Source organism: Olsenella sp. SW781 (genome assembly GCF_012027725.1).
Classification (GTDB): Bacteria; Actinomycetota; Coriobacteriia; order Coriobacteriales; family Atopobiaceae; genus Thermophilibacter.
On sequence record NZ_SJOU01000016.1, the window covers coordinates 1 to 56,292 of the forward strand.

50 protein-coding genes, 1 tRNA gene and 1 pseudogene are annotated in these 56,292 nt (G+C 67.7%); 35 read left to right on the forward strand and 17 right to left on the reverse strand.

All coding sequences use genetic code 11. The features are described from left to right. The 10 genes and pseudogenes from E0L17_RS09085 to E0L17_RS09130 all read left to right on the forward strand — a co-directional run. Positions 1-315 (forward strand): annotated as a pseudogene (locus E0L17_RS09085) (hypothetical protein); the annotation flags it as partial. Then, positions 315-509, forward strand: coding sequence for a hypothetical protein (locus tag E0L17_RS09090; protein WP_167930924.1), 195 nt, complete (start codon positions 315-317; stop codon positions 507-509). The pseudogene E0L17_RS09085 and the gene E0L17_RS09090, both read left to right, overlap by 1 nt. Before the next feature lies 1 nt (position 510). Further along, the gene (locus tag E0L17_RS09095) at positions 511-984 is read left to right on the forward strand and encodes a TadE/TadG family type IV pilus assembly protein (RefSeq protein WP_167930925.1); all 474 of its coding nucleotides are present in this window, start codon (positions 511-513) and stop codon (positions 982-984) included. A gap of 70 nt (positions 985-1,054) precedes the next feature. Then, on the forward strand, positions 1,055-3,016 hold the full coding sequence (locus tag E0L17_RS09100) for a hypothetical protein (RefSeq protein ID WP_167930926.1): 1,962 nt from the start codon (positions 1,055-1,057) through the stop codon (positions 3,014-3,016). Continuing rightward, positions 3,016-3,492 carry a hypothetical protein gene (locus E0L17_RS09105; protein ID WP_286163404.1) on the forward strand — a complete coding sequence of 159 codons (477 nt, stop codon included), beginning with the start codon at positions 3,016-3,018 and terminating at the stop codon, positions 3,490-3,492. The genes E0L17_RS09100 and E0L17_RS09105 overlap by 1 nt, the downstream gene beginning before the upstream one ends. After that, the gene (locus tag E0L17_RS09110) at positions 3,493-3,849 is read left to right on the forward strand and encodes a DUF192 domain-containing protein (RefSeq protein WP_206109095.1); all 357 of its coding nucleotides are present in this window, start codon (positions 3,493-3,495) and stop codon (positions 3,847-3,849) included. Positions 3,850-3,863: 14 nt separating this feature from the next. Next, entirely contained in the window at positions 3,864-4,400 is a 537-nt protein-coding gene (locus E0L17_RS09115; RefSeq protein WP_167930927.1) for an FHA domain-containing protein, read from the forward strand. Positions 4,401-4,404: 4 nt separating this feature from the next. After that, complete coding sequence (locus E0L17_RS09120; RefSeq protein WP_167930928.1) at positions 4,405-4,980, forward strand: MPN domain-containing protein; 576 nt, start codon at positions 4,405-4,407, stop codon at positions 4,978-4,980. Further along, on the forward strand, positions 4,964-5,215 hold the full coding sequence (locus tag E0L17_RS09125) for a hypothetical protein (protein ID WP_167930929.1): 252 nt from the start codon (positions 4,964-4,966) through the stop codon (positions 5,213-5,215). Before E0L17_RS09120 ends, E0L17_RS09125 begins: the two co-directional genes overlap by 17 nt. Before the next feature lie 97 nt (positions 5,216-5,312). Continuing rightward, positions 5,313-5,388 (forward strand) — tRNA-Phe (locus E0L17_RS09130). A gap of 79 nt (positions 5,389-5,467) precedes the next feature. Here E0L17_RS09130 and E0L17_RS09135 read toward each other — a convergent pair. Beyond that, positions 5,468-5,812, reverse strand: coding sequence for an acylphosphatase (locus E0L17_RS09135; protein ID WP_167930930.1), 345 nt, complete (start codon positions 5,810-5,812; stop codon positions 5,468-5,470). Between the two features lie 120 nt (positions 5,813-5,932). Here E0L17_RS09135 and E0L17_RS09140 point away from each other — a divergent pair, with 120 nt between their 5' ends. The 6 genes from E0L17_RS09140 to E0L17_RS09165 all read left to right on the forward strand — a co-directional run bounded on the left by E0L17_RS09140 (position 5,933) and on the right by E0L17_RS09165 (position 12,774). After that, on the forward strand, positions 5,933-7,960 hold the full coding sequence (locus E0L17_RS09140) for a subtype A tannase (protein ID WP_167930931.1): 2,028 nt from the start codon (positions 5,933-5,935) through the stop codon (positions 7,958-7,960). Further along, positions 7,960-9,345, forward strand: a complete 1,386-nt coding sequence (brnQ, locus tag E0L17_RS09145) for a branched-chain amino acid transport system II carrier protein (protein WP_167930932.1) — start codon at positions 7,960-7,962, stop codon at positions 9,343-9,345. The genes E0L17_RS09140 and brnQ overlap by 1 nt, the downstream gene beginning before the upstream one ends. Positions 9,346-9,370: 25 nt before the next feature. Continuing rightward, positions 9,371-10,072, forward strand: coding sequence for a peptidylprolyl isomerase (locus E0L17_RS09150; protein ID WP_167930933.1), 702 nt, complete (start codon positions 9,371-9,373; stop codon positions 10,070-10,072). A gap of 243 nt (positions 10,073-10,315) precedes the next feature. Beyond that, positions 10,316-10,816: a CarD family transcriptional regulator gene (locus E0L17_RS09155; RefSeq protein ID WP_167930934.1), complete on the forward strand. Its 501-nt coding sequence runs from the start codon at positions 10,316-10,318 to the stop codon at positions 10,814-10,816. Between the two features lie 140 nt (positions 10,817-10,956). Further along, entirely contained in the window at positions 10,957-11,259 is a 303-nt protein-coding gene (locus E0L17_RS09160; RefSeq protein ID WP_167930935.1) for an ACT domain-containing protein, read from the forward strand. 60 nt (positions 11,260-11,319) lie between these two features. Further along, positions 11,320-12,774, forward strand: a complete 1,455-nt coding sequence (locus tag E0L17_RS09165; protein ID WP_206109096.1) for a citrate synthase — start codon at positions 11,320-11,322, stop codon at positions 12,772-12,774. Between the two features lie 301 nt (positions 12,775-13,075). Here E0L17_RS09165 and E0L17_RS09170 read toward each other — a convergent pair whose 3' ends face one another. Further along, the gene (locus E0L17_RS09170) at positions 13,076-15,328 is read right to left on the reverse strand and encodes a KUP/HAK/KT family potassium transporter (RefSeq protein WP_167930936.1); all 2,253 of its coding nucleotides are present in this window, start codon (positions 15,326-15,328) and stop codon (positions 13,076-13,078) included. Between the two features lie 114 nt (positions 15,329-15,442). Here E0L17_RS09170 and E0L17_RS09175 point away from each other — a divergent pair, with 114 nt between their 5' ends. Further along, positions 15,443-16,972 (forward strand): S10 family peptidase, encoded by a 1,530-nt coding sequence (locus E0L17_RS09175; RefSeq protein ID WP_167930937.1) that lies wholly within the window; start codon positions 15,443-15,445, stop codon positions 16,970-16,972. A 221-nt stretch (positions 16,973-17,193) separates the two neighbouring features. Here the strand turns inward: E0L17_RS09175 and E0L17_RS09180 are convergent, their stop codons facing one another. After that, on the reverse strand, positions 17,194-18,225 hold the full coding sequence (locus tag E0L17_RS09180) for a hypothetical protein (RefSeq protein ID WP_167930938.1): 1,032 nt from the start codon (positions 18,223-18,225) through the stop codon (positions 17,194-17,196). 142 nt (positions 18,226-18,367) lie between these two features. After that, positions 18,368-19,738 (reverse strand): IS3 family transposase, encoded by a 1,371-nt coding sequence (locus E0L17_RS09185; protein ID WP_167930939.1) that lies wholly within the window; start codon positions 19,736-19,738, stop codon positions 18,368-18,370. A gap of 164 nt (positions 19,739-19,902) precedes the next feature. On the opposite strand from E0L17_RS09185, the gene E0L17_RS09190 reads away from it, so the two are divergent. Both E0L17_RS09190 and E0L17_RS09195 read left to right on the forward strand, forming a co-directional pair. After that, complete coding sequence (locus tag E0L17_RS09190; protein ID WP_167930940.1) at positions 19,903-22,131, forward strand: THUMP domain-containing protein; 2,229 nt, start codon at positions 19,903-19,905, stop codon at positions 22,129-22,131. A 336-nt stretch (positions 22,132-22,467) separates the two neighbouring features. After that, positions 22,468-24,189 (forward strand): phospho-sugar mutase, encoded by a 1,722-nt coding sequence (locus tag E0L17_RS09195; protein ID WP_167930941.1) that lies wholly within the window; start codon positions 22,468-22,470, stop codon positions 24,187-24,189. A 197-nt stretch (positions 24,190-24,386) separates the two neighbouring features. Here E0L17_RS09195 and E0L17_RS09200 read toward each other — a convergent pair whose 3' ends face one another. Together E0L17_RS09200 and E0L17_RS09205 are read right to left on the reverse strand one after the other, a co-directional pair. Further along, positions 24,387-25,547, reverse strand: coding sequence for a cysteine peptidase family C39 domain-containing protein (locus tag E0L17_RS09200; protein WP_286163407.1), 1,161 nt, complete (start codon positions 25,545-25,547; stop codon positions 24,387-24,389). Between the two features lie 197 nt (positions 25,548-25,744). Beyond that, a complete protein-coding gene (locus E0L17_RS09205; RefSeq protein WP_167930942.1) occupies positions 25,745-28,015 on the reverse strand; it encodes a transglycosylase domain-containing protein in 2,271 nt (756 codons plus the stop codon). Positions 28,016-28,275: 260 nt separating this feature from the next. On the opposite strand from E0L17_RS09205, the gene tyrS reads away from it, so the two are divergent. The 11 genes from tyrS to E0L17_RS09265 all read left to right on the forward strand — a co-directional run bounded on the left by tyrS (position 28,276) and on the right by E0L17_RS09265 (position 39,877). Then, complete coding sequence (gene tyrS, locus E0L17_RS09210) at positions 28,276-29,493, forward strand: tyrosine--tRNA ligase (protein ID WP_167930943.1); 1,218 nt, start codon at positions 28,276-28,278, stop codon at positions 29,491-29,493. Between the two features lie 185 nt (positions 29,494-29,678). After that, a complete protein-coding gene (locus E0L17_RS09215; protein WP_286163408.1) occupies positions 29,679-32,246 on the forward strand; it encodes a peptidase U32 family protein in 2,568 nt (855 codons plus the stop codon). A gap of 75 nt (positions 32,247-32,321) precedes the next feature. Beyond that, positions 32,322-32,558: a NifU family protein gene (locus tag E0L17_RS09220; RefSeq protein WP_075279653.1), complete on the forward strand. Its 237-nt coding sequence runs from the start codon at positions 32,322-32,324 to the stop codon at positions 32,556-32,558. A 41-nt stretch (positions 32,559-32,599) separates the two neighbouring features. Further along, on the forward strand, positions 32,600-33,391 hold the full coding sequence (gene lgt / locus E0L17_RS09225) for a prolipoprotein diacylglyceryl transferase (protein ID WP_206109097.1): 792 nt from the start codon (positions 32,600-32,602) through the stop codon (positions 33,389-33,391). Positions 33,392-33,761: 370 nt separating this feature from the next. Then, entirely contained in the window at positions 33,762-34,199 is a 438-nt protein-coding gene (locus E0L17_RS09230) for a PTS sugar transporter subunit IIA (protein WP_286163409.1), read from the forward strand. Positions 34,200-34,213: 14 nt separating this feature from the next. Then, the gene (locus E0L17_RS09235) at positions 34,214-34,705 is read left to right on the forward strand and encodes a PTS sugar transporter subunit IIB (RefSeq protein WP_167930945.1); all 492 of its coding nucleotides are present in this window, start codon (positions 34,214-34,216) and stop codon (positions 34,703-34,705) included. Positions 34,706-34,782: 77 nt separating this feature from the next. Beyond that, positions 34,783-36,384 carry a PTS system mannose/fructose/sorbose family transporter subunit IID gene (locus E0L17_RS11120; protein WP_286163410.1) on the forward strand — a complete coding sequence of 534 codons (1,602 nt, stop codon included), beginning with the start codon at positions 34,783-34,785 and terminating at the stop codon, positions 36,382-36,384. A 74-nt stretch (positions 36,385-36,458) separates the two neighbouring features. Next, on the forward strand, positions 36,459-37,568 hold the full coding sequence (locus tag E0L17_RS09250) for a DgaE family pyridoxal phosphate-dependent ammonia lyase (RefSeq protein WP_167930946.1): 1,110 nt from the start codon (positions 36,459-36,461) through the stop codon (positions 37,566-37,568). 9 nt (positions 37,569-37,577) lie between these two features. Next, positions 37,578-38,306, forward strand: a complete 729-nt coding sequence (gene dagF / locus E0L17_RS09255) for a 2-dehydro-3-deoxy-phosphogluconate aldolase (RefSeq protein ID WP_286163411.1) — start codon at positions 37,578-37,580, stop codon at positions 38,304-38,306. A 141-nt stretch (positions 38,307-38,447) separates the two neighbouring features. Continuing rightward, positions 38,448-39,170: a GntR family transcriptional regulator gene (locus tag E0L17_RS09260; protein ID WP_167930948.1), complete on the forward strand. Its 723-nt coding sequence runs from the start codon at positions 38,448-38,450 to the stop codon at positions 39,168-39,170. 47 nt (positions 39,171-39,217) lie between these two features. Further along, positions 39,218-39,877: an HAD family hydrolase gene (locus E0L17_RS09265; RefSeq protein ID WP_167930949.1), complete on the forward strand. Its 660-nt coding sequence runs from the start codon at positions 39,218-39,220 to the stop codon at positions 39,875-39,877. 94 nt (positions 39,878-39,971) lie between these two features. Here E0L17_RS09265 and E0L17_RS09270 read toward each other — a convergent pair whose 3' ends face one another. The 6 genes from E0L17_RS09270 to E0L17_RS09295 form a co-directional block, all read right to left on the reverse strand. Next, entirely contained in the window at positions 39,972-41,177 is a 1,206-nt protein-coding gene (locus E0L17_RS09270) for a putative ABC transporter permease (protein WP_167930950.1), read from the reverse strand. A 146-nt stretch (positions 41,178-41,323) separates the two neighbouring features. Next, positions 41,324-42,076, reverse strand: a complete 753-nt coding sequence (ppgK, locus tag E0L17_RS09275; RefSeq protein ID WP_167930951.1) for a polyphosphate--glucose phosphotransferase — start codon at positions 42,074-42,076, stop codon at positions 41,324-41,326. A 147-nt stretch (positions 42,077-42,223) separates the two neighbouring features. Then, entirely contained in the window at positions 42,224-42,622 is a 399-nt protein-coding gene (locus E0L17_RS09280) for a pyridoxamine 5'-phosphate oxidase family protein (protein WP_167930952.1), read from the reverse strand. Between the two features lie 41 nt (positions 42,623-42,663). Further along, positions 42,664-43,158 (reverse strand): hypothetical protein, encoded by a 495-nt coding sequence (locus E0L17_RS09285; protein ID WP_167930953.1) that lies wholly within the window; start codon positions 43,156-43,158, stop codon positions 42,664-42,666. Between the two features lie 5 nt (positions 43,159-43,163). Next, on the reverse strand, positions 43,164-43,373 hold the full coding sequence (locus tag E0L17_RS09290) for a helix-turn-helix transcriptional regulator (protein WP_167930954.1): 210 nt from the start codon (positions 43,371-43,373) through the stop codon (positions 43,164-43,166). 302 nt (positions 43,374-43,675) lie between these two features. Next, positions 43,676-43,948 (reverse strand): GNAT family N-acetyltransferase, encoded by a 273-nt coding sequence (locus E0L17_RS09295; RefSeq protein ID WP_167930955.1) that lies wholly within the window; start codon positions 43,946-43,948, stop codon positions 43,676-43,678. 537 nt (positions 43,949-44,485) lie between these two features. Between E0L17_RS09295 and E0L17_RS09300 the strand changes: the two genes are divergently transcribed. Continuing rightward, a complete protein-coding gene (locus E0L17_RS09300; protein WP_167930956.1) occupies positions 44,486-45,178 on the forward strand; it encodes an SdpI family protein in 693 nt (230 codons plus the stop codon). Positions 45,179-45,360: 182 nt separating this feature from the next. Here the strand turns inward: E0L17_RS09300 and E0L17_RS09305 are convergent, their stop codons facing one another. Next, the gene (locus tag E0L17_RS09305) at positions 45,361-46,863 is read right to left on the reverse strand and encodes an ATP-binding cassette domain-containing protein (protein ID WP_353652976.1); all 1,503 of its coding nucleotides are present in this window, start codon (positions 46,861-46,863) and stop codon (positions 45,361-45,363) included. 183 nt (positions 46,864-47,046) lie between these two features. On the opposite strand from E0L17_RS09305, the gene E0L17_RS09310 reads away from it, so the two are divergent. After that, positions 47,047-49,062, forward strand: coding sequence for an elongation factor G (locus E0L17_RS09310; RefSeq protein WP_167930957.1), 2,016 nt, complete (start codon positions 47,047-47,049; stop codon positions 49,060-49,062). A gap of 250 nt (positions 49,063-49,312) precedes the next feature. Here the strand turns inward: E0L17_RS09310 and E0L17_RS09315 are convergent, their stop codons facing one another. Beyond that, positions 49,313-50,308, reverse strand: a complete 996-nt coding sequence (locus E0L17_RS09315) for a VanZ family protein (RefSeq protein ID WP_167930958.1) — start codon at positions 50,306-50,308, stop codon at positions 49,313-49,315. A gap of 250 nt (positions 50,309-50,558) precedes the next feature. Here E0L17_RS09315 and E0L17_RS09320 point away from each other — a divergent pair, with 250 nt between their 5' ends. Both E0L17_RS09320 and E0L17_RS09325 read left to right on the forward strand, forming a co-directional pair. Further along, positions 50,559-51,743 carry an MFS transporter gene (locus E0L17_RS09320; RefSeq protein WP_167930959.1) on the forward strand — a complete coding sequence of 395 codons (1,185 nt, stop codon included), beginning with the start codon at positions 50,559-50,561 and terminating at the stop codon, positions 51,741-51,743. A 50-nt stretch (positions 51,744-51,793) separates the two neighbouring features. Next, positions 51,794-52,279 (forward strand): hypothetical protein, encoded by a 486-nt coding sequence (locus E0L17_RS09325; protein ID WP_167930960.1) that lies wholly within the window; start codon positions 51,794-51,796, stop codon positions 52,277-52,279. A gap of 61 nt (positions 52,280-52,340) precedes the next feature. Here the strand turns inward: E0L17_RS09325 and E0L17_RS09330 are convergent, their stop codons facing one another. Together E0L17_RS09330 and E0L17_RS09335 are read right to left on the reverse strand one after the other, a co-directional pair. Next, positions 52,341-53,201, reverse strand: coding sequence for a class I SAM-dependent methyltransferase (locus E0L17_RS09330; RefSeq protein ID WP_206109098.1), 861 nt, complete (start codon positions 53,199-53,201; stop codon positions 52,341-52,343). A 51-nt stretch (positions 53,202-53,252) separates the two neighbouring features. Beyond that, a complete protein-coding gene (locus tag E0L17_RS09335; protein WP_206109099.1) occupies positions 53,253-53,786 on the reverse strand; it encodes a P-loop NTPase family protein in 534 nt (177 codons plus the stop codon). A 90-nt stretch (positions 53,787-53,876) separates the two neighbouring features. Here E0L17_RS09335 and E0L17_RS09340 point away from each other — a divergent pair, with 90 nt between their 5' ends. Next, on the forward strand, positions 53,877-54,797 hold the full coding sequence (locus tag E0L17_RS09340; protein WP_167930962.1) for a ketopantoate reductase family protein: 921 nt from the start codon (positions 53,877-53,879) through the stop codon (positions 54,795-54,797). Positions 54,798-55,001: 204 nt separating this feature from the next. Here E0L17_RS09340 and E0L17_RS09345 read toward each other — a convergent pair whose 3' ends face one another. Beyond that, the gene (locus E0L17_RS09345) at positions 55,002-55,973 is read right to left on the reverse strand and encodes a calcium/sodium antiporter (protein ID WP_167930963.1); all 972 of its coding nucleotides are present in this window, start codon (positions 55,971-55,973) and stop codon (positions 55,002-55,004) included. Positions 55,974-56,292 lie beyond the last annotated feature (319 nt).

Sequence of the window (56,292 nt, forward strand, 5' to 3'; positions counted from 1 at the left end):
CGGCGGCAGCGCCAGGTGAGTACAAGGGACAGGCCCCGGAGCGCCGACGTCCCGACGGGGGCGCGGGTGACGAGGCATGAGAGCGGGCGGTCCGTCGTGGACGAGGGGGCGAGCGTGCTGGAGGGCTACCAGTCGCGCGGGGACTGCGTCCTCGCCCACGCGGGATACATCGATCTGGCGGGGAGGGTATGGGCATGCGTCGTGCAGGGAGCGGGATGGGCGGAGGTGTGCGTGGTGCAGGAGGGCGCATCCGGCGGGTGCGAGGTCGTCTCGTGGCGCATGGACGCAGGCGACGTCGATTCCGGGAGTCGCTGATGCGGTCGAGCTCCGGCCAGTCGACCCTCGAGTACATGCTCGTCCTTCTCGCCTTCATGGCCATGGTCTGCGCGCTCGCGCTCGTCTGGCATGCGGCGCGTGACGGGAGGCTGCTCGCGCTCGCCACGGGGGCGGCGTCGCATGGGACGGGCCAGGGGGCGGTCTTGCTCCTCAAAGACGTGGCGGCGTTCTGAGATGGGGCGCGAGCTCTCGAGGAGCGGCCAGTCGACGGTGGAGGCGGCGCTGCTCATTCCCGTGACGCTCACCATCGTTGCGCTTCTCGTGCAGCCGGCCTGCGTCCTGTACACGAGGTCGGTGATGTCGGCGACGGCCCACGAGCTCGCCCGCGTGGTCTCCACGAGCCGGGGGTCCGCCGACGAGGTGCGAGCGTACGCGCTCAGGAGGCTCGCGGCGGTTCCCGAGGCGCCGCTGTTCCACGAGGGCGGACCCGACGCGTGGGAGGTCGTCGCGGAGGGCCCGGACGACGCGGGGCGCGTGAGCGTGTCGGTCGAGGGGCGCGTGAGGCCGCTTCCGCTTCTCGGGGCGATTGTGTCCGCGCTGGGAACGGCGGAGGGCGACGCGGTGGTCGTGCGGGTCGAGGTGAGCTGCGACCTGCGGGCGAGCTGGATTGGGGGGAGCTATGACGAGTGGGTTGGCATGTGGGGCTGAGCCGCGGCCGGGACTCGCGCCCGTCCTCGGTCTCTTCAGGGATGACGAAGGGGGGTTCACGACCGTCGCGGTGGCGGTCTCTCTCATCCTCAGCCTGTCCCTCGTCTTCGCGGCGGCGAGCGCCACATGGGTGGCCGGGCGTTCCTCGGAGGTGCAGCGCGTGGCGGACGCCTGCGCCCTCGCGGGCGAGAACACGGTCGCGGCCTTCTCGACGGTCGTCCAGGTCGTTGACGCATGCGTACTCAGCATGGGGCTCGCGGGCGTCATTGTGCTCGGGGCGGGGCTCGTGGTCTCGTGCGTGCCCGGGCTCTCCGCCGCGGGGGCGGAGGTCACGTCGGCGGGCGGGAGGATACTTGAGGCCCGGAGGTCGTTCGCGGAAAACGCGGGGGAGGGGATCGAGCGCCTCGAGGCGACGCTCCCGCTGCTGATCGTGGCCAACTCGGCGTCATGCGTCGAGGCGAACGAGGCGGGCGGCGTCTCGTACACGGGCTGCGCGATTCCGTTCCCCACCGAGTCGCGCTCGGACTTCTCCGCCCTCGAGGCCGATGTCGACGAGGACGAGCTCGTCGAGCTCTCCGACAAGATGCGGGAGGTCTCCGACGAGGTCGACGAGGCGCAGAGGCGAGCGGAGGAGGCGAAGGAGCGTGCGTGGCGGGCGGACTGCGTCACCGAGCCCTATTGCCTGCGGGAGCGCGCGGCCTCCCTCGCGGGGCTCGGGGTCGGGGAGAACCCCCACTATCCGACGGTGGACGCGTGGACCTTCGGGGTCCCGCTCCTGCGCGCCCGCGCCTACTACGCCGCGCGCCTGGCCTCGGCCCACGTCGGGGGCTCCGGCGCGGAGGAGATCACGGACTCCGCCTGTCGGCGGGCGTTCTACGAGTACGCCCTCGAGGAGGTGCGGTCCGGCTCCTACGAGGAGCACGCTGACGGAACGGTGAGCGTCGACCTCCCGAGCCTCCCGAGAAACGCCGACCAGACGCGCGGGACCAGGCTCTACACCGATGCCATGTGGCCGTGCACCGTCGAGGGTGGCGTGCGCACGCTGCACTCGTCCACGCTCTGCCCGGGCGCCGGGGGAGCTCCATCCGGGAGCGCGTCGCTCGCGGACGCCGAGGCGGGGTCTGTTGCCACGTGCGACCAGTGCCGCATGGACATCGGGGACATGGGGCGCGTCGCCTCGGCGTCGACGTCCATAGCCAACGGGTTCGAGCACCACTGGCGCATCATCGTCGAGGCGTCGAGGGACTACGAGGCGGCGCGGCGGGACGAGGCGGCGGCGGAGGCGCGGCTGCAGGGGCTCGCGGAGCAGGGCGAGGGCGCGTTCGAGCGTGCGCTCGAGGAGCTCTCCGTCGCCCGGCCCACGCTCTGCCCTCCCGGCGCATGGGGGTGCGTCGCCGTGGTCGCGCGCTCGGGCTCGAGCGTCCCCTCAGAGCTGACCGCCTCGTTCCTCTCGTCCGCGGAGCTTCCCGACGGCGTCGCAGTGTCCGCCGCGGCGCTCGCCCCGGATGACGCCACGGCAGAGAACAACGTGCTCTCGAGCTTCTTCGACTCCCTCGGCGCGAGCGACTCGGCCCTCGGCGGCGCGCTCGACGGCGTGATGGGGCTTTGGGGGAGGCTGCTCGTCAGCTACGGCTCGGCGTACGAGAGCGTGGGAAGCGCCGGGTCTGAGTTTCTCGACGGGCTTGATGGGGTGCTCGGCGGAAGCGTGGGCGCGTGGCTGCGCGGGCGGCTCGAGCAGGTGCTGCGGGCCGCGGGCTTCGAGCCCGTTGACATGCGCCTGAGAAAGCCCGTGCTCACCAACACGCAGGACGTGCTCGACCAGGCGGGCCTCGGGCGGGTCTCGACCATTCGATCGCTCGTGAACGCCCTGCCCGACTCAGGATCTGCCCTCGACCTCGCCCATGCGGCGGGCCTCTGGCTCGTGGACGAGGTCGGGACGGACGAGTTCACCCTTGCCGAGATTCCCATCCCGGGGACCGAGCTCTCCATCCCGCTCACCATCGATCTCTCGAGGCTGGGAGGTGGCTCGTGATGTCGGGGCGTGCCGGCCGGGGGCTGGGGAGGCGCGGCCAGATGACCGTTGAGCTTGCGGTCGTCGTGCCCGTGGTCATCGTCGTGGCGCTCATCGTGCTCAACCTCATGTGGTTCGTCGACGCGTGCGCCGCGTTCGACCAGGCCGCGCTCGACGCCGTCGTGGCGCATGGGGTCTCGCCCGCGGGGGAGCAGACGGGCTCTGCCGCCGTCGCGCAGGTCAAGGCGGCGCTCGAGCAGGCGATGGGCAGGGAGGGCACCTGCGAGGTGGAGGTGAGCGCCCAGGCGGTGTCGGGCGGGGGAGAGGCGGCGTCCCTCGTCGTCTCCCCTCTGCTCACGCGCTATACCTGCACGCTCGTCTACCGGCCGTGGCCGCGGCTGCTGAGGATGCCGGGCGTGACGTACGAGGCGCCCCTCGCGCTCCGGCACGAGCGGGAGCTCGTCGTCGACCGCTATCGGCCAGGGGTGGTGGTCTGAGTGGGCGTCGTGAGGGTGCGCTCCGACGAGAGGCCCTGGCTCTGCCACGAGCTCGTGGTGCTCTCGACGTGGGCGGAGAGGCTGCGGGGGCTGCTCGGGACGGACGAGGGGGCGGCGCCCGTGATGCTCCTGCGGTGCGGCTCCGTCCACACGTTTGGCATGAGCTACCCAATCGACGTCGCGTTTGTTGGCGAGCGTGGGGAGGTCCTCGAGGTTCGCAGAGGGGTCGGCCCGGGGGAGCTCCTGTCAAACCCCGGCGCCGAGTGCACGATCGAGCGGCCGGCGAGCGAGGGACGGTGGGTCGATGAGGGCGAGCACCTGTGGGTCGTCTCGCTCTCCGTGCCGCCCGCCACATAGCGAAGGAGGAGACGATGGAACTGACGAGAAGCGCGCGGGGGAGCTACGAGACCAAGCTGTGCCCCCGCTGCGGGGCCGAGCTCTACGCGGACATGAGCGTCTGCTACGGGTGCCTCTATGACTTCACGCGGGACGTGGGGCATGCCCCCGGCGCACTGCCTTCTCCCGCGGGGGTGGCACCCTCGACCGATGCCCTTGGCGGCGACACGGAGGACCTCTCCGCCGCGGCGTCGCTCGCGCGGCGGAGGGGGAGGGAGGTCGGGGTCGTCGTCCGTACGGCGTCGGTCGACCTCTGGGTTCCCGTCCCCGGGGGCGGGACGTCCGTGGGGAGGGACCCGTCGAACGACGTCGTGCTCCACTCGCTCGCCGTCTCTCGACGCCACCTGAGCATGGTCCCGACGCCGGATGGCATGGAGGTCGAGGACCTGGGCTCCAAGAACCCCGCCACGTATCGGGGGAGAGACGTCGCCGGGCGCATCATCGTGCCCTATGGGGACGAGATAGACCTCTGCGGATGCCGCCTCGTCATGACCGGGCCCGAGGCGTCGTAGCGGCATGTCGGAAGAGGCTCCGTGGCGCGACGAGGGGACGCGCAGGGAGGTCGACTTCGGACGAGTCGGCAGCAAGTCGTATCGGGCACTCGTGAGACATGCGGCCGGCGAGCGTGCTGCGGATGCCGTCCTCGAGGGCATCAGGAGGATGCTGCGCCATCGCAGCGGAACGCCATACGAGGACCTCTACGTCCATGACATGCGGGACGGCTCGCTCGTGGGAAGTGTCGTGAACGCCCGGGCGCCAAAGAGGGTCGAGTTCACGGAGGGGCTGGCGAAGGCGACCTCGGAGGCCGTGGACGATGGGGCTGAGATCGCCATCGTCCACAATCATCCTGACGGCTTTCCTCCGTCTGCGGCAGACATACGCAGCCTCATCGCAAACCGCGCGAGGCGCTGCATCATCGCCTGCCACGACGGGAGCCTGTATGTCTTCGAGATAGTCGGCGATCCCGTGCCCGGGTATAGTATTGATGACGCAACAATTCGGATGCTCTCGCAGCTGCGTGGCGGGAGCGAGCCTGACTTGCTGAGGGGTTACGAGGAGAGTCTGGGGGTGCGAGTTGAGCATCTACGCTGAGGTTAACCGCAGGTTCCACGAACTGTATTGCGGCGATGATGACCGCAACGAGTTCGCCGAGATTCTCGAGAAGATGTCGCCAGAAGACCAAGGGCTCTGGCGGATGGAGGCGGAGTTCGAATTCTCCTACCGTGCCGGTCGAGGCAGCAGGTCCGGTTATGCAGAGGATGCCGAGCGCGCCATCATGGAGCGCTTCGCCGACGAGGAGGCGGCGCGCTCGGAAAGGGCGGCGTAGCCCCGTTCTTCTCGCCCGACCCTCTCCCCTGTGGAGGCGCCGGAAAAAAGTCTTTGACATGCCGGGCGAGTTTGGTATAGTAATTCCCGCACCAAATGGCTGGGTAGCTCAGTTGGTAGAGCAGGGGACTGAAAATCCCCGTGTCAGGGGTTCGACTCCCTTCCCCGCCACCAGAACTTTCGCAGGTCGGAGGCCATGTGTCTCCGACCTGCTTTGCTATCGGTGCAAGCCTCGCGCGAGAGGGCCACCCCCCTAGTAGCGCACCTCGAACTCGGTCTCGTCGGGGACGAGGGGGATGTCCTCCCGCTCGTCGACCGTGTAGCTGATGGGGTAGCGCCGATACGCCTCGAGCATGCGCGAGAAGAACGCGCCGACGTGCGCGGCGGCGCCCTGGATCTCCGCCGTGACCGACCCGTCGCTCTCGTTTCTCACCCAGCCCGTGAGGGAGAGCTCGCGGGCGACGCCCATCGAGGTCCAGCGGAAGCCCACGCCCTGGACCTGCCCCACGAAGCGCAGGCGCAGCCTGCGGGCGTCGTCGGGGAGCGGGGCGGCCGGGGCCTTCTCGGTCTGCGCCGACCTGCGTCTGAAGTTGAACATGACGCCTCCTCCCTGCCGTGGCTGTTCTGAATTGGTGTTCGCCCGCGGCGCACGGCCGCGCCGTCGGGCCGTTGCTTACAATAGTAGCCGCGAACGAACGCCCGCGCACAAGGAGGAACGATGGGCTGTACAAGAAGAGAGTTTCTCGCGCTGGCCTCGGCATCTGCCGCCGTTGGCCTTGCCGCCTGCACCCCCGAGGCGCAGCCGTCCGAGCCCGCCACCCCGGAGGAGCCCGGCGAGAAGAACCCCGACGTCGACCTCTCTGAGTTCGAGTCGCTCTCCATCGACGCCTCGAAGTGGCACTACGATGAGGACAACGACGTCTACTACCAGCTCGGGCTCACCTACTGCCTCTCCCCGGCGACCGAGACCTACGAGTCGCTCGCGATCTTCGTTCCCGGCGCCTACTTCACCGCCGAGAAGAAGGGCGACACCTACGCCTGCACCGTGAACGAGAAGGCCGTGGTGGGCAGTTTCACCCCCGCGACCGCGCCCATCCTCATGCCCATCAACACCGGTACGCTCTCGGCCCAGATGAGCCCCACGGTGTATGGCTACGAGGGGCTCGCCCCCTACCTCGAGGCCGGCTGCGTCTATGTCTACGCGGGCTTCCGCGGCCGGTCGGCCGGGTATGACACCGCCTCGGGCTCCGACGAGCTCTTCCCGGGCGGCTCTCCCTGGCCGGTCGTCGACCTCAAGGCGGCCGTCCGCTACCTGCGTTACAACGCCGGCGCCCTGCCGTGCGACGCGAGCCGCGTCTTCGTCTTCGGCTTCTCGGCCGGCGGCGGCGTGAGCGCCGTGCTCGGCTCCTCGGGCGATGCGGCCGAGTTCGCTCCCTACCTCGACTCCATCGGCGCTGTCACGCACGACGCCGAGGGCAACGCGGTCTCCGACGCCATCGCGGGAAGCGCCTCGTGGTGCCCCCTCACCTCCTTCGACGTCGCCGACGCCGCCTACGAGTGGGGGGCCGGCCAGTACGCGAGTGCCGACACCCGCGCGGAGGGCACCTGGACCCGCGCCCTCTCCCAGGACCTCGCCGCCGCCTACGGCGCCTGGGTGAACGAGATGGACCTGCGCTCCGCGGAGGACGAGCAGCTCACGCTCGACGAGACGGAGGCGGGCATCTTCGCGATGGGCTCCTACGCGAGCGCCCTTCTCGGCAACATCGACGACGCCGCGACCTACTTCGTGCAGAACACGGCGTTCCCGTACACCTACACCCCGCAGCGCCTCGAGGAGCCCACGTTCCCCGGCGACCCCAACCTCGTGGCGACCCGCGCCTCCGAGGCGGCCGCCCAGTCCGCCACGTCGACGCCGCAGGCCGAGGCGCAGGCGGACGGCACGGGGGAGGCCCCCGCGGACGGCGGGGCCGGGACGGACTCCGAGGCTGGAACCGAGGCCGGCGCCGACGAGACGGCCGAGGCTACCGAGACGGCCGACGCCGCCCCTGCCGCGTCGCCCACGAGCGCCGCGAGCGCTCTCACGGGCGTGGCTCAGGTCCAGTCGACGATCTACGACTCGGCCCAGAACTACTTCGCCGCCCTCAACAACGAGGGCTGGTGGATCAACTACAACCACCGCTCCCAGAGCGTCTCGGTGGCGAGCCTGCGCGACTTCTCCGTCAACCTGCGCCCGGCGAACTCCCCGGCGTCCCCCTTCGACCTGCCCAACCGCAGCTCGCGCACGAACCAGCTCTTCGGCATCGGCGAGGAGTCGACCCTGCACTTCGACGCCGTGGCGGCGGAGCTCGTCGCGGCGAACGTCGACGCGTACGCCACGTGCGAGGGGTGGAACCCCGAGTACGAGGCGGCATGGGAGGAGGACCTCGAGAAGGTCGACGCGCTCGAGACCGACATGGCCACGCGCGTGTCGATGATGAACCCGCTCTTCTGGCTGAGCGGCCACTACGCGGGCTACGGCCAGGCGTCCGTCGCCCCGCACTGGCGCGTCAACGAGGGCCTCTTCGACACCGACGCCCCGCTCGGGACCGCCGCCAACATCGTCTTCGCGCTGCGCAAGTACGACGGCGTCTCCGACGTCTCCTACACCCCCGTCTGGGGCCAGGGGCACGTCCTCGCCGAGAGGGCCGGCTCCGCGACGTCCAACCTCGTCGAGTGGGTCGTCTCCTGCTGCACGGCGGCGCAGTGATGTCGCAGGACTCGCAGGGGTCCTCCGCGTCCGATGACGCGCGGGGCGAGAAGAACGGCCTGCCCGCCCGCTCGCTCGCCCCGCGCCAGACCCTGTTCGTGGGCATCACGCTCTTCTCGATGTTCTTCGGCGCCGGCAACCTCATCCTGCCGCCGCTCCTCGGCGTCCAGGCGGGCTCGGACGGGCTGCCGGCGATTCTCGGCTTCTTCGTCACGGGGGTGGGCCTCCCGGTGCTCGGCATCGTCGCCGTTGCGCTCTCCGGCACGCTGCGCGACCTCGCGACGCGGGTCCACCCGACCTTCGCCCGGGTCTTCGTCGCCCTCGTCTACCTTGCCATCGGCCCCTGCCTCGCCATCCCGCGCACGGCGTCGACGGCCTTCGAGATGCTTGCCCCGCTGCTTCCCGAGGGGGTGTCGCTCGAGCTTGCCCGCCTGGCGTTCTCCGTGGCGTTCTTCGTGGTCGCCTACGTGCTCGCGCTGCACCCCGGGCGGCTGACGCGCCTGCTCGGGCGCGTCACCGGGCCCGCGCTGATCGCGCTGATCGTCGTGGTGGTGGCCTCGGCGCTCGTCTCCCTGCCCGGGATGACCCCCGCCCCAGCGCCCGTCGCTCCCTACGACGGCGCCCCGGCCGTGGCGGGCTTCCTCACGGGCTACCAGACGATGGACCTTCTCGCCTCGCTCACCTTCGGACTCGTGATAGCGACGAACGTCCGCGCCCTCGGCGTCACCGCGCCCCGTGACGTCACGCGCGCGGTGTGCGGCGCCGGCGTGATCGCGGGCGTCCTCATGATGGCGGTCTACGGCGGCCTCTGCGTGGTGGGATACGAGCTCTCCGCCGAGCTCGCGTCGGTCACGAACGGCGCCGTCGTCATCACCGCCTCGGCCTCGGCCCACTTCGGCCTCGCGGGGACGGCAATCGTGGCCGCCATCTTCCTGCTCGCGTGCCTGAACGTCTGCATCGGCCTCATCAGCTGCTGCGGCTCCTACTTCTCCGAGGAGCTCCCGCGTGTCTCGTACCGGGCGTGCGCGCTCGCCTTCGCTGCCTTCTCGTGCGCGGTCTCGAACCTCGGGCTGGACGCGATCATCTCGTTCTCCGCCACCCTGCTCGGCGCGCTCTACCCGCCCGCCATCGTGCTCGTGGCGATGGGACTGCTCCGTCGCCGCTGCGACGCGGTGCCGGCGGTCTGGCCCTGGACGGTTGGCGTCACGGTGGCGGTGAGCGCGGCCGAGGCCCTGCGCGACGCCCTCGCGCCCGCGCTCGCGCTTCCGCTCGACGTGCTGCCGCTCGCGGGCATGGGCCTGGGGTGGGTCCTTCCCGCCCTGCTCGCGGCCGCGCTCTCGTCCGCACTGTCCGTCCTGCTCCGGCGCCGCCACGCGCGCGACTGACCCGACCCCTCGTGAAAGGCTGACCATGACAAGATCAAGAAGCTGCACGCCCGTCCTTCTCGCCCTCGTGGCCGCCCTTGCGGTCTGCGCGCTCGTGCTGCTGCCCGGCTGCTCGCAGGGGGGTTCCCCGGCGGGGGAGGAGGCCGCCGAGGCCCAGGGCTCGGCCGACCAGGGGACTGAGGGCCAGGACGACGCCTCCTCCGACCTCGACCCCGACGACCCCTATGCGACGGGCGTCCATCACGCCACCATCGAGGTCGAGGGCTACGGCACCATCGAGGTCGCCCTCAACGCCAACGTGGCGCCCATCACGGTCTCCAACTTCTGCCACCTGGCAGAGCAGGGCTTCTATGACGGCCTCACGTTCCACCGCATCATCGAGGGCTTCATGATCCAGGGCGGCGACCCGTCGGGCGACGGCACGGGCGGCTCCGACGAGACCATCAAGGGCGAGTTCTCGGCCAACGGGGTGGAGAACAACATCCCGCACGTCCGCGGCATCATCTCCATGGCGCGCTCGTCCGACTACGACTCGGCGAGCTCCCAGTTCTTCATCGTGCAGGACACCTCCGACTCGCTTGACGGGCAGTATGCCGCCTTCGGCAACGTGACCTCGGGCATGGAGGTGGTCGACGCCATCTGCGAGAACACGCCCGTGGAGGACTCCAACGGGACCGTCGCTCCCGAGAACCAGCCCAAGATAGCCAAGATCTCCATCCTCGACTAGGAACGTCGCTCCTGGGCGGCGGGCCGCGGGCAGATGATGGCCAACAGGGCCGTCTATCTGGCCAAAGCCCGCCGCCCCTTTTCTGTTTTCAGCTTCTTTCTAGATATAGCCCTCCGGTAAGGAGAGTGTAAAAAACTAACTAATCTACTGATATATACGGATTAATGCAATAGTATTTCCGCAAACGGTATAAAAAAGCATCTTTTCGTGCTATACTCCTAGGAACACGAAAGGAGCATGCACATGTATGCCGTTGGAGACTACATCGTTCATCCCGGTCAGGGCGTCTGTCAGGTGAAGGATGTGACGGAGAGTCCCAATGCGCTCTACCAGCTGCTGCCTGTCGGGCAGCGGCATCCCGTCCACATCAGCTTCCCCGTGGCGAGCGAGGGTCGCCTGCGTCCCGTGCTCACGCGCGACGAGGCGGAGAAGATCATCGACGACTACCCCCGCATGCAGCTCGATGATTTTGCCGCGCGCAGCATATCCCTCGAGGAGGAGCACTTCAGAAACGAGATTCGCACCGGCACGTGCCGTGACTCGGTGAGGATCGTGAAGACCTTCCGCGCCCGGATCGAGGATCTCTCGCAGCGCAACAAGAAGCCACCCGTGGCCTATGAGCGCATTCTCAAGCAGGCGGAGGAGCGCTCCCGCCTGGAGATGTCCGTGGCGCTCGGGTGCGCTCCCGAGGACGTCGCCGCGCTCTTCGAGCGGGGCTCGGGAGACGTCGCGGCGCAGAACTAGGCCGCCTCGCCGCGGCACGTTCTTCTCGCCGCGCGCCGCAGCGGAGCGTTTCCGTTTGCGGTCAACCTCATGTGTTCGCTGTGAGGCCTCATGAGTCGCTCCTACAATGAGGGGACGCAACGACGTCTCGAGGAGGACACATGACGACTGACAGCACCGCGGCCGACCAGACCGTCGGCGGGCGCGCCATCATCACCGTTCTTGGCAGCGACCGGCCGGGTATCGTCGCGGCCGTGGCGGGAGCGCTCTCCGAGCGCGAGGCGAACATCTTGGACATCTCCCAGACGATCCTTCAGGGGACCTTCACGATGACGATGCTCGTCGACCTTGCCGGCGCCGAGTTCTCGGAGCTCAAGTCGACCCTCGACGCCCTGGCGGAGCGTCTTGGCGTCCAGATCAACCTCCAGCGCGAGGAGGTCTTCAAGTTCATGTACCGCCTGTAACGGCAGCTGAGCCAGGGGCAGGCCCTCGTGGCCCCGGCTCGCGGATAGAGAGGTCTGCCCATGATTCGCATTCCCAAGGGGGCCGGCTGGCCCATCCTCACCCCGCGCGAGACGTCCGCCTTCGAGCATGTGGCGGACGTCTACCCCATGCCGTCCGTGGGCGTGGAGCTCACGCGTGACTCCGAGCGCCTGTATCACGGCTACGAGTCCGTGGACGTGGTCCCCACCGAGCTCTACGAGAAGTACGACGTCAAGCGGGGCCTGCGTAACGCCGATGGGTCGGGAGTGCTCGTGGGCCTCACGACCATCTCCAACGTGCACGGCTACAACCGGACCGACCATGGCATCGAGCCCGACGACGGCGACCTGATCTATCGCGGCTACAGCGTGGGCGACCTCGTCGAGGCGGCGCAGCGCGAGGATCGCTTCGGCTACGAGGAGGTCGCGTACCTCCTGCTCACGGGCTCGCTGCCCACCCGTGCCGAGCTCGACGACTTCAGGGCGCGCATCGACTCGCGCAAGCAGCTCCCCGAGGGCTACCTGCACATCTTCCCGCGCGCCACGTACAGCCACAACATCATGAACGTCCTGCAGCGCGCAACGCTGCTCCTCTACGCCTTCGACCCCAACCCGGACGACACCTCGCCCGAGCACGAGATCGACGTCGCGCTCTCGCTCCTCGGCCGCTGGCCGCGCACGGCCGCCGTCGCGCACGCCGCCCACGTGGCCGAGCAGAATGACGAGCGTCTCATGGTCCCGCCCATCCGCGAGGGCTACTCGATGGCCGAGACCGTGCTTGACGTCCTGCGCAGCGACGAGGGCTTCTCGCATGAGGAGGCCATGCTGCTCGACGTCATGCTCATCCTGCACGCCGAGCACGGCGGCGGCAACAACTCCACCTTCACCACGCGCGTGCTCTCGTCCTCGGGGACCGACGCCTACTCCGCCTATGCCGCCGCCATCGGCTCGCTCAAGGGCCCCAAGCACGGCGGGGCCAACTTCAAGGCCGGCGACATGATCGAGGACGTCGCCGCCCACGTGCGCGACTGGTCCAACGACGACGAGGTGGCGGACTACCTCGCCAAGATCCTGCGCAAGGAGGCCTTCGACGGCGCCGGCCTGCTCTATGGCCTCGGCCACGCGGTCTACACCAAGACCGACCCGCGCGCCGAGATCATCCGCGGCTACGCGCGCCGGCTCGCGGAGGAGAAGGGCCAGGTCGAGAAGCTCGACCTCATCGCCAGCATCGAGCGCCTGGGCCCCCAGGTCATGCGCGACGTCCGCGGCATCACCAAGCCCATCAGCACCAACATCGACATGTACACGGGCTTCGTCTACTCGATGCTCGGAGTCCCGCAGGACCTCTTTACGCCCATCTTCGCGATGGCGCGCCTTGCCGGCTGGGCCGCGCACCGCATGGAGGAGCTCTACGGGTCCAGCCGCATCATCCGGCCGGCCTACAACTCCGTCATGCCCAACTCGGGCGAGTACGTGCCGCTGAACGAGCGCGGCTGAGCGTCCGGGCTTCAGGGCCCCTCGGTCAACATCAGGCATTCGACCGACATCAAAACTGGCCGCGCGTTTTTGGCACTTTTGCCCCCTTCAGACGGGAGAAAATGGCCAAAAGCGCGCGGCCAGTTTTGATATAGCGAGAAGTGCCGGCGGGCGGGGCATTTGGGCGGCCCCCGGGCGTGGTGCGGAGCGGGGCGCCGCCACGGCTCGCGTCCGGCCACAACATGGAGAAGGACCCCGGCGCCGTGGGGGCCGGGGTCCTTCTTGTCAGCTCTTGGGGGCGGCGCGGCCGCGCCGGGCGCCCTTACTCGGCGCTCTCGGGCTCGTCCTCCCCCTCGTCGAGGCGGAGCGGCTTGAAGGCTGCGGTGTCGCCGCCCACGAGGGCCTTCTCGGCCTCCTCCTGGGCCGCCTCGCGGTCCTCGCGCATCTGAACGGAGAAGATGTCCTCGTCCTCCTCGCTCTCGGCGGCGTCGGGCGCGAGGGCGGGCTGCTGGCCGGTCTGGCCGAGCTCGTCGCGCTCGATGCGGGTGAGCCGGTGCTGGCGCTTGGTCTTGGAGAAGAGCGGCACGTACTCGAAGATGAGGCTCGAGTTCTCGAGGCCGTACCAGCGGGCGGGAGAGCCGCAGAGGCCGCGGATGAAGTACTTGAGCTCGATGCAGCCGCGGTTGATGCCGGAGAGGTCGGTCTCGGGCGAGAGGGTCTTGCGGATGAGGCAGAACTTGAAGTCGCCCACCACGCTCGGCTCGAGGTAGATCGAGTACTTGTGGTTCTGGGGCGCAAGCTGGCCGCGCTCCACGAGGTTGGCGACGATCTGGTAGAGGTAGGTGTTCACGCGCTGGTTGACCTTGAAGCCCAGGCGCAGCTGCACCTTGAAGAGGAAGTCGGTGCCAAAGTCGTCGACGATGTACTCGTGCGTGAAGGGCTCGTCGGTCACCTGGACGTTGAGGAAGTAGTAGGCGCGGGCGCGCTTGGGCTGCTTGTCCAGGATCGAGTAGAGGATGTCGCGGTCGAGCTTGTCGAAGGACGAGTCGTTGGTGAGGAAGACCAGGTTGTCGGCGAGCAGCGGGTACTCGCTGTCGTGGCTGAGGTCGAAGATCTGGTCGAGGTACTTGTTCACGGGCAGGTAGACCGTCTGGGTGCGCTCGATGGCGGTACCGCGGCGCCACACGTACATGACGAGGAAGATCGCGGCGGCGATGATCACGGTCACGTAGCCGCCGTGGAAGAACTTCGTCAGGCTCGAGAAGAAGAACATGAACTCGATGGCGCCGAAGAAGATGGCAAACGGCACGGCGAGCGCCGGCTTGTGGCGGATGCGCGAGAGGTACGTGAAGAGCAGCACCGTGGTCATGAGCATCGTCACGGTGATGGCCAGGCCGTAGGCGGCCTCCATGTGCGCGGAGGTCTGGAAGAGCAGCACGACGCAGATGCAGGCGATCCACATGACGTTGTTGACCATGGGGATGTAGATCTGGCCCTTGGTCTCGGACGGGTAGTTGATGCGCATGTGCGGCATGAGGTCGAGGCGCACCGCCTCGGAGACGATGGAGAAGGACCCCGTGATGAGCGCCTGGGAGGCGATGATCGCCGCGAAGGTGGAGAGCACGATCGCAAAGACGCGGAAGTTCTCGGGGAGCATCTGGAAGAACGGGTTGAGGTCCTCGATGGCCGCGAGCTCGGCCGAGCCGTTGCTCGCGAGGATCCAGGCGCCCTGGCCCAGGTAGTTGAGGATGAGGCAGACCTTCACGAACGGCCAGCTGGCATAGATGTTGGGCTTGCCCACGTGGCCCATGTCGGAGTAGAGGGCCTCGGCGCCGGTGGTGCAGAGGAAGACGTTGCCGAGGACCATGACGCCGGCGGCGTTGAGATTGCCGTCAAAGAGGAACGTGATGCCGCGCACCGGGTTGAGCGCGCGCAGCACGCCGAAGTTCTCGAAGATGTGCGGCAGGCCGGCGAGGGCGAGGAACAGGAACCACAGCGTCATGATCGGTCCGAAGGCCTTGCCGATCTTGGAGGTGCCCGCCTTCTGGAGGAAGAAGAGCACGCACAGGATGCAGATGACCACGGCGACCACGATCTGCTGGTTGTCACCGATGATGTCGTAGAAGAAGTCAACGGTCCTCAGGCCCTCGATGGCGGTGGTGACGGTCACCGCCGGGGTGAGGATGCCGTCTGCCAGAAGCGCCGCGCCGCCTATCATGGCGGGGATGATGAGCCAGCGCCCGCAGCGCTTGACGAGACTGTAGAGCGCGAAGATGCCACCCTCGTTGTGGTTGTCCGCCTTCATGGCCACGAGCACGTACTTGACCGTGGTGATGAGGGTGAGCGTCCAGATGATGAGGGAGAGCGCTCCGAGGACGACGTCCTCGGACATGGTGGCGAGTCCGCCGTTGCCGGAGATGATCGCCTTCAGGGTGTACATCGGGCTCGTGCCGATGTCGCCGTAGACGACGCCAAGGGTGACGAGCAGCATGCCGGCCGACAGGGGAATGCCGGCACCCTTTGTCCTCTGGCGGACCGCGACAGCGGTGTCGGAAGGACTGTGCTTTGCGTTCATGTGACTCCAAACTCGGGGCTAATGATTCGCGGCCTCTCGGCCATCCCCATAGTGTAGCGCTTGCCGGCGGGGCTAGAATGTCCCCGTCGGTCTACGTTGAAGGAGATGAGGTCCATGGCGGAGGAGAAGAGCGGGGCCGTTGCCCCGGAGCAGTCGGCGGGCCAGGGCGCGGGTCCGGTGAGGGGCGTGTACGCGAGCGTCCCGGCGGATCGCGCGGCGGGCGTCCCCGAGCCCGCCTCGGCGCGGCTCACCTGGACGGACGGCGAGCGGAGCATCGACTATGAGGCCCGCGCCGCGCATCTTGACGTTCGAGACGACGCGGGCGTCCTTCTCGGGAGGATGTTCTCGGTCTCGTACGTGGCGGTGGACGGCGAGGGGCGCGCGGACGCCTCGCGCCCGGTGACCTTCGCGTACAACGGCGGGCCGGGCTCGAGCTCGGTGCCCATCAACCTGGGCGGCATCGGCCCGCGTCGCGTGGCAACGGACGGCGTCTCACACCTGCGCGCGGACGCCCCCATCGAGGACAACCCGCACACGCTGCTCGCCGAGTCCGACGTGGTGTTCCTGGACGCCCTCGGCACCGGGTGGTCGGTCCTCGCGGAGGACGCCGACCCCAAGAAGATCTTCTGCACGGACGGCGATGCCGACGCCTTCTCCCGCGCCATCTGCACGTGGCTCACGGAGAACGGCCGCTGGTCGAGCCCGCTCTACCTCTTCGGCGAGTCCTACGGCACCGTGCGCAACTCCGTCCTCATGCGCCTGCTCGGCGAGCGCGGCGTGCAGCTGACGGGCGTGGTCATGCTCTCGGCGGTCTTCAACATCGCCGGGCTCCTCAACCCGGGGGACGACCTCTACTACCTGGGCATGATGCCCACCTTCGCGGCCACCGCGCAGTTCTTCGGCAGGGCCGGCGCGGGCGTGGACGAGGACGAGTGGTTCTCCCGCGCCATGGACTTCGCCGAGAAGGAGCTCGCTCCGGCGCTCCTGCGCGGCGATCGCCTGGGCGAGGCCGAGGAGCGTGCCGTGGCCGAGCGGATGGCGGCGTTCATCGGCCTGAGCGCCGATCACATCCTCGCCCATCACCTGCGCATCGACCTGCTCGACTTCCGCACGCACCTGCTCGCGGACGAGGGTCGCGTCTGCGGCCGCCTCGACACGCGCTTCTCGAGCGACGCTCCCTCGCCGATGCAGTCCTATGACATGTGGCTCGCCGGCGAGGACCCCGCCGACGACGCCGTCGAGGGCGCCTGGGTGCGCGCGTTCCGCCGCCTCTGCGCGGACGACCTGGGCTACGCCGGCCCGGCGCGCTACCTCTCCAACAACTATGACAAGGTGAACGCCGGCTGGGACTGGGGTCACGAGGAGCCCGGTCTGGGCAGGGTCGCCACGCCCAACGTCTCGCTCGACATCGCGGTGGCCATGCGGCGCAACCCCACGCTCAAGCTCGCCATCCTCGGCGGCCGCTACGACGCGGCCACCACGTGGTGGAACGTCGTGCACGACATGAGCTGCCAGTTCCTCTCGCCCGCGCTCAAGAGCCGCGTGAGCTGGCACCTCTACGGGTGCGGCCACATGGCCTACGTCGACGAGCCCACGCTCGAGGCGATGGGCCGCGACCTGCACGAGTTCTACGAGAAGCGCTAGTCGGCGACCCCCGGCGGTCTTTTCGCCCGCCGGGCCGGCGGCGGCTTCTGGCATCGGCCGTCAACGATGCCGCTCGAGGTTCTTCTCGCCTTGCATATCAAATCTGGCCGCGGATTTCTGGCACTTTCACGCCCATTTTCGGACCGAAAAGTGCCAAAATCCCGCGGCCAGATTTGATATGGCGAGAAGGGCGGGGCGAGAAGGGCGGGGCGAGAAGGACGTCACTCCAGCCCATATGCCTCGATCGGCACGAGCTCGCTCGTCGGCCCCGTGGGAATGTCGATGAGCGGCTTGTGGTCGCGGGGCACGCCGAAGGTCTCCAACAGCCGGTTGAAGTAGGCGATGTCGGCCGCCTCCTCGGGCGAGAATCGTACGATGCGCGGGCGGTCGATGGTGATGCGCGACTCCCGACGCCGTTCCCGGCGCATTGCGACAGCGGGGGAGCCGCCGCTCATGAGCGGGTTCGCGTACTTCTCCCCGCCGTCAATCTCGCCGATGATGATTGTTCCGTCCGGGAGTGTCCAGCAGTAGTCGACGTAGTACGTCCTGCCTGGATTCATGGGGTCGTCGAAGGGGACCTGCAGGTCGGGCCTAGCGAACCCAAGCTCGAACATCGTTGCCCGCGCGATGGACTCCATCCCGTTCTCGGGCCGTGGGTCGGAGAACCGTGCCGTTCGGAGCGCCTGCCCGGCGCCATCGTACCCTCCGCGCATGTCCTGCACGTAGGCGCAGAGGGCATCGCCCGTGGTTAGCCCGAGGTGCAGTGCCGAATCGGCGATTGCCAGGCCTTCGCGAAACCCTAGGCGGCGCATGCAGTCGAACACGGTTCTCAGAAGCGGCGTCACCTGCGCCCCGAACGAGGCGACGGGGGTCTCTCCGCGTACGTATCGTCGCACGATGCCGCTCGTCTGCGTCCTTCTCCCTCCCGAGGTGCCCACGACCTCGATCTCTCTCTGAACTCCCCATGAGACCGAGAGGCCGTGCAGGACGGCGGCGGTCGTCCCGCAGAACACCCAGTCAGGGTGCAGCTCCTGGAGACCGTGAGCGATGAAGATCGTTCGCATGGTCGGGCTGAGGCTGGACCACAGGTCGGCGCGGGCGTAGAGGCGAGGGAGGGGAGAGACGAGCTCCCCGTTCTGCACGCGCCGCTCAAGCAGCCGGTGCAGATGCCCGGGATACGACTCGAGGCACGCCCAGCGGCGCTCCGCCTCCCGGAGGAAGACGTCGACCTCTCGGTCTCCCTTTTTGCTCATATTACCTCCCACGTCTAAGGACATTATCTTACACATTACTGAAGATATCCTATATATAAAAACTGGCCGCGGATTTCTGGCACTTTCACGCCCATTTTCGGACCAAAAGGGACCCCGGACGTTTTTCCGGACTCGGCCTCGGCTAGGCCGCGTATCCTAGCTCCTCGCGGCTCTGCCTGATCGTTCTCCATCCTAGCGACTTCTTGAGCTTGCCGCCTCGATACCACTCGATGTACTCGTCGAGCGCCGCGGAGAACTGCTCAAAGGTGACCCCGGACCAGTCGCGGCCGTCGAAGAAGTCGCACTTGAGGGTCCCGAAGAACCCCTCCGCGCGGGCGTTGTCCGGGCTCCGCGCCTTTCGCGACATCGACCGGGTGACGTGGCCCGCCTCGCACGCCCCCGCCCAGTCGTCGGTCATGTAGACCGAGCCCCCGTCGGTGTGGAGCACGAGCGGCCTCCCCGCGGTCGGGCGCACCTCGCCGACCAGGTCGGAGAGCATGCCGAGCATCAGGGCCTTGTCCGGGTGCCGGGAGACGGACCAGCACACCGGCCACCCGTCGTAGCAGTCGATCGCCGGCGAGAGGTACGCCTTGAAGCCGTCGAGGCGGAACTCCGTGACGTCGGTGACGACGAGGAGCCCCGGCTCGGGCGCGTGGAAGTCGTGGGTGCCGTCCCCGGAGAGCGGCAGGTTGGCGGGCCGCGCCGCGAGCTCGCCGGCGTAGCTCGAGTACCGCGCCCTCCGCTCGACCTGGGCCGCCTTGCGCGAGACGAGGCCCTCCTCGGCCATGATCGCGCGCACGACCTTCTCCGAGGCGACGACGGGCGTGGTCGCGTCCCCGGGCGCGAGGTCGCGCCAGGAGACCGGCTCGCCCTCCTCGGAGCGCAGGTCGGCGGTCACGGACTCGGCCCCGTACGCGCCGCCGCTCGCCTCGAAGGACGCGCGCACCCGCTCGCGCAGGGCCGCCTTCGGGTCGGGCCTAGACGCCCTCGCGGCCTGGTCGAGGTAGGTGCTCTTGGGTATCGAGAGCGTCTCGGTCACGTCCCTGAGCCTGACGAGCGGGCTCCTCTCCCGCGCCAGCTCCCCGGCCCGCCACTTCTCCATGCTGGTCAAAGAGGCAGGGCCTGGTGCTTTTAGGACGTCCAACACCGCCAGCGCCTCGGCGAGCTTGACCTCCGCCATCCTCGCGCGCTCGGCCGGGTCCTCCGGCAGGTCGGCGCCCCAGTCGCGCCAGTCCGTCTGCTCAGGATCGGCCGCCACGCCGGCCCCCTCCCGCTCGCGGCGGGGGCGCCGCGCGGCGTACCTCGGGCTGCCCTCGCCGTGCGCGCAGTGCATGCGCGCCGCGCGGGCGGGCATCTCGGTCGCGGCGAGCTCCCCGGCCTCCTCCATCCTGAGCCAACGATACAGGTTGTCGCGGGTCGGGAACAGGGGCAGGCGCCGGCAGGCCTCCGGGACGCTCATGCCGCTGCGGTGGAACTCCCAGAGTATCCCCTCGCGCTCCTCCTTGGTGTACATCGGACTCCTCCCTGGACCAAGATTGGTCCGAGATTTTGTCCGGGGTCCCAAAAGTGCCAAAATCCCGCGGCCAGATTTGATGTGCGTCGGGCGATGACGGCGCAGCGCGCCGCGGGTCGTGTGAAAATGGGCGGACATGATGGCGACGGGCGAGAGGTGACCCGATGGAGTTTGTTGCGACGTGCCCCAAGGGCTTCGAGCGGCTGCTGGCCGACGAGCTGATCGAGCTGGGGACCCCTCAGGTCCGCCCTCTGGCGGGCCAGGTGTCCTTTGGCGGCGAGCTCGTCGACGCGTATCGCGCCTGCCTGTGGTCGCGCCTTGCGTCGCGCGTGCTGCTCGTGCTCGCGCGCGTCGGGGCGCGTGACGCGGACGAGCTCTACGAGGGCGTGTCGTCCGTCGCATGGGAGGGCCATCTCGCGCCCGGGGCCACCTTCGCGGTGGATGCCCACGGGACCAACGCCGAGCTGAGAAACACCCAGTTCGTCGCCCTTCGCGCCAAGGACGCCATCGTCGACCGCGTGTTTGGGGCGACGGGCGCGCGCCCACTGACCGACACGGCCCGCCCGGACCTCACGGTCTCCGTCCGCCTGGGCGGGCAGCGGGCGACCATCTCCCTCGACCTTGCGGGCGAGCCGCTCTTCCGGCGTGGGTATGACTCTCGGACCGACGCGCGCGTGGCGCCCCTCCGCCCGGACTATGCCGCGGCCCTGCTTGCCGCCGGGGGCTGGGGACGTCGTTCCCGCCGCGGGGAGGCGACGCTCGTCGCGCTCTGGCCGGGGCAGGGGAGCGTGCTCGCGGAGGCGGCGCAGGTGGCGCTCGACCGCGCGCCGGGCCTGCTTCGTGCCCGGTGGGGCTTCATGGGGTGGGCGGGGCATGACGCCGCCGCCTGGCAGGGCCTGCTCTCCGAGGCGGACGCCCGCGCGGAGCGGGGCGAGAAGAACGCGTGCTCGCTTCTGGCCTGCGATTCTCGCCCGGGCGCGGCGACGGCGTGCCGCCAGGCCCTCCGCGTCGCTGGTCTTCCCGTCGAGCCCACGTTCTGCTCGCCCTCCGAGGCGGCCTCGGGCGCGGGGGAGGCGCTCGTCGTCTGCGACCTCTCGTGGGTCGCGGACACGGCCCTTGCGACGGAGGCCTCGGCCCTCGCCGACCTCTCCGCGTTCGCGGGGCTTCCCGTCGTCACGCTCTCGCGCGGCGCCTCGGTCGACGCGGCGCTGCGCCGCGAGCCCGCGGCGGTGACGGAGGTGATCGTCGGGCGCGACCCGGCGAGCATCCGCGCCTTCGACGCCGCGGCCGAGGTCTCGGGCCCAGCCGAGGTGGAGCTTCCCGGCGGGGACCGCGTGCCCGTGCTCGTGCCCGCGTCGGAGCAGTTCGCGCGCCGCCTCGCGAAGGTCGCCCGGCTCCGGGCCCGGTGGGCACGGCGCGAGGACGTGACGTGCTACCGCGTCTACGATGCCGACCTGCCCGACTACGCCGTGGCGATCGAGCTCTACGAGGGCTCCGAGACGCCGGGGCGCTGGCTCCAGGTCTCGGAGTACGCGGCGCCGCGCGGCGTGGATCCCGAGCTCGCGCATCGCCGCCTGCTCGACGTCCTCGCGATCGCGCCCCGCGCGCTCGGCGTGGCGCCGGAGGACGTGAGCGTCCGCGTGCGGACCCGCGCCCGCGGGGGGTCGCAGTATGCCGACGAGTCGCGCCCGTCCGGTCGCGGGCCTCGGCGGGACCGTTCTTCTCGTTGGGCGGGGCGCGTGGAGCTGCCGGCGGGCTCGCACCTCGTGGACGAGGGCGGGCTCACCTTCGAGGTCAACTTCGACGCCCGTCACGACTGCGGCATCTTCCTGGACCACCGCGAGACGCGCTCGCGCATCCGCGAGATGATGAAGGAGACCAAGGGCTCCAAGCGCTTCCTCAACCTCTTCGCCTACACGGGCACCGCGACCTGCTACGCGGCTGACGGCGGCGCCAAGCACACCACGACCGTGGACCTCTCGCGCCCCTCCCTTGACTGGGCGCGGCGCAACATGGCCCGCAACGGCTTCGAGGGACGAGAGCACGAGTTCGTGCAGGCGGACGTGCTCGCATGGGTGACGGAGCAGCGCCACACCAAGAACCGCTGGGACCTGATCTTCTGCGACGTGCCCACGTTCTCCAACTCGGCGCGCATGCGGCGCGCGTCCTTCGACGTGCAGCGCGACCACGCGGAGCTCATCATCGGCGTGTCGCGCCTGCTCGTCCGCGGTGGCCGGGCGATCTTCTCGTGCAACCTGCGCAACTTCAGGCCGGACGCGGAGAAGCTCGAGCGCGCCGGCGTGAGGCTCACGGACATCACCGCGCAGACCATCCCCGAGGACTTCTCGCGCAACCGGAAGATCCATCACGCCTATCTCGTGGAGCGTGCGTAGGAGGCGGAGACGCCGGACCCTGGGGCGGGGCCGCCGGGCAGCATCAAATCTGGCCGCGGCATTTTGGCACTTTCGACCCCCTGGAAGGCCCTGAAACAGCCAAAAACGCGCGGAGAGATTTGATATGCCGCCCGCGCGTGAAAGGGAGTCTTTCTGGCGAGAAGAGCCGGCGCCTCGCCGTCCCGTCCATCACCCCGACGGCTCCGTCCGCCGCCCGTCGGCGCCCGCCCGCGTAGAGCCTCCGCATCGCACCCGCGCGCGCGAGTAGAATCTACCTACACGTGTGGGTAAGGCGCGGGTCCTCCCGCGCCCCGATCGAAATTGGGGGAACACGCTATGGACGCTAGCATCGAGGCCACGGTCAAGGCCTGGCAGGACAACGTCACCGATCCCGACCTCGCGGCCGAGCTCGCCGAGCTCGTCAAGGACGGCAACGAGGACAAGCTCTTCGACGCCTTCTATCGCGAGCTCGCCTTCGGCACGGCGGGCCTGCGCGGCACGCTCGGCGTCGGCACCAACCGCATGAACGTCTACGTGGTCGCGCAGGCCACCCAGGGCGTCGCCGACTACCTGAACGCCCACTACGAGAACCCCACGCTCGCCCTCGCGCGTGACTCGCGCAACAAGGGCGAGGACTTCCAGAAGGTCGCCGCCGGCGTCCTTGCCGCCAACGGCATCCACGTCTACGTGTACCCGCGCATCGAGCCCGTCCCCACGCTGTCCTTTGCGGTGCGCCACCTTGGCACCTCTGCGGGCATCGTGCTCACGGCCTCCCACAACCCGGCGCCCTACAACGGCTACAAGGTCTACAACGACAACGGCGGCCAGATCACCGACGAGGCCGCGGCGGAGATCTCGGCCAACATCGCCAAGGCCGACCCGTTCAACGTCAAGATCATGGACTTCGACGAGGGCCTCGAGAAGGGCCTGATCGAGTGGACGCCCGAGGAGGTCCTCGACGCCTTCATCGAGAACATCAAGAAGGTCTCCGTGCCCGGCTTCAAGGCCTCTGATGACTACTCCGTGGTCTACACCCCGCTCAACGGCACCGGCATGGAGCTCGTGACCCGCATCCTCAAGGAGATCGGCGTCGAGAAGGTCTCCGTGGTGCCCGAGCAGTCCCAGCCGGACGGCAACTTCCCCACGTGCACCTACCCCAACCCGGAGTTCCGCGAGGCCCTCGAGCTCGCCCTCAAGCTCGCCGAGGAGGTCAAGCCCAACCTCGTCGTGGCCACCGACCCCGATGCCGACCGCATGGGCACCGCCATCCCGCACGACGGCGACTACGTCCTGCTCTCGGGCAACGAGATGGGCGTCCTGCTCATGGACTGGCTCGCCACGATGGCCGCCGAGCGCGGCGAGGACGTGTCGGCCAAGGTCGCCGTCTCCACGATCGTCTCCTCCTCGATGCCCGACGCCCTCGCGCGCGACTGGGGCTTTGAGATGAGGCGCGTCCTCACCGGCTTCAAGTACATTGGCGACCAGATCGACCAGCTCAAGGACGAGGGCGAGGAGGACCGCTTCCTCATGGGCTTCGAGGAGTCCTACGGCTACCTCGTGGGTACGCACGCCCGCGACAAGGACGCCATCGTCGCCACGATGCTCTGCGTCGAGATGGCCTCCTACTACGCCGAGAAGGGCATGGACCTCTACGAGGCCATGGACGCCCTCTACCAGAAGTACGGCTACTACCTCAACGGCACCGTCAACGCGTCCTTCCCGGGCGCGGCGGGCGCCGACAAGATGGCCGCCATCATGACCGGGCTGCGCGAGAACCCGCCCGCGGAGATCGCCGGCTACAAGGTCACCGGCATGACCGACTACGCCACAGGTCCCGAGATGCCGCGCGTCTCCGGCCTCCAGAAGGAGGCCGCGCAGGTGCTGCCGCCGGCCAACGTCATCGAGTTCCGCCTCGAGGACGACAACAAGGTCATCTTCCGTCCGTCCGGCACCGAGCCCAAGGTCAAGGCGTACCTCTTCTCCAAGGGCGCCACGCGCGAGGAGTCCGAGGCCGTGCGCGCCAAGCTCGAGGCCGCGTCCAAGGAGATCCTGTCGTAGGGTCGTAGGTCACTCTTAGCCGAAGGGGAGGCCCCGCCGACTTCCAAGCAGGACTGCGCTTCGCGGAAGATCCTGCTTGGGAAGTCGGCGGGGCCTCCGGCTGTCGATTGGCTCCTCAACCGCCGGGAAAAAAGAGAAAGAGAAAGGGCGAGAAGAACGGGGTTCTTCTCGCCCTTTGGCGTGATGTGGGGTGAGGGCTACTCGTCCGTGGTCGTGGTGGTGTCCTCGGCGGTGCCGTTCTCGGAGTTCTCTGCGTTGGCGTCCTCATCGGACTTGGGCAGGCTCAGCGCGTGGATGGTGTCAGTGCTGGCGGCGAGGGTCGCCGCGGCCCATGGGTGCGCGCTCACGTCAGGGGAGGTGGGGTCGTAGACGGTGATGGAGCCGTCCTCGTTCTCGGAGACGAGGAGGATCCAGTGGGCGGTGCTGGTGATGGACCCGGCCTTGGTCTCGAGGAGGACGTAGGTCCCGGCGTCGAGCGCCTGAGACAGGTTGTCGGCGTTCGACGTGTAGCTCTTGTAGGAGAGGCCGAGCCCCTCGGCGGAGCTCTCGAGGAAGCTCGCGGCCATCGCGGAGTCGCCCGTCGCGGCCTCGGCCTCACTTGCCTGCTGGGCGAGGTCGGCGGGGGACTTGTCGTTGTTTCCGGTGAGGCCCATGTAGGCCATTGAGAGGGCGGTGGGGCCGGAGCCCGTGATGGCGAGCGCGCGACCGGCGTAGTCGACGTTGCCCCAGCGGGCATCCCAGCACCAGAGCTGTGGCGCCTCGCCCTGGGTCACGGCGTCGCCATAGGGCTGGGCGGTCTTCTCGGCGTCGGGGTAGGCGGCCACGAAGTCGATGGCCTCGGGGACGCTGAGGGCGAGCTCGAGCAGGCCGGCGTCCGCGTAGCGGTCGGCAGAGGCGGCGATGGCGGCGAGCTTCTCGTTGCGGTTGAGCTCCGTCGCAAACTGCTGCGTGAGCTCCTCGGAGACGCCGGCGGCGACGCGCGAGTCAATCTGGTTGCCGCTCTGCGCGGGCTCTGACGAGCAGCCGCGGACGCAGCTGGACACACCCACGATCACCAGGACGAGAAGGACCACGGCAAGCGCGCCCAGGATGAGGAGCTGGCGGTCGATGCCGAAGATGCGGTTCCTTCCGCCCTGGAAGTTGATGCTACGGGACCTGAGCGGGTAGCCACCTCGGCCGCCCCGGCCACGATGCCCCCTCACGCCGCCGCCGCGCGAGCGGGTGCCGGTGGGGCCGTGATAGGTGGTCTGGCTCGGGACGCGTGCCCTGCTGTCCCCGGCCCCCGCATACTGGCGAGAGGAGCCGTTCATAGATGAGCCGCCCGAGCGGGGGCGGCGGTCGCGATCGGTGCGAGTCATTGTCCCTCCAGGGGATGTGCGCATGAGCGAGAGTAACCCTTATCGCATGATAGGCAGGCCCGGGGACCAATCTGTATGCCGGGAGACAACAATTCGGGGAGCGGTATGTGTTACGTGCGGTTTGGTCTGACCTCAAGTTTGAGTTGAGTCGGCGGGGACGAAAAAAAGGGGACCGGATGGCTCCGGTCCCCTCGTGACTACGCTGGCGGCTCGGGCGACACGTTGCCGCTGTCCCCGCCTGTTCCGCTCTCGTCCCCGCCGGTCACGGGAGGCGTGGTCTCGCCGCCGGTGCCGGACTCTCCGCCGGTTCCGGAGTCGCCACCGGTGCCGGTGTTGCCACCGGTACCGGTGTTATCGCCGGTGCCGGGGGTGGGGTCGGGAGTGGGCGTGGTAGAGGGCGTGTCGGGCGTCGTGGGGACGACGGGCGTCGTGGGGCCGGTGGTCTCGCTCGACTCGTCGTAACCGGTCTCCTCCTCGTACTCCTCCTCGTCCCAATCGTCCTCATTGGAGGCCTGGTTGGTGCCGACGAAGGTCCACGAGTCGTTGGCCTTGTACGTGGCGTTGTGGTCGGAGGTGGGGAAGTCCTGGTAGGCCACGCCCTCGAGCGCCGCGTTCATGTACGCGGTCCAGATGGGCAGTGGGAGCGTCGCCGTGGTGCCGTTGGTGCCCTGGTAGCGAATCGTGCTGTTGTTGTCCTGGTGGCCGCACCAGACGACGGTCGTGAGCTGCGGGGTGTAGCCGCAGAACCAGAGGTCGCCGTAGTTCTCGGTCGTGCCGGTCTTGCCCGCCACGGGCTGGTTGGCGGTGAAGTAGTTGCGCACGTAGGTGGCCGAGCCCTTGGTGATGACGCCCTCGAGGACGCCGGTCAGGTCCTCGATGATCGCGGAGTCGACGATCTGCTCGGAGCTGTCCTGGTGCTCGTAAACGACGTTGCCGTTGCGGTCCTCGATGCGCGTGATCGCGATGGCGTCGCGGTGCACGCCGCCGTTGGCGAAGACGGAGTAGACCTCGGCCATCTCGAGCGGCGTGACCTCCTGGGTGCCGAGCGTGAGCGCGGCCACGGGGTTGATCTGGGAGTCGATGCCGAGCAGGTGGGCCGTCTCGATGATCTTCTCGTTCCCGATGGCCTGGGCGACCTGGGCGTAGCCGGTGTTGGACGAGTACGCGGTGGCGTCGGCGAGTGTGATCGTGCCGAGCTGGTCGTTGTTGATGTTGCTCGGGGCCCACAAGGGCGTGATCTGGATGGGGGAGTTGCAGTTGATGCGCACGGTGGGACTCATGCCCTCGAGCATGGCGGCGCACAGCGTGATGGCCTTGAAGCTGGAGCCGGGCTGGCGGGCGTTGGTGGCGAGGTTGACCGAGCTCTGGCCGGCCTCGGTGTCGTTGCCGTAGTTCTGGCCGCCGACCATGGCCACGATGTGCCCGTTGGAGTTGTCCACCGAGACGAGGGCGCCCCTCAGCTGCTCGTCCCCGGACGCGGCGACGCGCTCGTTGACGGCCTGCTCGGCGGCCTGCTGCTTGGCGGGCTCGATCGTGGTGTAGACCTTGAGGCCGCCCTGCATGATGGTCTCGGACGAGAAGTCCTGGAGCAGGAGGTTGCGGACGTAGTCGGTGAAGTACGGGTAGGTGCCGATGGAGTCGGTCAGCTCGCCGGGGTTCAGGACGAGCGGCTCGGCGCAGGCGGCGTCGTACTCCTCCTGGGAGATGTCGCCCGCCTCGAGCATGCGCGAGAGGACGAGGTTGCGGCGGGAGACGCAGCTGTCGGGCTTGGTGAAGGGGTCGTAGAGCGAGGGGGCGTTGGGCAGGCCGACGAGGACCGCCGCCTCGGAGAGGGTGAGCTCGCTCGCATGCTTGTTGAAGTAGGTGATGGACGCAGCCTCGATGCCATATGCCCCGTTGCCATAGTAGATGGTGTTGAGGTACATGTTGATGATCTGCTCTTTGGTGTATTCCTTCTCAAGCTGGATGGCGATGTACGCCTCGCGCACCTTGCGCTTGAGGGACTGCTCGAACTGCTCGTCGGAGAGGACGGTGTTTCGGACGAGCTGCTGGGTGATCGTGGAGCCGCCGCCGGCGTCGCCGGAGCCCGTGATCTGGCCCACGACGGCGCGCAGGACGCCCTGCGGGTCGACGCCGTTGTGCTCGTAGAAGCGCTTGTCCTCGGTGTCGATGAGGCCCTTGATGACGTAGTCGGAGATCTCGTCCAGCGTGACGGAGCGACGGTTCTGGAGGTAGTACGAGGCTATCTCGTTCCCGTCCGCGTCATAGACGCGCGTCGGCTCGGCGAGGAGGTAGGCGTCGGCAGAGGTGTAGTCGGGCAAGTCCTCGAGCCATGCGCTCACCACGCCGCCGAGCGAGAGTGCGAGCGTCACGCAGAGCAGCGCGATGAAGCCGAGAACGCCCGCGATGCCAAACCCCACGAAGTGCGTGCGGGAGTGCGTGCGTGCTCTTCGGGTTCTGATCCCCATCTAGTCCTCCTGTCGGGGAGACCGGTCCATAACTGTCCAACATTATAGGAGGTTGTCGGCCCAGGTCTGTCGAGGGCGTTGCCCCTTCGCGTGCGAGTGAGGGCGCGCGCCGTCCTTCTCGCCGCGCCGCCCGCTGGGCGCGCCGCCAGGAAAATCGGCTCTGTCCTGCCCCTTTTCTGGACCTCTGCGCTATGCTAGTACCTTATGCGGCCGCCTTGACAGCCGCTTGGTAAAACGAAGGACCTATGGAGGACAGAGATTTGCTGCCAGTCGACGAGCAACTCAAGGTGATCACCTCCGGCACGATGCAGATCGTGCCGCTTGACGAGCTCAAGAAGAAGCTCGAGAAGGGCACGCCGCTCAACATCAAGCTGGGCGTCGACCCCACCAGCCCCGACCTTCACCTCGGCCACGCCGTGCCGCTGCGCAAGATGCGCCAGTTCCAGGACCTGGGCCACAACGTGACGCTCATCATCGGCAACGGCACCGCCCTCATCGGCGACCCGTCCGGCCGCGACTCCACCCGCCCGCCCCTCACCGAGGAGCAGGTGGAGGCCAACGCCCAGACCTACGTCGAGCAGGCCATGAAGGTGCTCGACCCTGAGAAGACCACGGTCCTGCACAACGGCGAGTGGCTCAAGGGCCTGAACCTCGCCGAGATGCTCAAGATCATGAGCCAGTTCAACGTGGCCCGCATCCTCGAGCGCGAGGACTTCCACAACCGCTACACCGAGGGCAAGTCCATCGGTCTGCACGAGTTCATCTACCCGGTGCTCCAGGCCTATGACTCCGTGGTCATCAAGGCCGACCTCGAGATGGGCGGCAACGACCAGATCTTCAACCTCCTCGCCGGCCGCGACCTCATGCGCGCCATGGGCATGGAGCCGCAGGTGGCCCTCACGATGCCGCTTCTGGTGGGCACCGACGGCCACAAGAAGATGTCCAAGAGCTACGGCAACTACGTGGGCCTCACCGACGAGCCGGCCGACATGTACGGCAAGGTCATGTCCATCACCGACGAGCTGGTGCCGCTCTACTGGCGCCTGTGCTCCACGGCGGACATGGACAAGCTCGACGCCATCGACGCCGCCTTCGCGGACGGCTCCGCCGACCCGTACGCGCTCAAGCGCGAGCTGGCCGCCAACATCGTGGACCTCTACCACGGCGAGGGCGCCGGCGCCGCGGCGAGCGCCGCCTTCGACGCGCAGTTCAAGCGCGCCGAGGCCCCGGAGGACATGCCGGAGTTCCCCCTCTCCGTGGCCGAGGTCAACGACGAGGGCAAGGTCTACCTGGGCAAGCTCCTCGTGGAGGTGGGCATCGCCAAGTCCGCTGGCGAGGCGCGCCGCCTCGTGGACGGCGGCGGCGTCAAGATCAACGGCGAGGCCGTGGCCCCCAAGTGCTACAACGTCGACCCCGCGCTCTTCTCGGCTGGCACCACGGTTCAGTCCGGCAAGAAGCGCTGGGCGCGCCTGGTGTAGGGCCCAAGACAGGCGACGCGCGGGCGGGGTCGCGGCTGCGGCTCCGCCCGTGTCTGTGAGTTCGGGAAAATTAATCCGCCCTCTGAGCGCTCGGACCGACGTTTTCCCAGTTGGCATTTTGGCGAGAGCTCCACAGGGCGGATTAATTCTGGCGGGTGCGGTCAAGACGGCGCGCGAGGAGGGGCATGATGGCGAGAGGGACCACGTTTCTGGAGGCCCACGGCGTGCCGGAGCTGCTGGCGCCCGCCGGCGGCCCCGAGCCGTTCAACGCCGCGCTCGCCGCGGGGGCGGACGCGATCTACTGCGGGCTGGGCAACGACTTCAACGCCCGTCGCGGCGCCCACAACTTCGATGACGAGTCGTTCGCCGCGGCGTGCCGGCGAGCCCACCTCGCCGGGACGCGCGTCTACGTGACCGTGAACGTCGCCGTCTCCACCGAGGAGATGCCGCGCGTGCTCGATCTCGTGCGCCGTGCGTGGGGGCTCGGTGCGGACGCCTTCATCATCCAGGACTGGGGCCTCATGGCGGAGATTCGCCGCCGGTGGCCGGAGGTGGAGACCCACGTCTCCACGCAGGCCAACGTGCACGACGCGCGCGGCGTGGCGTGGTGCCGCGGCGTCTGGGGCGTCGACCGCGTGACCCTCTCGCGCGAGCTCTCGCTGGCGGAGATCTCCCGCATCGCAGAGGAGGGCGTGGAGCTGGAGTGCTTCGGCCACGGGGCGCTCTGCTTCTGCTACTCGGGCGTGTGCCTCATGAGCTCGCTCAACGGCGGGCGCTCGGCCAACCGGGGCCTCTGCGCCCAGCCCTGCCGCCTGCCGTATGACCTCATCGACGAGGGCGGCAACGTGATGGAGATCCCGGGCGTGGCCACGCAGGGCCTTCCCGAGAAGAGCCGCGGGGTGGGCGGCACGCGCCTGCTCTGCCCCAAGGACTACTGCACCGTGGACCGCCTCGCCGAGATGCGCGACGCCGGCGTGGGGTCGCTCAAGGTGGAGGGGCGCATGAAGGCCCCCGACTACGTGCTCTCCGTCGTGGGAGCCTACCGCGACGCGCTCGACGCCCTGGCGGCTGGGGAGGACTCCGAGGCCGGTGCGGCCGCGCGGCATCGCCGCCTCAAGCGGGCCTTCAATCGCGACTTTACGGACAGCTACCTCTGGGGTCGCTCCGACAACGACATGATGAGCTACGAGCGGTCCAACAACCGGGGCGAGGTCGTGGGCGAGGTTATGGGCTCGCGTCAGCTCGAGGACGCGGTGGTGCGCCGCGGGGGCGGCAACGGCGGCCGCGAGCGGATGCGCCGCCTCACGCGCGCCGACGTTGAGGTGCGTCTCACGGCGCCGGTGGACGAGGGCGACCTCCTGGAGCTTCGCCCGGTGGACGACCCGACGCAGTTCCTCACCGCGCCCGCGCCCGCGGACGCCGCGGCGGGGGAGAGCATCATCTGCCGCGCGGCCCGCCCCATGCCCGCAGGTTCCGTCGTGCGCCTCATCCGCTCGCAGCGCGCGCTCGACGAGGCGGCCCGCGTGGCGGACAAGGACGTAGTGCGTCGTCGCCCGGTGCGCGTCAGCGTGACGGCGCGACTCGGTGAGCCCTTCTCCGTTGAGCTCTCATGCGTGGACGGCGCCGCCTCGGCCCGTGCGGAGGGCTTCGTCGTTGAGGCCGCACGCACGCGCGAGGTCACCGGCGAGGAGCTGGTGGAGCATGTCGGCCGCATGGGCCAGAGCCCGTTTGAGCCCGTGGAGTGGGACGTGACGCTCGATTCCGGCTGTGGCATGTCCTTCTCTGCCGTCCACAAGGTTCGCGCCGAGGCGTGCGCGTACCTGGAGGAGGCCCTTCTCGCTCCGTACGCGTGCAGAGGGGGCAGCCCGTGCAAAGGGGACAGTCACTTTTGCACGCCCGGGCGTGCAAAAGTGACTGTCCCCTTTGCACGGGCTGCCCCCTCTGCACGCCCTCTCGTCCTGCCCACGATCTGCGCCCTCGTGACCGCGCCGGAATGCGCTGAGGCGGCGCTTGCCGCCGGCGCGACGCGCGTCTACGCCCCTGCCGACGACCTCGCCGAGGGCGCGTGGCCCGAGGGCGTCATCCCCTGGCTGGACGAGATCTGCCGCGAGGCCGACCACGCGCGCCTTGACCGCTGGGTTCGTGCCGGCGAGCCCGTGGCGGTGGGCAACGTCTCGGAGCTCGCGCTCGCCGTGGAGCGCGGCGCGCTGCCCGAGGTCCGCTCCTGCGTCCCGGTGCACAACGAGTCCTGTCTCGCGGCCCTGGAGGACGCGGGCGCGGCGGGCGTCTGGCTCTCCCCGGAGCTCACGCTCGACGAGGTCTGCGCGCTCGCCCGCGCGGCGCGCGTCCCCGTGGGCCTCTCTGTCCTGGGCCGTGAGCGCGTGATGACGAGCGAGCACTGCGTGCTGCAGGCGCTCGGCCAGTGCATCCATGACTGCCGCCGCTGTGCGCTGCGTCGCCGCAGGCTCTCACTGCGGGACATCGACGGCCGCGAGCTCCCCGTCCGCACTGACGTCAACGGCCGCTCGCGCATCTGGTTCGGCCAGCCGCTCGACGCCACGCCACAGGTGGACGTCCTTCTCGCCGCCGGCGTGTCGCGCCTGCTGGTGGACGCGCAGCTCATGGACGAGGAGGAGGTCGCGGCTGCCGTAGGACGCGTCGCGCGTGCGGTGGAGGCGGCTCGCGCCGGACGCAAGCCCGCCCGTCGCCTCCCCGGCGCCACTTCCGGGCATCTTTTTGCCGGCATTGGGTAACATGGTCTTCGAACGCAAGCACAAGCTGCCTCCCGGGTCCCATGCGCCGGGCGAGGCATGAGGAAAGGACATCCCATGGCCGTTGATCGAGCCCTTCTCGACGCAACCCTCGACGTCATCCGCCAGAGCCTCCAGGCCGACGGCGGAGACGTCGCCCTCATCGACTGCACCGACGACGGCGTGGTCACCCTGGAGATGCAGGGCGCCTGCGCCGGCTGCCCGCTCTCCTCGCTCGACATGTCCGAGGGCATCGAGCGCATCCTGCGCGAGCACGTCCCCGGCGTGACGCGCGTCCAGCCCGCCGCGTTCTAGCACGGGGCGAGAAGAACGTGTTCCTGAACGATCTCTATCACATGCTGGACCCCATCGCGTTCTCGGTGGGGCCCTTCTCGGTGCATTGGTATGGCCTCGCGTACCTTGCGGGCTTCATCTGCGCCGGCGTCGTGCTGTGGCGCACGCAGCGCCGCTGGGGGCTCGGCCTTTCCGGCGACGACGTCTACCTGATCATGATCGCCATCGTCTTCGGCATCATCATCGGCGCTCGGCTCTTCTATGTCGTCTTCTATGGCGCGGGCTACTATCTGGAGCATCCGCTGGAGATCTTCGCCACCTGGAACGGCGGGATGAGCTTCCACGGGGGACTGGCCGGCGCCGTCGTGGGAGGTGCGCTCGCATGTCGCAGGTGCGGCATCTCCATTGCGTCCGTCTGCGACATGGGCGTCATCGGCGCCCCGATCGGCCTCTTCTTCGGCCGCTGCGCCAACTTCGTGAACGGCGAGCTCTGGGGCAAGGAGACGGACCTCCCCTGGGGCGTCATGTTCGAGACGGGCGGCAACGTGTACCGCCACCCCTCCCAGCTCTACGAGGCCATCCTCGAGGGCCTGGTGATCTTCGCGGTGCTCTACCTGCTGTCCCGTCGCGTGCCGCCGCGCCCGCAGGGGACCTTCATGGGGACGTTCCTCGTTCTCTATGGCGTGTTCCGCTTCCTCGTGGAGTTCGTCCGCGTGCCTGACGCGCAGCTCGGCTACCTCTTCGGCCCCATCACGATGGGCCAGCTTCTGAGTCTGCCGCTCGTCCTTCTCGGCATTGTGGTCCTGGTGGCGGCCCATCGCCTCAACCGACCGCAGGTGGGCTATCTGGCCTAGGGGCGCAGCCCGACAAACGCGACGGGGCCGTCTGTCATGAAATCACTCATGGCAGACGGCCCCGTCGCTTTGTCGGGAACGGTGTCTTCTCGTTCGTTGGGCAGTGCATCAACCGGAAGGCGTGCCCTACCGTTCGCGGAGAATAACTGCCCGCTCACGGTAATCACCTTTGTCCATATCAGGGTGGATTGTCTCAATGCCGAATCATCGCACCTCTGTCTACCAGCGGTTTCTTATTCGTTTTGTACTGAAATTAAATCGTTCCGGTACGATTTGACAACAGTTACATCATCACATACATTTCATCCCGAAACGCGCATATAACACCTGCTACTGATACTCGCCAGCATGCCCGTGGGAAGCGCGGGCAATGATATCGGAGGAGGTTTTTTACGCCATGGAAGAGAAGCCGACCAAGATTTTGCTGCTCACTCACGGGGGTTGGGGAGAGTCTCTTACGGAGAGTCTCAGGATGATCCTCGGCGCCATCGACTGCGTTCACGAGATTGCCCTCAGGCCGTCGTACACGCTTCCGGAGTACATGGGCATGGTCCGAGAGTACGTGGACACCATCTCGCCTGACTCCCTCATCATCACCGACCTCTTTGGGGGCACGCCTTCCAACGTTGCGGCTGCCATCGGAAACCAGACGGGCATCAAGGTCTTCTGCGGACTCAACGCTCCGATGCTGCTGGAGGCATGTGTCGAGCTTCAGGGTGACGGCACGCTCGACTTTGACACGATCCTCGCTGCGGGTGCCAGTGCCTGCAAGGATGTTGTTGCTGAAGTCAAATCGAACATGAAGTAGAGAGAGGAGGAAAGATGGGAAACATTGTTCTGACGCGCGTTGACTCTCGTCTCATTCACGGACAGGTCATGACCAAGTGGGTCAATCAGGTCCGGGCAAACAAGATCGTGGTCGTGAGTGACGAGCTTGCCGCCGATGAGTTCATGAGGAGCATCTATCTCATGTCAGCGCCGACGGGCGTTGAGGTCGTGTGCCTCTCCGAGGCTCAGGCTGCCGAGAGCTACGCTGCCGACGTCTTTGGCTCAGGTAACGTGCTCCTGCTGCTTCCGAGCCTCAAGGCCTTGAAGAACATCTATGACCAGGGTGTCAAGGTTGATTCGGTTCAGGTCGGCGGCCTTGGCGGCGGTCCTGAGCGCAAGGTCGTCTTCCAGAACATCACGCTGGACGACGCCGATGCCGTCATTCTCGACGGGCTCGCTGCCTCAGGCGTCAAGATCGTCTTCCAGACGATTCCCGAGGACGCCCCGCAAGACGTCGACTCTATTCTCAAGAAGTACCGCGGCTAGAGCGGTCGGACTCCGCGCGCCCCTGAGGTGCGCAGACAACCCGAACTGAACGTCTATATCCCTTAGGAGGTACCTAGATGGGTACTATGGGCATCGCAATCGCGATGGGCATCTACTACTGGTTTGCCCGTCTGCGCTTTGGCTACACCCTCTCGAGCGCCCTTCTCCAGCCGGCGACGATCGGCGTGTTCGTCGGTCTTCTCACTGGCGAGATGATGCTCTCGATGCAGATCGGTGCCGCACTTCAGCTCGTCTACCTCGGCGTCACGTCGACGCCCGGCGGTAACGTCCCCAATGACCCGTGCCTGGCCGGAGTCATCGCAATCCCGCTTGGCGTCATGTCCAACATGAGCCCTGAGCTGGCGGTTGCCCTTGCCGTCCCGTTTGGTGTCATCGGCGTGTTCGTTGACCAGCTGCGTCGCACCACCAACGCGATCTGGGTGCACATGGCGGATAAGTACGCGGAGGATGCCAACACTGCCGGCATCATGCGCTGCGCGTTCGTGTACCCCGCTCTCATGGGCTTCCTTATTCGCTTCCCGTTCGTCTTCGTGATTGACCTGTTCGGTGCCGAGTGGGCCAACGCCCTTATCGCCGCGCTTCCCGAGGTCCTCATTCACTCGTTTGAGGTCATGGGAGGCATCCTTCCCGCCCTCGGCTTTGCTCTGACGATCATGGTCATTGGCAAGAAGGAGCTCATCCCGTTCTTCTTCCTTGGCTACTTCGCCGTCGCCTACCTTCAGATCCCCGTCATGGGCATGGCCATCTTCGGCCTCATCATCGCCCTCGTCCTGCGCATGATTCTCTATCCCGATACGGTCAATGCCCAGGTCGTCTCGGGTGGCGATAAGGCCGTGGAGACGGCAAAGACCGGGCTTATCACCAAGAAGGACGTCACCAAGTCGTTCTGGATCTACTACTTTGGCTGCGAGCTCTCCAACTCCTATGAGCGCCTGCAGAGTCTGGTCTTCTGCGCCTCGATGATTCCCACGCTCAAGAAGCTCTATCCAGCGAAGGAGGATCTGGCGGACGCCCTCAAGCGCCACCTTGCCTTCTTCAATACCGAGGGCTCGCTCGGCGGCATCATCCAGGGCATCTCCATCGCCATGGAGGAGGAGAAGGCTACCGAGAAGAACCTGCCCGGATCGGCCATCACCTCCATCAAGACCGGTCTCATGGGGCCGATTGCCGGCATGGGCGATGCCATCGTGTGGGCGGTGGTCATGCCGATCATCTACGGCATGTTCATTCCCTTCGCGGAGCAGGGCAACGCTCTCGGTGGCATCGCGCCGCTGATTCTGTGGCCCGGCGTCTCCATCGCCATTCAGTACTTCATGACGCAGCGTGGCTACAAGCTGGGCCGTGAGTCAATCACCGGCCTCCTGCAGTCCGGCGTGATGCAGTCCATCATCTTTGCCGCCAACATCCTTGGTCTCATCATGATGGGCGCGCTGTCCAGCTCTTACATCGCGATCTCCAGCCCGCTTGAGATTACGATGGGCGCAGGCAACGTCATCGGTATCCAGTCCATCCTGGACTCCATCGCTCCCGGCATCCTGCCGCTGATCGCTGTCTTCGCCATCTACTTCTACATGCAGAAGAAGGGACCGCGCTATAACGTCATCCTGATCGCCATCGTCCTCGTCAGCGTCGTCTGCGCCGTTCTCGGCATCCTCTAGTCAACGACGCTCCATCCAGGCCGGCACCGCGCTCACTGGCCGCGGTGCCGGCATCTGCCTAGGGAGTGACACACATGAGCATTTACCAGGAAATTGGGCTGAAGCGCGTCGTTAACGCCTCTGGTCGGGTGACGGTGCTGGGTGTCTCCACGTTCAGCGATAAGGTCGCCCGCGCGGCGGTTGAGGCCGGTCAGTCGTACGTCGTGATCGAGGATCTCATGACTCGCGCGGGAGAGCTCATCTCAGAGCACACTGGCGCAGAGATGAGCTGCGTTGCCCCGTGTGCGTCCGCGGCGATAGCGCTTACGGTGGCGGGGCTCGTCACCAAGGGTCGCTACACCGACATGATGCGCCTCCCTGACTCGTCTGGCCTCGCAAACGAGGTGCTCCTGCAGAAGGGGCATTCTATCAATTACGGGGCGCCCATCCCCACGATGATTCGTTTGGGCGGAGGCGTCCCCGTCGAGGTCGGTCAGGCGAACGAGGTTCATCCCGAGGACATCGAGGAGGGCATTTCAGACAAGACGGTCGCGCTCCTCTACGTCAAGAGCCATCACTGCGTCCAGAAGGGCATGGTGGACATCGAGACCATGCGCGACATCGCGCATGCTCACGGCCTGCCCTTCATGATGGACTGCGCGGCCGAGGAGGACTTCCGCAAATACGTCGATCTGGGCGCCGACATCGTCTGCTACTCCGGAGCCAAGGCGCTCGAGGCCACCACATCGGGCTTCGTCACTGGCAAGCGCGCCTATGTCCAATACGTGCAGCCGCAGTACCACGGCATCGGCCGCGCCATGAAGGTGGGCAAGGAGCAGATCATGGGGCTTCTTGCCGCGCTCGACCAGTACGAGGAGCGCGACCACGACGCCGAGGTCGCCGCCAATGTTGCGAAGGTTGACTACCTCGTGGAGCAAATCGGTCGCATTCCCGGCCTGGCGGCCGAGAAGATCCAGGACGAAGCCGGCCGCGCCATCTATCGCTGCCGCGTCACCTTTGACGACTCCCAGCACGCCGGGCTCACGATGGAGGACGTCAACGCGCAGCTTCGTTCCGGCGATCCCGTTGTCTGGGCGCGTACGGAGTTTCTCAACCTCGGAAAGATTGACTTCGACCCCCGCCCGCTCGGAGAGGGCGACAAGGAGCTCATCGTCGATCGTCTACGTGAGATTATGGAGGGCTAAGTAATGGGCATGAACTACTATAACGACCGCGTTGTCCTCAACGTTCTGGGAGGCTCCCTCGACAACGCGCGCGAGCTGTACCAGGTTGCCGAGGGGCATGTTGCCGTGGGCGTTCTCACGGCTGATTACCCCACGGTCGAGGCCTACGTCGAGGACGCCAACCGGTACATGGAAGTTCTCGAGGGCAACCTTTCCGTTGGCCTGGGTGGTGGCAACCCCAACCAGTGGCGTGCTGTTGCCGAGGTGGCAAAGCATGTTAAGGCCAATCACTTCAACCAGGCCTTCTGTGCCGTGGGCTGGACTCGTGCCAACCTTGACGGCGCGCCCTGCCACGTCAACGCCATGGTGGCTCCCTCGGGGACCCCGGGTCTCGTCAAGATCTCCACGGGCCCGCTGTCCAAGGACTGTGAGAAGCCCGCACTTGTGGATGCCGACACGGTCGTGGCCATGGCCAAGGAGATGGGGGCGGACTCCCTCAAGTTCTTCCCGATGGGCGGTCTCAAGGTCGCAGACGAGCTCAAGGCGGTGGCCGAGGCCTGTGCCCGCCACGACTTTATCCTCGAGCCCACAGGCGGCATCGACCTGGACAACTTCGAGCAGATCATGAAGATCATTCTCGACGCCGGGGTTCCCAAGGTCATTCCGCACGTCTACAGCTCTATCATCGACAAGGCGACGGGCAACACTCGTCCCGAGGACGTCGCCGCTCTCATGGATAAGGTCAAGAACCTTATCTAAGTATTGCGCACAGTTGGTTCAATGCAGTTCTCGGCTATATACTTGTGTCTTGCCTAAAATGCGGGCTCCGGCCATCGGGGCCCGCATGCGGGCAACCGGGGAGATGATGCCGCGCGCGGCGTCGGGTGCAAGGAAGAACACGTGCCAAAGTACAAGGCTATCGTCAAGGAAATCGAAGAGGCGATCAAGCGCGGAGAGCTCAGGCCTTATGACCAGCTGCCCACCGTGGTGGAGCTCACGAAGAAATATCATGTGAGCCGCACGACCATCGAGCAGGCCATGGACGAGCTTGAGAAGCGCGGCCTCGTCTCGCGCAAGCGTGGGTCGGGCGTCTACGTCAAGAAGGTCGCGACCCCCTCCTTTGCCAAGCCTCTCAATACGGTTTCCCTGACGGATGACATAGACCGGGACCTCGCTGAGAATCCCGAGTGCTCGGTGCATGAGTTCACCGTGCTCAAGCCCGATGAGCATGTCCGGCATGAGCTCGGGCTTCATGAGTTCAGCTTTACGTTCTATATCGAGCGTTCTCATCTTCATCAGGGCTCCCCGCTCGACATGCAGTACCTCTACTATCCGGTGGAGATCTTCCGTGACATCCGCCTCTCTGCCGCAGAGACGAGCGTGCGTCCTTGGATTGCCGAGAACTATGAGGTTACGCCCGACAGCTATCACAAGACGCTTCGTGCCGTGACTGCCACTGAGCGGGAGTGCCAGATTCTGGGCGTTGCCGCGGGAAGCTCCCTGCTTGAGATTGAGCAGGTTGGCTATCTCGACGATGGCCGACCCTTCGAATACCTGGTTTCGCACTTCCCCGGTGACCTAGCGGAGTATCAGACGGTGGATTCTGACTCGCTGCCTGTCTAGGCTCCTCCGGCGGTGCGGCACGGCGTCTCATCCTCAGGGGAGAAGAGATGATTCAAGCCGCGATTTTTGACATGGACGGCCTCATGGTCGATACCGAGCCAATATGGGCGAGTGCATGGCCGCCGGCCTTCGCTCGATATGGCCTCACGGTGGCTCCCGGGCTAGTGGAGGCCTGCGTCGGCAGCTCCTACGAGCGGATTTCCGGTCTCGTTTCTCAGGCATATGATGGCAACCCGGATGCACAGAGGGCCCTGGACGATCATTACGAGATAGGCGCGGAGCGCTTCATTGCCTCCGGCGCGCCCAAGAAGCCCGGCCTCGACGAGCTGCTCGCCTGGCTGGTGGGGCGGGGCATCCCCTGTGCGGTTGCCTCGTCTTCGGAGCGGCGGGTCGTGGAGGCGAATCTGCGGCATGCGGGCGTCGCGAGCCGCTTTGATGCCGTGGTAACCGGGGATGATGGATATCCGTCAAAGCCCGCTCCTGACATCTTTCTCGGTGCAGCCGCGCGCCTGGGCTCCGAGCCTGCGCACACCCTCGTGCTTGAGGACAGTCCCTCGGGCGTTACCGCAGCGAATGCCGGTGGCTTCATCACGGTCATGGTTCCCGATTTGATTGAGCCGAATGACGAACTTCGCGGCCGTTGCGCCCGTGTGTGTCGCGACCTTATCGAGGTGCGTGACCTGCTCGCCTCCGGCTGGGAAGGGTGACGAGAGGCTAAGACCTTACAAACGCGACGGGGCCGTCTGTCATGAAATCACTCATGACAGACGGCCCCGTCGCGTTTGTCGGGCTGTCAGGGGGCTATGCCGCGCGGGCGCTGTTCTCCGGCGTGATTTCCATGCTCTGGAAGCGATGCTGCATGTAGGCGTCGTCGTAGTGCTCGGCGTAGAACTCCTCCACGGGCGAGCTCGGCGCGAGGCCGCTCTCGCGCTGGTACCAGCATTCGAGGGACTGCAGCGTCATGACGCCGTTCACCAGCATGAGAATCGCGCAGAGCGTGGTGAAGGAGTAGCGCGCCTGCCAGGGGATGAGGTTGATGAGCTTCAGGAGCCACGGCAGGCAGAACTTGATCCACACAAAGCCGAGCGCGCCCCACATGCACATGAAGAGGGTGCTCGTGCGGCCGCCAAAGAGGACCGCGATGGGGTCGGGAAAGAGCCCGAAGATCGTGGAGCCCGAGTAGTCCCAGGCCACGGCGCCAAAGCCGACCTGCATGAACCAGGAGACCGCCGCCTCAAAGAGCCCGCCGATCACGGCCGACACGAGGAAGATCACGATGGGATTGGCCTTGTAGAAGCGGTTGAGCGCGATGGTCATGAGCACGGCGCCAAACCCGTAGATGGGGGAGAAGGGCCCGTAGAGCATGCCGGCGCGGTCTTGGTAGACGCCGGGGTCCACCACGACCATGTGATACACGGTCTCGATGATGAGCCCGAGCACGCAGCACACCACGAAGACCCAGAACAGGTTGAAGAAGTCGAGCTCGATGAAGCCGCGATCGCCCTTGGCACGACCGAGCGTGCCGTCCTTGGCGGCCTCCTCGGTCTCCATGTCGCGGAGCTTGCGCTGCAGGCGGCGCTCGGTGATGAGCGTGGGGTCGATGGTGGCGGAGATGACGAGAAGGATCACGAGCCGCACGCCGTCGTAGATGAGGTTGTCGCCAAAGCCGTTGAGCATGATCTCGAGGATGAGGTTGATGATGCCCACGCCGATGAGCGCATAGGCGATCTGCGCCACGTGCCGGCGCCGGTCGCGCAGCACGAGCACGCCAAAGAGGATGTACCCCGCAGCTCCGACGGCGAGCATCACCACCTGCATGATCATGAGCGTCATCGTGAGCGTGACGTCATGGCTCTCGCGGAAGAGGCTGACGCCGTACTGGGCGAGCGGGATGGCGATCAGCGCCACCAGGGCGAGCACCGCCGCCGCCGTGAGGAGGCAGTAGATGCCGTAGATCTTGAGTAGCAGGGGGATCTTTCGCTTTTCCACGGGGGTGGCGTCTGACATGGGGGAGTCCCTTTCTGGGAGCCGGGGCGCTGCCCCGGGGCGTGTGGTGCCCACAGTCTACCCGCAGAGGGCGACAAGAAACAACTGGCGAGAAGAACGTCGGGCAGGACGTTCTTCTCGCCAGCCTGAGGCGTTGTCGGCGATGGCTACCCGCGGTCCGCCGCGAACGATGCGGCGCCGACGATGCCGGCGTCGTTGAGGAGCTTGGCGGGGTAGACGGGCGTCTCGACCTCGATGTACGGGAAGTACTTCTCATGCTTCTTGCTCACGCCGCCGCCGATGACGAAGGCCTCGGGGCTGAGATAGAACTCGAGGAGCCGCAGGTACTTGGTGAGGCGCTTGCCCCACTTCTTCCAGCTGAGGTCCTCGCGCTGGCGGGCGGAGTCGGCCGCCAGCCTCTCGGCGTCCTCGCCGTTCTTGCCCATCGTGATGTGGCCGAGCTCGGAGTTGGGGATGAGCCTGCCGTCCATGACGAGCGCGGTGCCGATGCCGGTGCCCAGCGTGACGGCTATGACGAGGCCCTTGCTGCCGCGTACGGCGCCGTAGCGCGCCTCGGCGAGGCCGGCGGCGTCGGCGTCGTTGACCACGCTGACGGGGCGGTGGCAGGCCTCGGAGAGCTTGGCGGTGATGTCGACGCCGATCCAGGACTTGTCGAGGTTGGCCATGTAGCCGATGGGCCTGCCGGGGTGGATCGGGGCGGGGAAGGCCACGCCCACAGGAACGGACGGGTCCACGTGGAAGTTGTCGAGCAGCTCGCAGCATACGCGCGCGACGGCCTCGGGCGTGGACACCTCGGGCGTGGGGATGCGCAGGCGCTCCGCCGCGAAGCAGCCCCTCTCAAGGTCGACGGGCGCGCCCTTGATGCCCGACCCGCCGATGTCAATGCCAAACGCGTCCATGATGTCCCCCTTTGCTGAGTTGCCAATATGAAAATGTTAGCCGTATGTAAGGGGGAGGGAGGCAAAGCGCCGGCTCTGCGGCCGCATTTACTCGGGGAGTGTGACCGGGGGCGGAGCGATGATGACCCCTCCGCCCCCGATGCGCCGCTACCAGCGGATGGTGTAGGGGTCCTTGGTGAACGAGCAGAACGTGGCGGTGACGTTCTCCAGCGCAAAGACCTCGCAGTTGCCGTCGTCGGCGGCATACATCGGCTGCAGCTCGGGGTACTCGGCAAGGACGGCCTCGCGCGCCTCCAGGCGGTCGTCGAGCACGGCGTCCGCCGTGACGCGCAGCCACGAGCCGTCGGCGCCCATCGCGCAGATCGCCACGCGCGGGTGGGCGAGCATCTGCTCGGAGACGGGCTTGACCTTGCCGGTCTGGATGTAGAGCTTGCCCTCGAACTTGGCGATGGTCCCGAAGGGGCGCACCTGCGGGTTGCCCGCCTCGTCGACGGTTGCCAGGAAGTAGGTGGGGTTGGCCTTGAGATAGGCGAGTACCTCGTCCATGGGCGCTCCTTTCGCGCGCGGAAACGGTCGTTGGCGCTACTTTACTCCGCCTCGGGGACGGCGAGGCGCCACTTGAAGTAGATCTTCACGCCGAGCAGGACGAGCGCGAGAAAAACCAGCGTGGCAGCCACGGTGACCATGGACTCAAAGCTCACGAGCGCGCCGACGAGAATGGCGACCACGGCGAGGGCGGGCATCAGCTGAACGTAGGCGCGCGCTATCTCTCGTTCCATGTGGGCACGCAGCTCATCGTGCTCGCGCGCCTGAAGGCGGCGCAGCTCGGCGTCGTCTGCGAGGGCACGGCGAAGGCTGTGCGCCCGGCGCGCGGTGATGCCGCCGGCAACGACGAAGATGCCCATTATGAACCCCGAGAGAAAGCCTGAGACGCGCAGGTCCGCGTGCAGTGCGGGGAGCGCGTCAGACATGGAAAGCGCGAGCAGGGTGGCCCATGCGGCGAGGATGACGGCGAGCAGGGCCCTCTCGCGACGCAGGCGGCGACGGACGGTGGCGCGCAGCGCCTCGGCGGTGTTCTTCATGGCGATCACAGCTCCTCGTCTATCTCGGAAAAGTCAAAGACGTCCTCGATCGTGAGGCCAAAGTAGCGTGCAATCTTGTGCGCCAGCGGCAGCGAGGCGGTGTACTTGCCCACCTCGATTGACGTGATGGTCTGGCGCGTGGTGCCCACGGCCTCGGCGAGCTCGGCCTGGGAGAGCTTTCGTTTGCGGCGCAGCTCACGGATGTGCGTGCGCATCGCATTACCTCCCTTCGCGTTCGGGCCTAGATGCTAAGCGCGCTTTGCATTTATAGCATAGTATGCTTTGCAATGAGAGACAAGTTTGCTTTGCAAAGATTCGGTAAGCTGATCGGGAATATCGGCCTGGCACGCATCCTGCGCGGCTTCGTTCGCGTTTTCCCAGATGATCGCTGGCTATGCGCGCAGAATGCATGCCAGATGCCAGCTCCGTGCCGAAGGTCCCTTCAAGAAAGGCCCCCGCCGCACACCTTGGGCGAGGCGTGCGGCGGGGGCCGTAATCGGGCGGAACGACGCTGGCGCTAGGCGAGAAGACCGGCGTGCTCCGGGTGCTTCTCGAACCAGCTCACGGCGTAGGAGCACGTGGGGCGCGCGTAGAACCCGCTCGCGGCGATGCTCGCCACGGCGCGGCCCATAAGCTCGCCCGCGATGCCCTGGCCGCGCAGGCTCTCGTCCACGAAGGTGTGGTTGATCTCAACGATACCGGGCTCCACCACGGGGAAGGTCACCTCGGCAAGGACGTTCCACTGCTCGTCGAGCACCTGCACGCGGTCGCGCTCCATGATCCAGTCCATGCTGCCTCCTCTGAAAAGGGGGACGGTCCCGAATTTGAAGGAAAGGGTTGCGTGAGGTCGGGCCTGTCCCCAACTGCGGCGACTACGACACCCATTCTACCGGAGAAGGCCAATCGATGAAGTTCCAGCGCGAGGCCACCGTCCTGGACAAGACTACGCCTCCACCGCCCTGCGGGGCGGCTCGATAAGGCACGGCTGGGTGCGCGACGCCCGCCGGATGATTGGCTGCCGCCAGGATGGCGCGCGCCCCGCAACGGGTAGAACCCATACCAGACCCTACATGTGGAAAAGTGACTGTCCCTTTTCCACCCCGGCGAGCGGAGGCGGGCATGGCGCGGATGTGGCACATCGCAAACGGTCATCTTGCTAATTGGGGACGGGTTATTTCTCTCAGAGGCTTTGGGACAGGTTCACTCTTCGTCGAACCTGTCCCAAAGCCTCTGAGAGAAATAACCCGTCCCCAATTAGCGGCGAGGTTGATAGCCCTTCGAAAAAGGGGTATACCATCGCGCATCAGGTTCGTCTGAGGAGGCAGAAATGGCTGGCCTTGACTACACGAAGCGCGACAGGGCCCTGTGGATTGCGCTGCTCGCCCTCTGCGCGACAAGCGCGGCGGCCTACGTCCTCTGGGCGCTGCCTGCGATGCCCGAGACGGTGCCCACCCACTGGGGCGCCGACGGCGCGGCCGACGGGTGGGACAGCAAGGGCTCCACGATCTTCATGGGCGTGGTCATGCCGTTCCTGATACTGGCGCTGCTCTTCGCGGTGCCGTTCCTCGACCCGCGTGGCGAGTCCTTCAATCGCTTCAAGGGCGTCTATCAGGGATTCTCTGCGGCGTTCACGGTGTTCATGGTCGCGATGGCCTGGCTCACGCCGGCCACGGCGCTCGGCGTCGTCCCGGAGAGCGGGTCGTTCGTCAACCTGCTCGTCTATGGATCGATGGGCCTGCTCTTCGTGGGCCTCGGCGTGGCGATGCCGCGCATCGAGCCCAACTACACCTTTGGCGTGCGCCTGCCCTGGACGCTCGCGGACCCGGACAACTGGCGTCGCACGCACCGCTTCGCCGGCCCGGTCTTCGTGGTCATGGGCGTGGCCACGCTCGCCCTCTCGTTCTTCTCGACCGCGCTGCCCGAGGCGGCTATGGTAGCCGTGCTGCTCGTGGTCCTGCTCGGCGGCGTGGTGTTGGTCGCGCTCTACAGCTTTCTCCTCTGGAAGGACGTCATCCGGTAGCGTCGCTCGTGCCCGCAAAACCTGACGTATGCACGAGCGCACCGCCCCTCTCGGTTGGCGAGAAAAACGGTGTGACTCGTCTACCTGTTCATATGCGCTATCGAATCAACGAGACTGGCTGTTTGCTCGTGCAAAAGTCGGGGCTTGCGCCGTGACTCAAAAGGGGACAGTCCCCTTTTGAATCATTTCTCCCGAACGCGGCCGTCGCGGACCTCCCAGGTGCGCGTGGTGCAGGCGTCGAGGAACCTCCGGTCGTGGCTCACCAGCACGAGCGCGCCGGGGTAGGCGGCGAGCGCGCGCTCGAGCGCCTCGGTCGAGTGCAGGTCCAGGTGGTTGGTGGGCTCGTCCATGACGATGAGCGCGGGGTGGCGCAGGATGCCCTCCGCCAGCATGAGCTTGCGCAGCTCGCCGGGGCTCGTGCGGCCGCCCTCGAGGATGCGGTCCGGGTCCGAGTTGAGCTGCGCCACCGTTGAGAGCACACGCCCGCGATCGGCCGAGGTCAGCGCGGTCACGCGCCTCACCATGGCTTTGCGAGCCTCCGCCGGAAGCTCCTGCGGAATGTCCAGCACCTCCACGCCCTGTCCCGCGTCTGCCGCCTTGGCGAGAAGGACGCGCAGGTGCGAAAGGAGCGTGGACTTGCCGGCACCGTTGGGCCCGACGACGCCCACGTGGTCGCGGCTGCCCACCCAGAGCTCGGGAATCTGGAGCGTGCCCTCCGGGCCGCAGGGGACGGTCGCAGGCGGCACGTGCAGCACGGTGCGTCGGCGCGAGGGCTCGGCGTCCACCCAGAGGTCTCCGTCGTAGCGCTTGGTCACGCGCGCGGCGGCGAGGCGCTCCTGCGCGGCGGCCACCCGTGCGTCCATCTGTGAGGAGAGCCGTCCGGCCTGCCCGTCCTTGCCGGTGTAGACCGCAAGGTCGATCTTGCCGCGCGCGTCGCGGTCGCGCGGGTCCAGGCCGCGCTTGCTGCGCCGCGCGTCGGCCCGCGCCGCCTCGTGGGCGCGCGCGTCCTTCTCGGCAGAGAGGCGTGCCAGCTCGCGCTTGGCGCTCGCACGCTCCGCCACCGCTGTCGCGCGCTCGAGCTCCGCCTGGCCGTGCGCCGCGCTGTAGCCGCCCGGTCGCACGACGATGCCCCCGGGCTCGAAGGACGCGCAGCGCGTGGCGAGAAGGTCCACGAGGTCGCGGTCGTGGCTCACGAGGATCCCGATGCCGCGGAAGCGCGCGAGCGCCGCGCCCAGCTCCTCGCGGGCGTCCGAGTCCAAGTGGTTGGTGGGCTCGTCCGCCACGAGCACGTCCGGGCGGCCCCAGAGAGCGACCGCCACCTGCAGCTTCTTGCGCTCGCCGAAGGAGAGCTCGTCAAAGCGCCAGGGCATGTCGTCCTCTATGCGGAAGGCCTCGCGGAGTTCCCGGGCCTCTCGACCGTAGTCCAGCGCGAAGTCCGCGAGCCCCTCGGGCGGCTCGTCGGCGTCCTGCGCCACGTACGCGCAGACCAGATCGCGCGTGACGGAGCCCGCGTCCGGCGTGATGAGCCCGCACGCGATCTTGGCCAGCGTGGTCTTGCCGCAGCCGTTGTCGCCCAGAAGGGCGGTCCAGCCGGCAGGGAAGGTGATGGTGACGTTGTCGAGTACGGCCTCGCGGGCCGCGGGGTAGGCGTAGCGCACGCCGGAGAGCACAAGCTGCATAGACATCTCTTCTCCGTGCAAAAGGGACAGGCACTTTTGCACATCGGGGTTTCTTGGCCGGGGATGTCTAGCGAATGCGCACGGCTCCGGGTCCTTTCGACGGGGCTACGACGCCGCCAGTATCCCGCTCCCGCGCCCGAGCGTCAAGTGATACAAAGGGACTGTCCCTTCGTATCATCGGGAGGTAGCATGAGGCAGGCGGTCGTGGGACTCCTGGCGCACGTTGACGCGGGCAAGACCACGCTCGCGGAGGCCATGCTCGCGGCCGCGGGGGCCATCCGCAACCCCGGCCGCGTGGACAGCGGCAACACCCACCTGGACACCGACGCCATGGAGCGCGACCGCGGGATCACGATCTTCTCGTCCAGCGCGTCGCTCGACTGGGCGGATACCCACCTCATGCTCGTGGACGCGCCCGGTCACGTGGACTTTTCCGCGGAGGCCGAGCGGACGCTCGCCGCGCTCGACTACGCCATCCTGGTGGTGGGCGCAAACGACGGCGTGCAGGGCCATACCGAGACGCTCTGGGACCTGCTTGCGCGCTACGAGGTCCCCACCTTCGTCTTTGTGAACAAGTGCGACCTCGAGAACCCGGGGCGAGGAGAACTTCTCGCCGAGCTGGCCTCGCGGCTCTCGCCGGGCTGCGTGGACGCGTCCGCGCTGCTCGCAGGTGACGCGGGCGCGTTGGAGGACGCGGCCTCGACGGATGAGGCGGCGCTCGAGGAGTATCTGGAGTCGGGCGTGCTCTCGGCGGACACGCTGCGGCGTCTGGTGGCGGCGCGGGCGCTCTTCCCAGTCTTCTTCGGCGCGGCGCTGCGCGACGACGGCGTGCGCGAGCTGCTCGACGGCATGTGCGCCCTTCTTGCCGAGCGCTCATGGCCGGACGAGCTTGCGGCGCGCGTGTACCGCGTGAGCCGCGGCGCACGTGGCGAGCGACTTGCCTGGGTCAAGGTCACGGGTGGCACGCTGCGTGCGAAGGCGCAGCTCGCGGGCATGGACCGTCGCGGCGAGCCATGGGCCGAGAAGATCAACGAGGTGCGCCTCTACCAGGGCGAGAGCTTCGAGACCGTGACGGAGGTCCCGGCCGGCCGCATCTGCGCCGTCACCGGACTCAGCCACGTGGTGCCCGGAAGTGCCCTGGGCGCGGAGCCGGAGGGCGCGCGCCCGCTGCTCGCGCCCGTCCTGTCCTACCAGGTGATTCCCGAGTCGGGCGCGGACGTCTCCGCGCTGGTGCGGGCGCTTCGCGAGCTTGCCGACGAGGACCCGATGCTCGGCGTCACGTGGCAGGAGCAGCTGCAGGAGGCGCACGTCCAGCTCATGGGCGAGGTGCAGCAGGACGTGATCGCCGAGCTCCTGCGCGAGCGCTACGGCTTTGACGTGACGTTCGGCCCGGGCGGCATCCTCTACAAGGAGACCGTGACCGCGCCCGCCGAGGGCGTGGGCCACTTCGAGCCGCTGCGCCACTACGCCGAGGCGCGCCTTCTCGTGGAGCCGCTACCGCGCGGAACTGGCGTTGAGTTTGGCACGCGCTGCTCCACGGACGACCTCGACCTCAACTGGCAGCGCCTCATCCTCACCAACGCGATGGAGCGCGACCATCTGGGCGTGCTCACGGGCGCTCCGCTCACGGACGTGCGCATCACGCTGCTCGCCGGTCGCGCGCACCCCAAGCACACCGAGGGCGGCGACTTCCGCCAGGCGACCTACCGCGCCGTCCGTCAGGCGCTCATGGGCGCGCGCGAGCGCGGCGAGTGCCAGCTCCTGGAGCCGTGGTACCGCTTCCGCCTGGTGGTGCCGGCCGACCGCGTGGGCCGCGCGCTCACCGACCTCACGCGCATGGCGGCGGAGTTCGAGACGCCGGTAACGTCCGGCGACGCGGCTACGATCGCGGGCGAGGTGCCCGCCTCCGAGGTGGGGGAGTACGCGCTTGAGGTCGCGCGCTACACGGGCGGTCGCGGGCGCCTCTCGCTCGAGCTCGCAGGCTATCGGCCGTGCCACAACGCCGACGAGGTCATCGCCGCCGCGGCATACGACCCCGAGGCCGACCTCCCCAACACGTCCGACTCCGTCTTCTGCAGCCATGGCGCCGGCCACACGGTGAAGTGGCATGACGTGCCGGCGCACGCGCACACCACCGCAGACCCAGTACGCCTGCGCCCGTACCGGGCCGCCGACGCCGCGTTCTTCTCGGCCGTGCAAAAGTGACTGTCCCTTTTGCACGATGGGCGCGGAGCCCATGAGCGACTGGACGGTCTGCAGCGTGGCCGGCGACGCCTCCGCCCTTCCTTGTCGTCGTGCATCAAATCTGGCCGCGGCGTTTTGGCACTTTCCGCCCCATTTCGGGCCTTGAAAGTGCCAAAACGCCGCGGCCAGATTTGATATGGGCGACCGGCTCGGAAACCGGCGGCGACCGGCGAGCGCCAGGCCGGCGGGCGCCGCGCCGTAGCCCCGCGCGCTAGATGAGGTCGTACGGCATCTCGCGCGCGAAGAGATAGAAGAGGGCAAACGCGGGCCAGAGAATCGGGAAGAAGAAGTACGCGGCGCCGAGGGAGACGACGCGCGCCGCGTAGAACGCCACGCGCCGCACGCCAGAGCGCTCCTGCGTCTCGGAGCTCATGCGAACGAAGGAGCCGCCCGGCGTCGACCCGGCATGCCGCCAGGGCGCCACCAGCTCGACCCAGAGGAACGACGCATACAGCACGAGGTCCATGGCGTGGGAGCGCACGCCCTCGGAGGCGCCAAGCAGCGACAGGGCGAGGCCGATCGCGCCGCCGACCACGAGCGAGAGGAGCGTCACGAGCAGCGTGTCCAGCCAGAACGCCACGCAGCGGCGGATGAAGCCGGGCTCGTGCGTGACCTCGCCCTCCTCGGCGAGCGCGCCCGGCGGCAGCACCCGGGCGAGCGCCGCCGCGCAGAGCCAGCCGAGCGCGGCGCCCAAGGTGTTGTAGATGAGGTCGTCGACGTCGGCCGTGCGGTAGGCGTAGGGGTAGATCCCGAAGAGCCCCGTGCCCTGCGCCGCCTCGATGCAGAGGGAGGCGAGAAGCCCCACGATGACGGACCGCCAGAACCCCCAGCGCAGCAGGCGCCCCGCGATGAAGCCGAGCGGCATGAAGAGCACCACGTTGAAGGCGATTTGCGGAATCGTGCTGATGCCCTCGCGGCGGAAGTCGTCCACGAACGCCAGCGGGTCGAGCTGCCACGCCACGCCGTAGGTGATGCCGAGGCCGCGCTCGCCGCTCGGCAGCGGCCACAGCGTGAAGCAGCCGAGGCCGAGCACGTAGAGCACCGCCAGATAGGTGGAGACCACCGTCCCGAAGCGCAGCCGCCCGTCGCGGTGGTACACCCAGGCAAGGATCGGCAGCGTCAGCAGGAGCGAGGCCAGCGGCCACAGCGTGAGCGCCAGCAGGAAGTTCTCCGTGTAGCCGGAGAGGAAGCGTCTGATGAGGTTCATGTTTTCCGTTCTTCTCGTCGGTCGTGCCCGACCCATTGTGAGGGAAGGGCCCGCGTCGCGCCATCGATGAAACTAACGGTTTCGCAAGGTGCGGCGCGCGGGACGGGCGAGAAGGACGTGGGCCAGACGGTTGACCCCGTCGCCTCTCCTGGGTCATGCGCCTGCCCCTTGCCCGGTGCCAAGGTGAGGGCTATCATGGTTTGGAAACGTTTCCAAAAACTGGACGCGCCGAAGGGAGCGGGATCCGCCCATGTCCGTCGTTCTTCTCGTCGTCATCTACGTGGCCTTCGTGGGCCTGGGCATTCCGGACTCGCTCTTTGGCGCGGCGTGGCCGGCCATGTACCCCGACCTCGGCGTTCCTGTCTCGTGGGGCAGCGCGGTCACGATGGTCACCTGCTGCGGGACCGTCGTCTCCAGCCTCTCCTCCGCCGCGCTCATCGGCCGCTTTGGCACCGGGCGCGTGACGGCCGTCTCCACGGCGCTCACCGCCGCGGCGCTGCTCGGCTTCGCCGTGGCGCCGGGCTTTCCGTGGCTCTGCCTGCTGGCGATCCCGCTCGGCCTCGGCGCGGGCGCCATCGACACGGCGCTCAACAACTACGTGGCGCTGCACTACAGGGCCACGCACATGAACTTCCTGCACTGCGCCTACGGCGTGGGCATCACGGTGAGCCCCTTCCTCATGTCGCTCGCGCTCTCGGGCGGCACGTGGCGCGACGGCTACCTCGAGGCGGCGGCCGTCCAGGCGGCGATCATGGCGGCCACGATCGCGATCCTGCCGCTCTGGTCCCGCGTGGGCCATGAGGGACCGGCGGGCGAGAAGGACGACGACCCCGCGCCCCGCGCCGCGAGCCCCCTCGCCCTCGTACGGCGCCGCGACATCCGCCTGGCCTGCCTCGTCTTCATGGCGTCGGTGGCCATCGAGGGCGTCTGCAACACCTGGGGGACGAGCTATCTCGTGAGCGCGCGCGGCATGGGCGCGGGCGAGGCCGCCGGGATGGTGACGGTCTACTACGTGGGCGTGACGGCGGGCCGCTTCCTCTCCGGCGTGCTGGCCAACCGGCTCTCCAGCAAGCAGCTCGTGGGACTGGGGCAGGCGGTCACCTTTGCTGCCGTGCTCGTTCTTCTCGCCCCGCTGCCGCTCTCCGCGGCCCCGGTGGGGCTCTTCCTCGTGGGCTTTGGCAACAGCCCGCTCTATCCCAACATGCTGCACCTCACGCCGCGCCTCTTTGGCCGCGACCTCTCCCAGGCCGTGATCGGCGTGCAGATGGCGGCCTCCTACGTGGGCTCGCTCACCCTGCCGCCGCTCTTTGGCCTGGTCGCGGAGCGCGTGGGCTTCTGGCTCTTCCCGGTGGCGCTGCTCGCGCTCTCCGCGGTGGTCCTCGCCGCGTTTCTCGGCCTCATGGTGAGCAAGGGCTGGAATCCCCGCCGCTGCTAAGATGTGGAAAAGGGACAGGCACTTTTCCACACTGCAGAGGATGTTGGCGCATGCGAATCTACAAGGGCAACCCGGAGCTCGTGTTCCGAGGCAGGGTGGCCCCGTGGTACGGGGCGCTCGCCGGGATCGTCTCCTTTGCCGCGGCGGCGCTTGCGCTGCAGCCGGGCATGCCCGTGGGCGTGCCGGTCCTGGTGCTCGTGGCCGGGGCGCTCCTCCTCTGGCCCGTCGTGGTGCGCAACCGCGTCGAGCTCTACAAGGACCGCCTGGAGATCGTCTTTGGCTGGGCGCGCACGATCATCCCGTACGACCACGTCCGCGGCGTGCGGCGCTTCTCCGGCCCCGCCCTGAACATGAACGACTTCACGGCGCATGCCAACGCGGCCTCGCTCGAGGGCGTGTTCATCGAGGCGCCGATGGACGGTGACGCCGCGGTCTCCGTGATCGGCAACGACAACCTGGTGAGCGAGCTTCGCCGCCGCGCCGGGGTCGACGCGGGGGACGCCGGCGTGCCGTCCTGCCCCGAGGACAGCGAGTAAGAGCACATCGACAGAAAGGCCCCTCCGGGCGGCCCGTTCCGTCGATTTGCTCTGTCTCGCGTCAGGCGGGGCGGACGGGATGGGATGCTGGCTTGCGCGCCACCACGGCAAACGTGAGCGGGATGCGCGGGCTGCCCTCGGGCATGGTCCAGCCATCCGGCGTTTCCACGAGGCAGGGCAGGGAGCGCCACTCCGCATGCGGGCTCTCGCGGAAGTCCTCGATGACGAGCCCCGCGGCGAGCAGCCCGCCGATGAGCTCCTGGAAGTCGTGGTTCCAGTTGTGGGCGGCGGTGTGCGCGATTGCGCCCTCGGTGCCGGGCACGTAGCTGCCGTCGTCCTCGTAGTCGTCCACGCCGCCGGAGAGGTAGTCCCCGTGCACCGTGAGCGACTCGTAGGCGAGCGCCCCCAGCAGCGGGTGGTCGTCGCGGACGAGAAGGACGCCGCCCGGCCGGAGCAGCCGCGCCGCCGAGCGCGCCCAGCTCGAGAGCTCGGGCAGCCACTCGAGCGCGCCCGTTCCGGTGACGATGACGTCGAACTGCCGGTCGATGGCATCGGCCGCGCGCCGGGCGTCTCCCTCCACGTAGGTGACGTGGGCGCCTGCGCGCTCGGCTATCTCCCGCGCGAGCTCGAGGGAGGCGGGGGAGAAGTCGAGCCCCCAGACCTCGGCCGCGCCGAGGCGCTCCCAGCAGAGGGTGTCCGTCCCGATGTGGCACTGCAGGTGCAGCACCGAGCGGCCGGCAAGGCCCCGCGTCCCCAGGTGGGGGAGAAGAACCTCGTGGTCTCGGCGGGCAACGGGTGAGACGTAGCCGTGGTCGGACACCAGCCGCTCGACCTCGTAGAACGGCGACGCCGCATGCACCCGCGCCCGGTCGTCCCAGTTGAGCCGGTTCTCGGCGACCCTGCGCTCGGTCTCTGCGTCCACGTTCTTCTCCCTCCCCATAGGGGTCGTTGCCTTAGAGCGACCCCTTTGGTTCTAGCATTCGAGCCGACCGCCGGGGGTGACGAGCCGCCAGAGGCATCCGCCGGGCGCGGTCGCGCGCTCGGCCTCCTCCCGGGAGCGCAGCTCGACGAGCTGGCACCTCGCCGGACGGGCGTCCAGCAGCTCGCGGATGCGGGGCAGCCGCTCTTCCGGGAAGCGCTCGACATAGCGGGCGAACTCGGGGTCGAGCTCCGTCTCCTGCCAGGGCAGGTCCTCGCGCGGCCTGCCGATGCGCGAGCGGATTCCCTCGAGGCATGTCTCGAGCGGCAGGTCAAGAAGGACGACGATGTCGGCTCGCTCGATGCGCGCGGGGAGCGCCCTGGAGTAGGTCCCGTCGATGATCCAGCGCTCCTGCGACACGAGCCTGTCGTGCGCGGCGTCAAACTCGTCCCCCGTGACATGGCCCCCGTCAGGGAGGTGCCAGAGCATGTCAAGGTGGTAGAGGGGCAGGCCGGAGAGGTCGCGCAGCCTCCGCGCAAGCGTCGACTTGCCCGAGCCCGGGCTCCCCACAATCGCCACGCGCCTCATGGTCGTCCTCCTCTGCCAATCGCGATGGGCCTGAGAGTATACCTTGGCCTCGGGCGCGCTACAATGCCGCCAGCGATGAAGGAGGGGCGCATGGCAATCGAGCGCGTGGCAATACTGGGCAGGGGAGCGGTTGGCCTGCTCTACGGGACCATTGCCGAGAAGAACCTCGGGCACGGGGCCGTCGAGTACGTGATGGACGACGCGCGCTTCGCCCGCCACGCGGGCGAGACGGTGACCGTGAACGGCGAGCCCTGCCGCGTGCCCACGATTCCCGCGAGTGAGGCCACGCCCGTCGACCTGGTGATCCTTGCAATCAAGGCGCCGGGGATGCCCGCGGCGCTGGACACGATGGAGCGCCTCGTGGGGCCGCGCACCGCCATTGCGTCGCTGGTGAACGGCGTGACGAGCGAGGAGCGGGTAGCGGAGCGCTTTGGCTGGGAGCGCACCGTGCTCTCGGTAGCGCAGGGCATGGACGCCGTCTTCATCGGCTCCGACATGACCTATAGCCATCCCGGCGAGATTCGCTTCGGCGCGGCGCCTGGCACGGCCGCGGGCGTGGTCGAGGACGTCGCCGACCTCTATGCGCGCACCGGCATCCCGCACGTGGTGGAGGCCGACATCCGTCACCGCATGTGGACGAAGCTCATGCTCAACGTGGGCATCAACCAGGTCTGCATGGTCTACGGCGGCACCTACGGATCCGCGAGCGAGCCCGACAGCGAGCAGAACCGCTGCTTCGTGGCCGCCATGCGCGAGGCGCTGGCCGTCGCGCGCGCCGAGGGTGTGGACGTGACCGAGGAGGACCTCGCTCAGATGGCGGCGCTCATCGCCTCGCTCGACCCCGAGGGCATGCCGTCCATGGCGCAGGACCGCATCAACGAGAAGCCCACCGAGGTCGAGGAGTTCTCCGGCACGGTGATCCGCCTTGCCGAGAAGCACGGGCTGCTCGTCCCCACCAACCGCTGGCTCTACGGGCGCATCCGCGAGCTCGAGGCGGGCTTCGGGGCGTAGGGCGGCGTCGGGGGGCTGTGCCCCGGAGCCGGGTACGTACACCTCCCCTCCGGGTACGTACACACGCCGACGTCCGCAGGCCGTGTTCCTCAGGGAAAGCCGCAGGTAGAAAGCCTAGCGAGAAGGACATCAAACCGTGAAGCTCGTACGTAACCGGAGAGGGCGTGTACGTACCCGGAGGGCGGGTGCCCGCTGCGGAGGCGCCTAGCGAAGCACGGATGTGGCGATGTAGGCGGCGTAGAGCACCACGAAGACCACGCCGTTGGCGCGGCTCATCTCGTGGCGGCGTCCGATGAAGGCAAACCCCACGAGCGCAAGCGAGAAGAGCGCGAGAAGCACCAGGTCGAGGTTGTAGGCCGGATCATACGGGATGCTCGCGAAGAGCGCCGGGCCGCCCATGACGAGCAGCAGGTTGGATATGTTGGAACCCACGACGTTTCCGACGGCAATGTCGGAGTTGCCTCGAAAGGCCGCGACCACGCTCGTCACGAGCTCGGGCAGGCAGGTTCCGAGCGCCACCACGGTGATGCCGATGACGCGCTCCGAGATGCCCACGGCGGAGGCGATGGCGATGGCGTTCTCCACCACGAAGTCGGCGCCGAACTTGAGCATGGCGATGCCGAGGACGATGAAGACCAGGTCGCGAATGGGGTTCGAGGCGCGGCCCTCCTCCTCGAACTCCTCCTCGAGGTCACGGTCCGCCTCCGTCATGCCGCTCGCGCCCTCGTGGAGGCCGACCACCACGGTGCGCGCCACGAAGAGGCCGAAGGCGACGAGCAGGACGACGCCCTCGAGGGCCGTGACCTGGCCGTCGGTGTTGGCGACGAGCGCGAGAAGCCCACATGCCGCCACGCTCACGGGAATCTCGAAGCGCTGGGTGCTGCGCGAGAGCGTGACGGGCTTGATCACGGCGGAGAGGCCGAGGATGAGCAGGAGGTTTGCGAGGCAGCTGCCCATGACGTTGCCGAAGGCCATGTCGGCGTGGCCGCCGACGGCCGAGGTCACGCTGACGACGAGCTCGGGAAGCGACGTGCCGATGGCCACGATCGTGAGCCCGGCCACGCGTTCCGGGACGCCGAGGCGCGCGGCGATGTTGCACGCGCCCTCCACGAGCCAGTTGGCGCCAAAGATGAGCAGGGCGAATCCGATTGCGATGATGATAAGGCTGAGGAGCACGTCGGTCCTTTCGGGATCGGGGCTGATACCTCAGTCAGTATTCCAGCTCGCGCGCGGCGCCATTCCGGGCCCGGGACCGACTCCCAAGCGAATCCACAGATTCGCAGCGTCGCATAACCCGACATTATTGGCCGAATGAGACGAAAAATGTCGGGTTATGCGACCCGGCGGGAAGCGCTCTGAGCGGCCTAGCGCCTCCGCGAGAGCGCGGAGACCGCGCCGACGGCGGCGCCTGCCGCCGCAAGGGCGAGAAGGACCTCGGCGGCAACGAGGTCATCGCCGGCGTCCGGCAGGGCGGACGGGCCCTTCTCGGCATCTC

Excerpts from the sequence above, each read along its gene's own strand:
- E0L17_RS09280 (WP_167930952.1), bottom strand. The coding sequence starts at position 42,622 with ATGGACGAGGTACTCGCCTATCTCAAGGCCAACCCCACCTACTTCCTG.
- E0L17_RS09190 (WP_167930940.1), top strand. The coding sequence starts at position 19,903 with ATGGAGTTTGTTGCGACGTGCCCCAAGGGCTTCGAGCGGCTGCTGGCC.
- E0L17_RS09320 (WP_167930959.1), top strand. The coding sequence starts at position 50,559 with ATGTCCGTCGTTCTTCTCGTCGTCATCTACGTGGCCTTCGTGGGCCTG.
- E0L17_RS09155 (WP_167930934.1), top strand. The coding sequence starts at position 10,316 with ATGTATGCCGTTGGAGACTACATCGTTCATCCCGGTCAGGGCGTCTGT.
- dagF (WP_286163411.1), top strand. The coding sequence starts at position 37,578 with ATGAACTACTATAACGACCGCGTTGTCCTCAACGTTCTGGGAGGCTCC.
- E0L17_RS09335 (WP_206109099.1), bottom strand. The coding sequence starts at position 53,786 with ATGAGGCGCGTGGCGATTGTGGGGAGCCCGGGCTCGGGCAAGTCGACG.
- E0L17_RS09165 (WP_206109096.1), top strand. The coding sequence starts at position 11,320 with ATGATTCGCATTCCCAAGGGGGCCGGCTGGCCCATCCTCACCCCGCGC.
- E0L17_RS09160 (WP_167930935.1), top strand. The coding sequence starts at position 10,957 with ATGACGACTGACAGCACCGCGGCCGACCAGACCGTCGGCGGGCGCGCC.
- brnQ (WP_167930932.1), top strand. The coding sequence starts at position 7,960 with ATGTCGCAGGACTCGCAGGGGTCCTCCGCGTCCGATGACGCGCGGGGC.
- E0L17_RS09090 (WP_167930924.1), top strand. The coding sequence starts at position 315 with ATGCGGTCGAGCTCCGGCCAGTCGACCCTCGAGTACATGCTCGTCCTT.
- E0L17_RS09200 (WP_286163407.1), bottom strand. The coding sequence starts at position 25,547 with ATGACTCGCACCGATCGCGACCGCCGCCCCCGCTCGGGCGGCTCATCT.
- E0L17_RS09270 (WP_167930950.1), bottom strand. The coding sequence starts at position 41,177 with ATGTCAGACGCCACCCCCGTGGAAAAGCGAAAGATCCCCCTGCTACTC.
- E0L17_RS09095 (WP_167930925.1), top strand. The coding sequence starts at position 511 with ATGGGGCGCGAGCTCTCGAGGAGCGGCCAGTCGACGGTGGAGGCGGCG.
- E0L17_RS09115 (WP_167930927.1), top strand. The coding sequence starts at position 3,864 with ATGGAACTGACGAGAAGCGCGCGGGGGAGCTACGAGACCAAGCTGTGC.
- E0L17_RS09195 (WP_167930941.1), top strand. The coding sequence starts at position 22,468 with ATGGACGCTAGCATCGAGGCCACGGTCAAGGCCTGGCAGGACAACGTC.
- E0L17_RS09205 (WP_167930942.1), bottom strand. The coding sequence starts at position 28,015 with ATGGGGATCAGAACCCGAAGAGCACGCACGCACTCCCGCACGCACTTC.
- E0L17_RS09150 (WP_167930933.1), top strand. The coding sequence starts at position 9,371 with ATGACAAGATCAAGAAGCTGCACGCCCGTCCTTCTCGCCCTCGTGGCC.
- E0L17_RS09135 (WP_167930930.1), bottom strand. The coding sequence starts at position 5,812 with ATGTTCAACTTCAGACGCAGGTCGGCGCAGACCGAGAAGGCCCCGGCC.
- E0L17_RS09300 (WP_167930956.1), top strand. The coding sequence starts at position 44,486 with ATGGCTGGCCTTGACTACACGAAGCGCGACAGGGCCCTGTGGATTGCG.
- E0L17_RS09285 (WP_167930953.1), bottom strand. The coding sequence starts at position 43,158 with ATGAAGAACACCGCCGAGGCGCTGCGCGCCACCGTCCGTCGCCGCCTG.
- E0L17_RS09140 (WP_167930931.1), top strand. The coding sequence starts at position 5,933 with ATGGGCTGTACAAGAAGAGAGTTTCTCGCGCTGGCCTCGGCATCTGCC.
- E0L17_RS09215 (WP_286163408.1), top strand. The coding sequence starts at position 29,679 with ATGATGGCGAGAGGGACCACGTTTCTGGAGGCCCACGGCGTGCCGGAG.
- ppgK (WP_167930951.1), bottom strand. The coding sequence starts at position 42,076 with ATGGACGCGTTTGGCATTGACATCGGCGGGTCGGGCATCAAGGGCGCG.
- E0L17_RS09315 (WP_167930958.1), bottom strand. The coding sequence starts at position 50,308 with ATGAACCTCATCAGACGCTTCCTCTCCGGCTACACGGAGAACTTCCTG.
- E0L17_RS09230 (WP_286163409.1), top strand. The coding sequence starts at position 33,762 with ATGATATCGGAGGAGGTTTTTTACGCCATGGAAGAGAAGCCGACCAAG.
- E0L17_RS09175 (WP_167930937.1), top strand. The coding sequence starts at position 15,443 with ATGGCGGAGGAGAAGAGCGGGGCCGTTGCCCCGGAGCAGTCGGCGGGC.
- E0L17_RS09310 (WP_167930957.1), top strand. The coding sequence starts at position 47,047 with ATGAGGCAGGCGGTCGTGGGACTCCTGGCGCACGTTGACGCGGGCAAG.
- E0L17_RS09305 (WP_353652976.1), bottom strand. The coding sequence starts at position 46,863 with ATGTCTATGCAGCTTGTGCTCTCCGGCGTGCGCTACGCCTACCCCGCG.
- E0L17_RS09340 (WP_167930962.1), top strand. The coding sequence starts at position 53,877 with ATGGCAATCGAGCGCGTGGCAATACTGGGCAGGGGAGCGGTTGGCCTG.
- E0L17_RS09250 (WP_167930946.1), top strand. The coding sequence starts at position 36,459 with ATGAGCATTTACCAGGAAATTGGGCTGAAGCGCGTCGTTAACGCCTCT.
- E0L17_RS11120 (WP_286163410.1), top strand. The coding sequence starts at position 34,783 with ATGGGTACTATGGGCATCGCAATCGCGATGGGCATCTACTACTGGTTT.
- E0L17_RS09185 (WP_167930939.1), bottom strand. The coding sequence starts at position 19,738 with ATGTACACCAAGGAGGAGCGCGAGGGGATACTCTGGGAGTTCCACCGC.
- E0L17_RS09105 (WP_286163404.1), top strand. The coding sequence starts at position 3,016 with ATGTCGGGGCGTGCCGGCCGGGGGCTGGGGAGGCGCGGCCAGATGACC.
- E0L17_RS09295 (WP_167930955.1), bottom strand. The coding sequence starts at position 43,948 with ATGGACTGGATCATGGAGCGCGACCGCGTGCAGGTGCTCGACGAGCAG.
- E0L17_RS09265 (WP_167930949.1), top strand. The coding sequence starts at position 39,218 with ATGATTCAAGCCGCGATTTTTGACATGGACGGCCTCATGGTCGATACC.
- E0L17_RS09220 (WP_075279653.1), top strand. The coding sequence starts at position 32,322 with ATGGCCGTTGATCGAGCCCTTCTCGACGCAACCCTCGACGTCATCCGC.
- lgt (WP_206109097.1), top strand. The coding sequence starts at position 32,600 with ATGCTGGACCCCATCGCGTTCTCGGTGGGGCCCTTCTCGGTGCATTGG.
- E0L17_RS09325 (WP_167930960.1), top strand. The coding sequence starts at position 51,794 with ATGCGAATCTACAAGGGCAACCCGGAGCTCGTGTTCCGAGGCAGGGTG.
- E0L17_RS09170 (WP_167930936.1), bottom strand. The coding sequence starts at position 15,328 with ATGAACGCAAAGCACAGTCCTTCCGACACCGCTGTCGCGGTCCGCCAG.
- E0L17_RS09290 (WP_167930954.1), bottom strand. The coding sequence starts at position 43,373 with ATGCGCACGCACATCCGTGAGCTGCGCCGCAAACGAAAGCTCTCCCAG.
- E0L17_RS09120 (WP_167930928.1), top strand. The coding sequence starts at position 4,405 with ATGTCGGAAGAGGCTCCGTGGCGCGACGAGGGGACGCGCAGGGAGGTC.
- E0L17_RS09180 (WP_167930938.1), bottom strand. The coding sequence starts at position 18,225 with ATGAGCAAAAAGGGAGACCGAGAGGTCGACGTCTTCCTCCGGGAGGCG.
- E0L17_RS09235 (WP_167930945.1), top strand. The coding sequence starts at position 34,214 with ATGGGAAACATTGTTCTGACGCGCGTTGACTCTCGTCTCATTCACGGA.